Here is a 57169-nt window from a genome sequence, read left to right as displayed (position 1 = left end):
GCAGAGGGTCAGCGGTTCGAGCCCGTTAACCTCCATAGATCCATGAGCCGTTAGCTCAGTTGGTAGAGCAACTGACTTTTAATCAGTGGGTCACAGGTTCGAATCCTGTACGGCTCATATATAAGAGCAATCTTATATATACCACATGCGGATGTGGCGGAATTGGCAGACGCACTAGATTTAGGATCTAGCGCTTCACGGCGTGGGGGTTCAAGTCCCTCCATCCGCATAACATTGAGCCGGCTTAGCTCAGTTGGTAGAGCAACTGATTTGTAATCAGTGGGTCGAGGGTTCAAATCCTTTAGCCGGCATTTTTGTTTTATTACCAGCGGAAGTAGTTCAGTGGTAGAACATCACCTTGCCAAGGTGGGGGTCGCGGGTTCGAATCCCGTCTTCCGCTTAAACCGATTCCAATTGTCCTTATATACGATTTATGTTTCCGGCCGGGGTGGCGGAATTGGTAGACGCACAGGACTTAAAATCCTGCGGAGAGTTTTCTCCGTGCCGGTTCGACTCCGGCCCTCGGCATTGGATCTTATAAAGCACCCTTAGCTCAATTGGATAGAGTACCTGACTACGAATCAGGCGGTTAGAGGTTCGACTCCTCTAGGGTGCACTTTTACATTCGGGAAGTAGCTCAGCTTGGTAGAGCACTTGGTTTGGGACCAAGGGGTCGCAGGTTCGAATCCTGTCTTCCCGATTAGTATTAAAATGGCGGTGTAGCTCAGCTGGCTAGAGCGTACGGTTCATACCCGTGAGGTCGGGGGTTCGATCCCCTCCGCCGCTATGGAAGCGGACCTTTAGCTCAGTTGGTTAGAGCAAACGGCTCATAACCGTTCGGTCGCAGGTTCGAGTCCTGCAAGGTCCATTGCCATGGCTGTTGACGCTTCAGCGATTACAGCCATGGGGCACTCAAGCGTCCGCTTGCAGTGTAACCTTAAATGGTTTTTATATTATCGCGGAGTAGAGCAGTTGGCAGCTCGTCGGGCTCATAACCCGGAGGTCGCAGGTTCGAGTCCTGCCTCCGCAATTGTCATGGCTGTTGAAGCTTTAGCGATTACAGACATGATACACTTGGACGTCAGTCCACAGTGTGACGACCTCATAGAGGTTGAATAAATCGTAAGGTCCCGTAGTGTAGCGGTTATCACGCCTGCCTGTCACGCAGGAGATCGCGGGTTCGATTCCCGTCGGGACCGTTTTAGCGGGTGTAGTTTAGTGGTAAAACCCCAGCCTTCCAAGCTGATGTCGGGAGTTCGATTCTCCTCACCCGCTTTGTATTATTGAAATACAGCCTATTTATTTGGGGCCTATAGCTCAGTCCGGTTAGAGCGCACGCCTGATAAGCGTGAGGTCGGTGGTTCGAGTCCACTTAGGCCCATTATATCAATTTTTAATTGGTATGGGGAAGTACTCAAGTGGCTGAAGAGGCGCCCCTGCTAAGGGTGTAGGTCGGTTTTCCCGGCGCGAGGGTTCAAATCCCTCCTTCTCCGTTTTTTAATTTTATAGGCCCCTTGGTCAAGCGGTTAAGACACCGCCCTTTCACGGCGGTAACACGGGTTCGAATCCCGTAGGGGTCATAGTAATTAAATAGTATTACTTTAATGGAGGATTACCCAAGTCCGGCTGAAGGGAACGGTCTTGAAAACCGTCAGGTGTGTAAAAGCACGCGTGGGTTCGAATCCCACATCCTCCTTTACCATATCTGTTGATGCTTCAGTGATTACAGACATGGTACACTTGGACACCAGTCCACAGTGTATCTTATTGAAACATTGTTGCTTCTTGAGAAGTTTACAAGTATAAACTTTTCGAATATTTACAGGTCCCGTAGTGTAGCGGTTATCACGCCTGCCTGTCACGCAGGAGATCGCGGGTTCGATTCCCGTCGGGACCGCTTTTACAGGCGCTGTAGCTCAGTTGGTAGAGCAACGGATTGAAGCTCCGTGTGTCGGCAGTTCGACTCTGTCCAGCGCCATATACCTATGATAATGATGCGGGTGTAGTTTAGTGGTAAAACCCCAGCCTTCCAAGCTGATGTCGGGAGTTCGATTCTCCTCACCCGCTTTATGTCAAAAACGTAAAAAAGGAACCTCATCCAGTGGGGTTCCTTTTTTTGGTATTTTTAATGTAAGTTAATGAGAACATCACGAATAGGATGATTAGAAATAGAATAAGTCGTGCGGAAATAAAAAGAGTCTGACTGTAAAATGCAAAAGCGTTCATAATGACGACCAGTAAAAACAATTTAATTACATTGTACACTGTAATTAAATTATAGCTGTAAAATTGAGGCTTCAACCCCAACAGTAAAGCAGTCGAGGATAATAATATAAGTGAGAAGAGCGAATAAATGTAAGAAAAATAAGTTAAGGACACCAGCAGCAAGATAAGTGTAGTCCATTTAGAAACCCTGGCTGATTGGCTATTCTTTTCAAATCTTTTCAAGCTATACAAATATGTAAGAAGCATTACAAGAGAAAGTATGGTTATCTGTTCGTATATTATAGAATAGGATAGGCCAATAACAGGTGAAAGCAGGTAAAGAATCACTTCAATGTTTTTCGTTTTGTTCAAAGTGGACATGGAGTCAACCCCTTTTTTAAATTCTTATTAATCATATCATATTCTTTTATTTGATGTGGGGTTATATTAATGCATATGTCTATTCTAAAAACTGCAGCGTGTATTTATTTCTAATTTGTGGTAAAATGGTTAAGGTTTACAATGAATTCCCGATAGGACGGCCACAACCGGTCGGAAGCCTTGTAACCGAACAAATTAGGGGGAATATTTAATGGAAAAAAGATTATTTACTTCAGAATCTGTAACGGAAGGTCACCCGGATAAAATTGCTGATCAAATCAGTGATGCTATTTTAGATGCAATCCTTTCTAAAGATCCGGAAGCTAGAGTTGCATGTGAGACATTAGTTACGACAGGACTCGTTCTGATAGCAGGAGAAATACGCACAGAAACTTATGTCGATATGCAGAAAATTGCACGTGATACTATTAGAGACATAGGCTATACCCGTGCAAAATACGGATTTGACGCAGATACATGTGCAGTAGTGGTGTCGATTGATGATCAGTCACCAGATATTGCAGTAGGTGTAGACGACTCGATTGAGTACAAGTCAGAAGCTCAGGATAAACTGGATAAAATAGGTGCAGGTGACCAGGGTCTGATGTTTGGCTATGCAACTAAAGAAACGCCAGAGCTTATGCCATTGCCTATCTCGCTTAGTCATAAACTAACGCGCCAGCTTGCTAAAGTCAGGAAGAATAAAAGCTTGGATTATTTAAGACCTGACGGAAAAGCTCAGGTAACTGTAGAGTATGATGAAAATGATAATCCTAGACGAATAGATGCTGTTGTCATCAGTACTCAGCATAGACCGGATATCACAGCAGATCTGTTAGAAAAAGATATTATGGAGAAAGTAATCACTCAGGTCATTCCTTCCAAATGGTTGGATAATGACACGAAATACTATATCAATCCGACAGGGCGCTTCGTAGTGGGGGGACCACAAGGAGATGCAGGATTGACAGGAAGAAAAATTATCGTCGACACATATGGCGGATATGCTCGTCATGGTGGAGGAGCATTCTCCGGCAAAGATGGAACAAAGGTAGACCGCTCAGCCAGTTATGTAGCCAGATACATTGCTAAAAACATAGTAGCAGCGGATTTGGCAGATAAAGTAGAAGTTCAGCTAGCCTATGCTATTGGTGTTTCACAGCCTGTATCGATTTCTATCGATACGTTTGGAACTGGGAAAATATCAAATGAGCGATTAATCAATGCTGTAAGAGAACTCTTTGATCTTAGACCAGCTGGAATCATTAAAATGCTGGATCTTAAACGACCTATATTCAAACAGACAGCTGCTTATGGGCACTTCGGTAGAACTGATGTTGATCTCTCATGGGAAAAAACTGATAAAGCTGATGAATTACGCAAATTAATGTAAATAACCAGGCACAAAATCTTTGATACGATTTTGTGCCTGGTTATTTGAATGTATAACATTCCTTTTGTTGTATGTATATACATTATCTCAGCTGACATACACAATAGCTGTAATAAATTCTTAAAAAGTTAAAAATTGATTCTTGATTAGAGGGTTTATTCACTATACGAGTATAGTCACTTATGGTATACTTTTAAAGATGGATGGAATATAACACATTCTTTTCCTGCATTGTATCATGACAACTTTAAACGAAATGACTTTTAAATCATATAAATAAATGAAATACTCTAGGCAGGTGAAACAGTTTGAACGAAATAGGAGAGAAATTAAAAGAAGCTCGTCAAGCTAAAGGGTACACGCTGGATGATCTGCAGCAGATTACGAAGATACAAAAACGCTATCTGATTGCTGTTGAAGAAGGCAACCTTGATGTATTACCAGGCAATTTTTATGCGCGTGCTTTTATTAAACAATACGCAGATTCAGTTGGATTAAATGGAGAAGAACTGATCAATAATCATATGGACAGTATTCCTCAAGTAAGTGAAACGACATACTCGAAAAGTGTTCAGAACACCCAGACACGTTCTAAGACTAAACGGACCGGGTTTATGGCCACGGTACAGGATAGTCTTCCTACAATACTCATCGTACTGCTCGTGATCGCAATTATCTTTGCAATATATTTAGCTGTAACCAGTGGCGCTGGAAATGGTGACAGTGATTCCTTTATCCAGGGTGATGAGGGCGCTGGTGTTGTTGAAGTCGACAACAATGACGATGCGGAAGAAGAAGATACCGAAGAAGATCTGGAGGAAGATTCTCAAGACACCGGTGACGATGAGTCGGGCAATGATGAAGAGGATACTGAAGAAGAAAATGGTGAGGACAGTGAAGAGCAGTCCATTGAAGAAATAGATGGAACGGCCTCAACTACGACTTATGAAATATCAGGCACTCATCCGGATAACCAGACGCTTAGTTTGTCTGCTGATGGAGCAGCCTCATGGGTAAGAATAACTATAGATGGATCACCGGTCGAAGAGGGTATGATCAATAGCGGAGAAACACTTGAAGTATCATTTGATGGAACTGCAGCCGAGGTTGCGATAGTTATAGGAAATGCACCTGCAACTTCAATTGAACTGAATGGTGAATCCTTACCTTTTGCCGAAGCAGCAACAGCTGTAAGACAGGAAATGTTCATCACATTTAATTAATCATAGAAAGATAAAAGACCAGTCTTTCGTCAGTCTGGTCTTTTTCATCAGGAGGAAACAATGAATCTACCTAATAAAATCAGCTTGTTCAGAATTTTTCTGATTCCTATATTTATCGTACTGGTCCTTGCTCCTCTAAATTTAGGCACGCTGACTGTGTTTGGTTCAGATATCGATATTCAGCTGCTTGTGGCAGCGATTTTGTTTTCAGTTGCGAGTTTTACAGACTGGCTGGATGGTTATTTAGCTAGAAAAATGAACATCGTATCAAATTTTGGTAAATTCGCTGATCCTCTGGCAGATAAGATGCTGGTCATGTCGGCGCTGATCCTTCTTGTTGAACTTGGCATGGCTCCTTCATGGGTAGTGGCAGTTATCGTATCCAGAGAATTAGCTGTCACAGGACTAAGACTGATTCTCGTGGAACAGGGCGGAACAGTCATGGCAGCTGCTTGGCCCGGGAAAATAAAAACAAACACTCAAATGTTCGCAATTATTTTTCTTTTGATCAATGATTTTCCTTTTGGTGGATTAAATGTTTCTATAGGAACAATCCTTCTCTATGTCTGTCTCTTCTTTACGATATATTCAGGAGTCAATTATTTTTACGAGGCAAGAGATGTGTTCTCAGGTACTTTTTCAGAATAATAATGAATAATGAAAGACATGCAGGTTTGATTCTGTATGTCTTTTTAATTCTTTTTGACATGGTTTATTTTTTCATGTGTTAAAATATTAGTGATAAATAGAATGAAAGGTAAATATTATATATAGGAGGCCATTATGAAAGCAGAAATTATTTCAATAGGAACGGAACTGCTGCTTGGGCATGTAGTCAATACCAATTCTGCATTCCTGTCAAGAGAACTGGCTGCTTTAGGAGTCGAAGTGTACCATCATGTAACAGTAGGAGATAACCCTGAAAGACTGGTTGATGCAATTAAGCAAGCTGAACAAAGAGTTGATCTGATTGTATTATCTGGTGGTCTGGGGCCTACAGAAGATGATATTACGAAAAAAACTCTAGCCAATTATTTGGATGTCGATCTTATTCTTCACGAAGAGACTGAAAACAAGATCATAACCTATCATAAAAATTCTGATTTTAATATGCCTGAAAACAATCAGCTCCAGGCTCTGATTTTTGCAGATTCGAGACCGCTGACTAATGACACAGGGTTGGCAGTAGGCATGATGCTGACCCAGAACAATCGCCATTATGCCCTCCTACCGGGGCCACCTGACGAACTGGAGCCGATGGTTGAAAATTATCTGAAAGAAGAGATAGTCAAGCACATCCTCGATGAACAGGTGCTCGTTTCCAGAGTGATGCGGTTTTTCGGACTGACAGAAGCACAACTGGCAGAAAAAATTCAGGATATCGTAGTAAATCAGTCTAATCCCACAGTTGCTGTTTATGCAAATGACGGAGAAATAACTGTCAGAATTACAGCAAAAGCTGAAAATGAGGAACAGGGAAATGAAGCCATAGACGAGATAGAAAAGGATATAATGGAGATATTGTCCGATTACTTCTTTGGATATGGTGACAAGCGGCTGGCCGATGTCATAAAAGATATGCTGAACGAGCGAAGCTTGACTATAACAGCAGCAGAAAGTCTGACTGGAGGTGCTTTCCTCAGTGATCTGACAAGTGATTTGTCTGCTGGTTCTATTTTGGAAGGGGGATTAGTAACTTACAGTGCTGATAAAAAGAATAAAGTTCTTAAAGTCACTAAAGAAACAATCAACAAATTTGGAGTAGTCAGCCCGGAATGTGCGATAGAAATGGCTGAAAAATCCAAAGCTATGTTCGATGCTGATATCGGGGTCGGTCTGACTGGTGTGGCTGGCCCAAGTTCACTTGAAGATCAGATACCAGGTTCAGTCTATATTGGGATTGCGTTTAAAGACAAACAGTCGTTTTCAAAGCATTTCCATTTTGGATACAAACGGAATAGGAACAGGCGACTGGCTGTTCAAAATGCCCTGGAACTCGTTAGACGGGTCCTTAAAGACATACCCATAGAGAAGACTATTTTTTATAGCGAAGATAAAAAATAAACCGAATGAATGTTCGAAAAAAGCTTGATTTTTCTGATGCATCAGTCTAAAATAGACATAGAGATTAGATAGTTATTTTATATTTAAGAAGACAAGTGAACGGATACAGGAGGAAATTAAATGGCGGATGATCGCGCAAAAGCATTAGAAACAGCAATGAAGAAAATTGAAAAAAGTTATGGTAAAGGGTCAATTATGAAAATGGGTGAAAAAGTGGACACTCAGGTCAAGACTGTACCGAGTGGCTCACTTTCACTGGATGTTGCATTAGGTATAGGAGGATACCCTAGAGGACGTATTATTGAAGTCTACGGTCCTGAAAGTTCCGGTAAAACAACCGTAGCCCTGCACGCGATAGCTTCAGTACAGGCCAACGGCGGAATTGCTGCCTTTATCGATGCGGAGCACGCACTTGATCCTAAGTATGCAAGAGCACTTGGAGTGGACATTGATGAACTGCTTTTATCTCAGCCGGACACGGGTGAACAGGCACTTGAAATTGCGGATGCTTTAGTTTCAAGTGGTGCGGTTGATATGGTAGTCATCGACTCTGTTGCTGCGCTGGTCCCAAGAGCTGAGATCGATGGAGAAATGGGAGACTCACACATTGGACTTCAAGCACGACTGATGTCCCAGGCTCTTCGTAAATTATCCGGATCGATCAACAAGACGAAGACTATTGCTCTATTCATCAACCAGATTCGTGAAAAAGTCGGGGTCATGTTTGGTAATCCTGAAACAACGCCTGGAGGACGTGCCTTGAAATTCTATTCTTCTGTGAGACTGGAAGTTAGAAGAGGAGAATCAATTAAATCCGGACAGGACATGACTGGAAACCGTACTAAAATCAAGATTGTCAAAAACAAAGTTGCTCCACCATTCAAAGTGGCTATGGTCGACATTATGTATGGCGAAGGAATCTCACAAGTCGGAGAAATCGTAGATATGGGATCAGACGCAGATATTATTACTAAAGCAGGCGCATGGTACTCATATGGTGATGAAAGAATCGGTCAAGGAAGAGAAAACGCAAAACAGTATCTGGTCGACCATCCTGAGATGCGTGCAGAACTTGAGAAGAAAGTTCGTACTGCTTATGGCATCGGTGACGAAGAAGATACAGAAATCATTGAAAGTGCGGATCCTGAAACACTCGATCTAGATTAATCTGACTCAGCATCCTCTTAATAGGAGGGTGTTGTTTTTTTATTTTCACTGTGTCAGCTCCCTTAAATGCTAGTTGACAGAAGATGTAAAGACCTATAAAATTAAACTAGTATGTTTCTATTTTATAAAAAATGAAGCAGAACTAATTGTGTACAATAACCTTTATAGGATGTTTTAATCGATATCTGATTATTTTATACATGAAAACAAAATATTGATACGGAGGTGATTAGATGGACATACTTTTAACAGCCTTCGCTATCATCGTTGCTTTGATTATTGGTGTAGTTGTAGGATCTTATTTTACAAAACAGAGTTTTGAGAAAAGATTAGCTAATTCTAAACAAACAGCTGAAGACATTGTTGAAGACGCAAATAAAGAAGCTGAAACTTTGAAAAAAGAAGCGTTGCTGGAGGCAAAGGAAGAAATCCATTCTTATCGAACAGAGGCAGAGTGGGAGCTGAAGGAACGTCGATCTGAAGTATCTCGCCAGGAAAATCGACTAGCTCAAAGAGAAGATAACCTAGGGCGAAAAGAAAGTACTTTGGAAAAAAGGGAAAGTTCACTGCAGAGCAGAGAGGATAAACTTTCTGCACGTCAGAAAAAAGTTGAAGAGCTGGAACAGGCAGCTAAAGACCTGCTTGAGGAACAGCAGAACAAACTTCATACGATTGCAGCTTTGTCAGAAGAAGAAGCCAAATCTATTATACTGAAACAGACGGAAGACGACTTGTCTCGTGAAATGGCTATCATGGTCAAACAGTATGAGGATAAAGCTAAAGTGGAAGCAGACAGAAAAGCCAAAGCGTTAGTCACACAAGCTATCCAGCGCTGTGCAGCTTATCGCGTGACAGAATCAACTGTAAGTGTGGTCAGTCTGCCAAATGATGACATGAAAGGCCGCATCATTGGCCGCGAGGGTCGTAACATCAGAACGCTTGAGAGTCTGACAGGAATGGATCTGATTATTGATGATACGCCTGAAGCAGTCGTCTTAAGTGGATATGACCCAATCAGAAGAGAAACGGCTAAAATGGCACTTGAAAAACTGATTTCTGACGGACGTATTCATCCTGGTAGAATCGAAGAAGCTGTGGAGAAATCCCGTAAGGAAATGGACGAAAGAATCAGAGAAATCGGAGAAGAAGCCATGTTCGATCTAGGCATTCATTCAATTCATCCTGATCTGATGAAAATCGTCGGACGTCTGCATTTTAGAACAAGTTATGGTCAAAACGTGTTGAACCATTCTATTGAAGTTGCGAAACTTGCTGGGGTTATGGCCGCTGAACTAGGTGAAGACATTCAGCTGGCTAAACGTGCCGGGCTTCTCCATGATATTGGAAAAGCACTCGACAGTGAAGTAGAGGGATCGCATGTGGAAATCGGAGCTCAAATCGCGATGAAGTATCAGGAAAATGATACGGTAATAAATGCGATTGCTTCCCACCATGGAGATGTCGAAGCTACTTCTGTCATCTCAGTCTTAGTCGAAGCGGCAGATGCTATATCTGCGGCAAGACCTGGAGCAAGAAGTGAGTCCCTGGAGCATTACCTGCAGAGACTTGAAAACCTTGAACGCATTTCAAACAGCCATAAGGGTGTTAAAGAAAGTTTCGCGATTCAGGCTGGACGTGAAGTGCGTATTATCGTTAAGCCGGATGAGCTTGATGACAGCATGACGTCTAAACTTGCCAGAGATGTACGTAAACAAATAGAAGATGACATGGACTATCCCGGACACATCAAAGTAACGGTTATACGCGAAACAAGAGCAGTAGAATACGCTAAATAACAAACAGGTCAATCATGCAGACATCTTGTCTGTATGATTGGCTTTTTTATATCCATTATGTAGTATGAATGATTTTGATTTTTGGAGTATAAAGCTGTTAAAATAGAGAGAGCGATTAGAAAAGAGGTCTGAGTATGAAAGTAATATTTATAGGAGATATTGTAGGGTCACTTGGTGTAGATATGGTCAGAGAGTGGCTTCCACGGTTAAAAGAAAAGTATAAACCTCAGGCAACGATAGCTAATGGTGAGAACGCAGCTTGGGGACGGGGGATCACTGAAAGAGATTATAAAAAGCTTCTACAAGCAGGGGTCGATTTAGTCACTATGGGAAACCACACTTGGGATCAGAGAGAGATTTTTGACTTTATTGACAATGAAAAAAAGCTGATTCGTCCAGCTAATTATCCTGATAATGATGTAACCCCAGGCAAGGGACTGGCATATATTAAAATCAACCAGCAGACATTGGCAGTGATCAATCTTCACGGTCGAACGTTCATGGCTGATTTAGAAGATCCATTTCGGGTCGGACGGGCACTTGTTGAAGATGCACGAAAAATCACCCCTCATATCCTTATCGATTTCCATGCAGAAGCAACTAGCGAAAAGGAAGCAATGGGCTGGTTCATGGATGGAGAGGTCTCTGCCGTTCTTGGCACACATACCCATGTGCAGACCAATGATTCGAGAATCTTAGCGAAAGGAACCGCCTATCAGACCGACGTAGGCATGACAGGCTTCTATGATGGTATTTTGGGGATGAAAAAAGACTCTATTCTTCATAAATTTACTACTCAGATGCCTAACCAGTTTGAAGTGCCGGAAACGGGTCGGACGCGATTGAATGGCTGTTATCTGGAGATAGATAATACCAGCGGGAAAGCTGTTGATATCAAGCCTATTCGTATTGACGAAGATAACCCGTTCTTCGGTTAACCAATTGAACAATAGACATTAGAAAGAGTGAGCATAATGCCCCAGAAAACTAAGCATACTCCCATGATGGAGCAGTACTTATCAATAAAAAAACAGTATCCATATGCCTTTCTGTTTTATCGTCTAGGAGATTTCTATGAATTGTTCTTTGATGATGCGGTAAAGGTTGCCCGGCTGCTTGAGCTGACCTTGACAAGTAGAAATAAGAATGCGGAAGAGCAGATTCCCATGTGTGGAGTGCCTCATCACTCTGCCAAGGGATATATTGATACCTTAATAGAAATGGGATACAAAGTGGCAATATGCGAACAGGTGGAGGACCCGAAACAGGCCAAGGGAATGGTCAAAAGGGAGGTTGTCCAAGTTGTCACGCCAGGTACGGTCATGCAATCCAAGACAGTCGAGGCAAAAGAAAACAATTATATAGCAGCTATGGCGTCTCTGCAGCCGCACATCGGTCTGTCCTACGCTGATCTGACTACTGGTGAAATCAAAGTGACTGAAGTGGAGACCCTTCAGGAAGCAGTGAACGAACTGGTATCGATCCAATGTAAGGAAGTGATCATTGAACCGGGAGAATTTCTGGACCTGCAGGAAACGCTCGCTCAGCACTACAATATGTCTGTCTCGCATCCTTCTTCAGATGATCATCAGCATCCATTATCCAGTCTGACTGAATCGGTCCAGGACCGCTCGCTTATCAGAGTCATTGATCTGCTGCTGGCTTACTTGTCAGAAACACAAATGAGGAGTCTGGACCACCTTCAGGAAGTTCAGTTTTATGAAACAAGAAACTTTCTGCTGTATGGACAGGATGCCAGAAGAAATCTGGAGCTGACTACATCCTTGAGAGACGGATCAAAAAAGGGTACCTTGCTTTGGCTGCTGGATGAGACCCAGACAGCTATGGGAGGACGCATGCTGAGATCCTGGCTTGAAAAACCACTGATAAGGAAGAAGCAGATCGAGGAGCGGCTGGACAAAGTAGAAGGTCTGCTTAATCACTTTTTTGAGCGGAATGACCTGGTCGAGGTTCTGAAGAACATCTATGATCTGGAGAGATTGGCAGGAAGAGTAGCCTTTGGGACGGTCAATGCCAGAGACCTGATCCAACTCAAGCAGTCTTTAGATCAGATTCCTCACGTGACAGATATCGTTGACAGGCTCAACACAAAAAAGATCTGGGATAGTTATTTAAGTCAGCTGGATCCGATTGATGACGTGCGAGATCTTATCGAGCAGGCTATCGACGAAGACCCACCCATCTCAGTTACTGATGGAGAGATAATCAGAAGAGGCTACCATGAACAGCTGGACAAATATAAGGAAGCCATGACTAACGGCAGACGCTGGATGGCAGAACTCGAACAGAAAGAAAGAGAAGCTACTGGCATAAAGAATCTGAAAATAGGATTCAACAAAGTGTTCGGGTATTACATCGAAGTGTCTAAAGGCAATGTAAGCAAACTGGAAGAAGGGCGTTATGAAAGAAAACAGACCCTGGCAAATGCTGAAAGATACAGCACACCTGAACTCAAAGAAAAAGAAGCACTGATTCTTGAAGCGGAAGAAAAGTCAAAAAATCTCGAGTATGACTTGTTTGTGGATGTCCGTCAGATGGTCAAAGAAGAGATCAACAGATTGCAGAAGCTGGCTCGTGCTGTTGCAGAAATTGATGTGCTTCAAAGTTTCGCTTCGGTCAGTGAAGAATACAACTACGTGAGACCACAGTTCTCAGTTGATAGCCAGGATATCCATATCAGGAACGGCAGACATCCTGTAGTAGAAAAAGTTATGGGAGAACAGTCTTATGTGCCAAATGACGTGGATCTTACTAAGGAGACATCCATACTTCTGATTACTGGACCGAATATGTCAGGTAAAAGCACGTTTATGAGACAACTGGCACTCAGCGTCATTATGGCTCAGATGGGCTGCTTTGTACCCGCAGAAAGTGCCGCTCTCCCCGTATTTGACCGACTGTTTACTCGGATAGGGGCGATGGATGATTTGATCGGTGGACAAAGCACCTTCATGGTCGAAATGAACGAAACGAATCAGGCTCTCCAGCACGCTACAGAGAACAGTCTGCTTCTGTTCGATGAGATTGGCCTGGGGACAGCCACCTATGATGGCATGGCACTTGCGGAAGCGATTATTGAGTATGTCCACGATAAAATAAGAGCAAAAACATTGTTTTCAACCCATTATCATGAGCTGACTGTCCTTGAAGAAAGACTTGAAGGATTAAAAAATGTCCATGTTGGTGCGGTTGAAGAAGAGGGCAACCTTGTCTTTCTTCACAAAATGATGGAAGGCCCGGCGGATAAAAGTTATGGGGTGCAGGTGGCCAGATTAGCCGGTCTTCCGGACGCGCTCCTTGACCGGGCTGGACATATTCTGTCTGATCTGGAACAGAAGGAGGACCATCTGTTCGAAGATAAAGAGGAACAACCCGTTACTGTGAATGAAGACAGTCTGAGGATGCAGGAGCAGCTGAATCTCTTTGATGATCTGACGACTAATGAAAAAGATGTGATTGCAGCGTTGCAGAAAGTAAATGTACTCAACACGACCCCGATCGAAGCATTGCAGCTATTAAGTCAGCTGCAGGACAAAATGAAGACAGATGAGTGAAAGGCTGAGTGATCAAATGACTCCAAAAATCCAAATCATGTCGCCCACCCTGGCCAATCAGATAGCAGCGGGTGAAGTGATCGAACGTCCAGCTTCAGTGGTGAAGGAACTGGTGGAAAATGCCATCGATGCAGGCAGTTCGAAAATCGAAGTGTTTGTCGAAGAAGCCGGGTTGAACCGAATACAAGTAATTGACAACGGTGAGGGGATAGCTTCTGAAGAAGTGCTTTCTGCATTTGAGCGCCATGCAACGAGCAAGCTGATTTCCAATGACGACTTGTTCCGAATCAGGACCCTAGGTTTCAGAGGAGAGGCTCTTCCAAGTATCGCCTCTGTATCCAAAGTTACTGTAGAAACAGCACAAAGCAATCAACCCGGCAGGCGACTGGTTCTGGTAGGGGGAGAAGTGGTTGAAGATTCTGCAGCCAAGTCAAGACAAGGGCTGGCAGTCACTGTAGATGAACTCTTTTATAATACACCGGCCCGTCTGAAATACGTAAGGACGTTGAAAACGGAGCTGTCGCATATTACTGATGCGATCAACCGATTTGCCCTTGCGCACCCTGAAATTTCTTTTAAGCTTGTGTCGGACGGTTCCGTCATGATTAGGACCTCAGGAAACAAAGAGCAGATTCAGGCAATTGCCGGGGTATATGGCGTTGATGCTGCCCGTAAAATGAAGCATATCAGTCAAGAGACATTTGATTTCAACCTGGACGGATTCATTTCTCTTCCTGAGGTGACAAGAGCAAGCAACAATTACATTACCCTAATTGTGAATGGGCGTGTGATAAAAAATTATGCCTTGAATAAAGCCATTGTTGAAGGTTACGGATCGACATTGATGGTTGGACGTTACCCTGTTGCGGTAATCAGAATCACGATGGATCCATTACTGCTGGATGTGAACGTGCATCCGACTAAACAGCAGGTCCGCATTAGTAATGAACGGGAACTCGGACAGCTGATCAGCCAGACAATTAAAGAACGTTTGAGTCAGGAGAACAGGATCCCTAATGCGCTAGAAAATGTGTATAAGCCGCAGAGTAGAAAGCAGACAGACAAGATGGTCAAGCCCGAACAGACACGTTTTCAGTTCGACCAGAGAGTCTCTGATAGCTATTCAACTCACTCTTCAGAACGTGTTCTGGAGGATGATCAGCGTTTTACTATGAGAGAAGAAGTAGGACTAAACAAGGCTGAAAACTGGAATGAAGAAGTAGAAGACTCTAAGTTGAAAGAGGACAGTCAGCCAGGAAGTACAACTGGCCTCGAAAATCATGAAGAATCGATTGTGAGAACGGCTATGAAAATCGATTCTATCAACCAGACACACTCCCCATTTCCTGAACTTGAGTATATTGGACAGATGCACGGGACCTATTTATTTGCTCAAAATGAAAAAGGGTTGTATATTATAGACCAGCACGCTGCTCAGGAAAGAATCAAGTATGAGTACTATAAGGCGACGATTTCTGAACATGGTACGGACCTGCAGGAACTGCTGGTGCCGCTTGTTCTTGACTATCCTACCGATGAAGCACTCGTCATCAGAGAGAATATAGATAAACTGCAGGAAGCATCCATTCATCTGGAAGATTTTGGTCAGAACAGCTTCGTTTTAAGGAACCATCCCAATTGGATGATTGCCGGACAGGTGGAAGAAACGGTCAAGGAAATGATCGATTTTTTCTTAGCACATAAAAGCTTGACTGTTGCCAAATTCAGGGAAGCAACGGCCATCATGATGAGCTGCAAGCGGTCGATCAAGGCTAATCACTACCTTTCGCCACAGGAAGGAATGCAGCTGCTGGAAGATTTGAAACACACTCAGAATCCGTATAATTGTCCGCATGGCAGGCCGGTACTGGTCAGCTTCACGACAAATGACATGGAAAAGATGTTCAAACGGATTCAGGACCCTCACTAAAGAAAGGAAGGCGTCACATGGATAAAAAAGAACTGAAAAAGAAACTGACACCGATCCAGTATGAAGTCACGCAGAATAATGCAACGGAACGGCCGGGAACTGGTGAATATGATCAGTTTTTCGAAGACGGTATTTTCGTCGATGTTGTCAGTGGTGAACCGCTGTTTTCTTCAAATGATAAATATGATGCAGGCTGCGGCTGGCCATCATTTACTAAACCGATAAAGAAACGTACAGTTAAAGAGAAAAGAGATTCGACTTTTGGTATGGAACGAACAGAAGTCAGAAGCAGTGAAGCTGACTCGCACCTTGGACATGTCTTTACAGATGGACCACAGAATAAAGGCGGGTTGAGATACTGCATCAATTCGGCTGCCATGCGCTTTGTGCCAGTGGACAAGCTTGAGGAAGAAGGATACGGCGAGTATCTGGCGGAATTCAATTAAACTAACTGATAGACTGAAACACCTGTTCCTAACTTGACTTAATGGACAGGTGTTTTTGTGTTATAATAGTGAAGATTAACTAACGGTAAGTGAGGGTAATGATATGTTTGAATATATAAAAGGGACCGTCGCACACCTTTATCCTGGGTATATTGTGATCGACAATCAGGGAATCGGATATAAGATTCTGATGGCGAATCCTTTCAGGTATACGGATCAGATGAGCCAGGAGATACTGATCTACGTCTATCAGGATGTTAAACAGGACAGTATGCAGCTTTTTGGATTCAAGACGATGCAGGAGAAGAATCTGTTTCTGAAACTGATCAATGTGTCAGGAATTGGACCGAAATCTGCTCTGGCCATTCTGGCTAATGATAATCACCAAGGTTTCGTTCAGGCAATTGAAGACAACAATGTCACATTTCTGACCAAGTTCCCTGGTGTGGGCAAAAAGACTGCTCAGCAGATCGTCCTCGATCTGAAAGGGAAACTGTCTGAATTTGAAGGAACAGATGGGAACGGCCTTGAAGGACAACAGGCCTTTGACATGCCTGAAGGATCGAACCAGTCCTTTGAAGAAGCTATCGAGGCGTTATTGGCGCTGGGCTACACGAAGAAAGACGTAGCGAGAGTAAGAAAACAGTTTGATGATCAGAAGAAGCTAAGTACGGATGCTTACATACGAGAAGCTTTATCTTATCTGATGAAAAAGTAGGCCAGTTAATAAAGGAGAACGTTATGGAAGACAATCAACATCTGACATCTGAACAGGTGATGGACTCGAAGGAACAGTCTTTGGAACATACGCTCAGACCACAAAGTCTGGCTAATTACCTCGGTCAGGAAAAAATAAAGAAAGAACTGTCGATTTACATCGAAGCAGCCAAAAACAGGGAAGAAGCACTGGATCATGTTCTTCTCTATGGCCCCCCAGGACTCGGAAAGACCACCATGGCCATGGTGATTGCCAATGAAATGGGAGCAGAAATCAGGACAACCAGCGGCCCGGCAATTGAAAAGCCAGGTGATCTGGTGGCCCTGCTGAATGATCTGGAGCCAGGAGGGATCTTATTTATCGATGAGATTCACCGGATGCCGAGGATTGCAGAGGAAATGCTGTATTCCGCAATGGAAGACTTCTACGTCGATATCATTATCGGCCAGGGAGAAACGGCTCATCCCGTCCATTTTCCCCTTCCTCCTTTCACATTGATCGGTGCAACGACTCGGGCCGGATCCCTGTCGGCACCTCTGAGAGACCGGTTCGGTATTCTGGCACATATGGAATACTATACCAAGGAAGAGCTGGAAAAAATTGTGCTTAGATCGGCATCTGTACTGCAGACGGATATCGTGGAAGACGGGGCGCTGGAAATTGCCAGAAGGTCCAGAGGCACGCCTAGAATTGCCAATCGTCTGCTCAAGCGAGTAAGAGATTATGCACAAGTCAGAGGAGAAGGCATCGTCGATAAGGAGAATGCTGCTTCAGCTTTAGATCTGCTGAGTGTAGATCATAAGGGGCTGGACAGCGTCGATCACAAACTGCTCAAGACCATGATCACTCTTTATAACGGAGGACCAGTAGGGCTGAATACTTTATCGGCCAATATCGGAGAAGAAATGATGACGATAGAAGATATGGTTGAACCTTTTCTGCTTAAAGAAGGCTTTATTCAAAGGACGTCTCGTGGAAGAATGGCTACTCAGAAGGCGTACGACCATTTCGACCTGATGCATCTGATGAAGAAGTAAATCATAAAAGGAGAACACGCATGACATTAACTACAAATGATTTTGATTTTGAATTACCCGAAGAACTGATTGCGCAGACACCATTAAAAAACCGATCATCCTCTAAAATGATGGTACTGACCAAGGAAACAGAAACTATTGAAGACAGACAGTTTGAAAGTATAATAGATGAATTGAATCCTGGTGACGCGCTTGTAATGAATAATACACGGGTTCTTCCGGCCAGACTATACGGAGAAAAAGAAGACACAAAAGCTCACATGGAAGTGCTTCTTCTTAAGAACCTTGAAGGAGATAAGTGGGAAACCTTGATGAAGCCGGCTAAAAAAGCTAAGCCGGGAACAGTCATTACGTTTGGAGATGGACGTCTGAAAGCGACTGTTATCGAATCTCTGGAACATGGGGGACGAATCGTAGAATTTTCTTATGAAGGGATTTTCCTTGAGACTTTGGAGTCGCTGGGTGAAATGCCTCTACCGCCTTATATCAAAGAACGTCTTGATGACAGCGAACGTTATCAGACCGTTTACGCGAAAGAAAATGGATCAGCTGCTGCACCGACAGCAGGGCTGCATTTCACGGAGGAAATCCTTGAGAAGATACAGGAAAAAGAAGTCAAACTCGTTTTCCTGACGCTTCATGTGGGTTTAGGCACGTTCCGTCCAGTGAGTGTAGATAATATCGAAGAACATAAGATGCATGAAGAATTCTATCAGCTGTCAGAAGAATCAGCAGACACATTGAACAGAACAAGAGAAGAAGGCGGGCGTATCATAGCCATCGGCACAACGTCAATCCGTACACTGGAAACAATCGGCCAGGCATTTGATGGGAGATTCCAGGCAGCCAGCGGATGGACGGATATTTTTATCGCTCCCGGCTACCAGTTTAAAGCAGTCGACGGATTCCTGACTAACTTCCATCTGCCGAAGTCGACGCTGATCATGCTGGTCAGTGCATTTCTCGGAAGAGACTTCGTATTAGAAGCGTATAATCATGCTGTCCAGGAGAGATACCGTTTCTTCAGTTTTGGAGATGCGATGTTTGTTAAAAAGAGATAAAAGAGTAGGAGCTAGTTATGAGTAATCATCCAGTCACATATACATTAGAAAAAAAAGATAAACACACAGGAGCCCGCCTGGGTAAAATCACGACACCTCACGGAACTTTTGAAACACCTATGTTCATGCCTGTAGGGACACTGGCAACCGTTAAGACTATTGCTCCTGAAGAGCTTGAAGAAATGGGAGCAGGCATCATCTTGAGCAATACGTATCACCTCTGGTTGAGACCAGGAGAAGATCTAATTGCTGAAGCGGGAGGTCTGCACGCTTTCATGAACTGGGACAATGGGATACTGACCGATTCAGGTGGATTCCAGGTCTTTTCACTTTCAGATATGAGGAGAATTGAAGAAGAAGGCGTCCACTTCAAGAGTCATCTGGACGGATCTAAACTCTTCCTGTCTCCTGAAAAAGCCATCAATATCCAGAACAAGCTGGGACCGGATATTATGATGTCCTTCGACGAATGCCCCCCATTTGATGAAAGCTATGATTACGTCAAAAAATCGGTCGAGCGAACCTCCAGATGGGCAGAAAGAGGACTGGAAGCGCACCAGAATACTGATAGTCAAGGGTTGTTTGGAATTGTTCAGGGCGCTGGATTTGAAGATCTGCGTAAACAGTCAGCTAAAGATCTGACTAGTATGGACTTTGCCGGTTACTCGATAGGTGGGCTATCTGTCGGTGAACCTAAAGAAGATATGTATCGGGTGCTCGATTTCACTACACCGCTCTTACCTGAAGACAAGCCTCGCTATCTTATGGGGGTGGGGACACCTGATGCATTGATTGAAGGAGTTATGCGTGGAGTTGACATGTTTGACTGTGTGCTTCCGACCCGTATTGCACGTAACGGGACGACAATGACCAGCAAGGGACGTGTCGTAATCAAGAATGCCATTTATGCAAGAGATTTCAGACCTCTGGATGAAAAATGCGGATGCTACACGTGCCGGAACTATACCCGAGCATACTTGAGACATCTTCTTAAATCAGATGAAACTTTCGGTCTGAGACTGACGAGTTATCACAACCTCTATTTCCTGCTGGACCTGATGAAGAAAGTCAGACAGGCAATCAGGGAAGACAACCTGCTTGAGTTCAAGGAGCAGTTTTTCGAGGAGTACGGATACAATAAACCGAATGCTAAAAACTTTTAGAAGTTTTTAATGAGACTAGTATTTTTCTCTGAAATTTGCTAAGGTATGTAGTGAAACATTAATATCGTTCTCTTTGAAAACGAGATAATCAGGAAAATAAAACAGGAAATTAGACGGAGGAATGACTACATGGAATTACTTTTTGGAATGCTGCCCTTTTTAGTACTGATGGGTATCATGTACCTGCTGATGATCAGACCACAGCAGAAACGCGCAAAAGAAACGCAGAACATGCTCGGCTCATTAGGAAAAGGTGATTCGATCGTCACGATCGGCGGCCTGCACGGCATTGTAGATGAAGTAAATGAAACAAACAACACCGTAATAATCGACTGTGAAGGGATATATCTAACCTTCGAACGTCGCGCAGTTGCACGTATCGTTACAAAAGCATCCGCAGCTGGGACCCAGTCTGAAGAGCTGGGAACAAACACACCCGAAAAAACAGCAGACAGCGAATAGGACTGAAGAAGTAATTATACCCCTTTCGAATGAGTAAAGGAGGTAATCTCTTGAACTTTATTATAGATGATGATGATTATGAGGTTTGGCTGAAAAAAAAGTTGATCGAATTCCGTCAGAACGGCTATGATGAGATTAGTTTGGAAGACTTGTGGGAGTACTGCACCGCATATAAGTGGAAGCATTACAGACCATCAAGGTATTATCAGATAGTAGATGATATCTTGACAATCACATTGAATGACTATTTCAATTACGCTTCGCTGAAAGCTCAAGTGTATAACGTCTCTTCACTGGATGACATGGAGCTTGATGATCTATTAGGATAAATTTGGATAAAACAAGTAGGATGGTCGGTTCATTCTGCTTGTTTTATTTTTTTACACCATAGAATGTCATAATAGAGTTGATTTTAAAGTCGTCTGACCCTTTTATTTCTAGTATAATAACGTAAAAGATGGAGGTGTTTTGAAGGCGCTATGAGATACGGACTACTGCTTTTTGACGAACCCAAACGGGATACGTCCAGAAAAATAATTCATATCGATATGGATGCCTTCTATGCTTCAGTTGAGGTGAGAGAAAATCCTTCTCTAGCGGGTAAGCCAGTTATCATAGCCCGGCACCCCAAGGAAACGGGTGGGCGCGGTGTGGTTGCTACAGCAAGTTATGAAGCCCGGACTTACGGCATCCATTCAGCTATGAGCGCTCAGAAGGCATACGAGTTATGCCCAGAAGGTGTATTCGTAAGTCCAAATTTTGAGCTTTACCGGGAAACTTCAAAGCAGATGCATGACATTTTCAGACGGTATACGGATAAAATCCAACCTCTCTCTCTCGATGAGGCCTATCTGGATGTCAGTATAAACCATGTCGGACAGAAAAGTGCGACTATCATTGCACAGGCCATCAGGAGAGACATTGAAAAGGAACTGAGACTGACCTGTTCGGCAGGAGTGTCCTATAATAAATTTCTGGCTAAAATTGCGTCGGATTTCGATAAACCAAATGGCATTACAGTTATTCCACCTGATAAAGCACACGACTTTTTAATGGTGCTGCCAATTGAAAAATTTCACGGTGTGGGTGCCAAATCCGTTGAGAAAATGCATAGTCTGGACATATACATGGGAAAGGATCTATATAAAAATGAAGAGTTGGAGCTGGTCAGTCATTTTGGGAAAATGGGTCATTCACTTTATCGCAAGGTAAGAGGGATCGACGACAGTGAAGTGAAAAACGACAGGGAACCGAAATCGATTGGAAAAGAATCAACGTTCTCTGAAGATCTGAAGACTGAAAATGATGTGATCAAGGCCTTAAGAATCCTCTCACAGAAAGTCATGCATAACCTAAAAAGAAAACAGAAACACGGAAAAATCGTTGTGCTTAAAATAAGGTATGAAAATTTCGATACGATAACGCGTCGACGCTCCTTTCCAGATTATATCAAAGGAGAAGAAGAACTTTTCCAGATTGCTTTATCGATCTGGGAAGAAGAATCTGCAACCTTAGGAGTGAGGCTTCTGGGTATCACGGTTACCGGACTGGAGTCGGTTATCTTTGAAACGATCCCACTGCCGTTATGGGAAAAGAAAGTTAGCGAAAGGAAACCTGAAAGAGATGAAGACTAAACATGAACAGATTATCGACTTTATCGAGTCTCTGCCGGTAGGGGAGAAGCTCTCGGTAAGACTGATTGCCAAAGAACTTCAAGTCAGTGAGGGGACAGCTTACAGAGCTATAAAAGAAGCAGAGAACAACGGCCTGGTGTCTACGATTAAAAGAGTGGGGACGATCCGGATCGAGCCTAAAAATGGTGAGCATATCGAGAACCTGACCTACGATGAAATAGTGAAGGTGATTGATGGAGAGGTTCATGGGGGCGAAAAAGGGCTGAAAAAGACCCTGACGAAGTTCATCATCGGAGCGATGACCGAAGAAGCCATGTTGCGCTATGTTACTGAAGAATCACTGATGATTATCGGTAACAGAGAAGAAGCTCAGCAGCTCACTTTACAGAACGGTGCAGCGGTCCTTATAACTGGGGGCTTCAAGCCCAGTCAGACAGTGGTCGATCTTGCCAATCATAAGGAATTGCCTCTGATAAGCACATCTTATGATACTTTCACAGTGGGCACGATGATCAACAGAGCGATGACTGACCAGCTGATAAAAAAAGAAATCCTGCGCGTTCAGAATATCTTTACCCCGCTTGAACGGACGCAGTTTCTTAATAGAGAAGATACGGTATATACTTATAGAATGCTCAATCAGAAGAGCGGACATTCCAGATTTCCAGTTGTTCTGTCAGATGGTCGACTGGCGGGGATCGTGACGGCTAAGGATGTGGTAGGCCAGGAGGATACAGAACTGATTGAAAAAGTTATGACTAAGAATCCCGCTTCAGCAAGAAAGTACATGAGCGTAGCCTCAATTGCGCATACAATGATATGGGATGGCCTGGAAGTGATGCCTGTAGTCAGTGATGAACTTAAACTTGCTGGTGTCATTTCCCGTCAGGATATTATGAAAGCTATGCAGACTGTCCAGAAGCAGCCTCAGTCTGGGGATACCATATCTGATCAGATCAATCAGCTGATTACAGAAAAAGAAGACAACTTGTATTCCTTTTCTGTTACCCCGCAGACTACTGACAGCATGGGTACGATCTCATTTGGTGTGCTCAGCGAAGTGGTCACAGAGACAATTTATAATTATCTATCAAAATACAAGAAAAAGAATCTGGTTGTTGAACAGATGAATCTGCATTACTTCAACATGATCCAGTTAGGTAATGAACTGACGATCAAACCTTCTGTGATCGATGAAAATCGTCGCTCGGCTAGACTGGATGTTGAAATCTATTCGGAACATACATTAGCTGCAAAAGCGATTGTGGTGTGTCAGCTGATTCAGAAAAGATAACAAAAAAGCTAGAACTGAAAAGGAGAAATGCGTGTGTTGTTAGAAACAGTGAATAAAAAGGACAATATGATTAAGAAAGACCTTTGGGAGTATATTAAACAATGGGATACCATTATCATTCATAGGCATGTCAGACCTGATCCGGACGCTATCGGTTCCCAGTGTGGACTGAAAGAACTTATTCGAGCAACCTTTCCTGACAAGGATGTGTATGCAGTCGGTACGACGGTTGATGATCTCGAATATCTGGATAAAATGGATGAAGTGACAGAAGAAAAATATGAACAGGCTTTAGTCATTGTTACTGACACTGCAAATATCAAGCGCATAGACGGAGAGCATTATAAAATGGCGAAGCAGTGGATCAAAATCGATCACCATCCTCTTGATGATTCTTACGGGGAAATAGAATGGGTCAACACGGACGCGAGCAGCTGCTGTGAAATGATTGCCGATATGTGGCTGAGCTACCCGGATGAGATTAAGATGACCGCTAAAGCAGCCCGTCTTTTATATGCCGGAATTGTCGGGGATACGAACCGCTTTCTCTATGATGCGACATCACCCTTCACCATGCAGATTTCTGCTGAGTTGATGCGTTTTCCGTTTTCGCATACAGAAGTAAACGATAAAATGAATGTAATAAAGCCTCAAGCCGGCAAATTAATGGGCTATGCTCTCGATCAGTTTACAGTGTCAGAAGACGGGGTCGGACATATCATTCTTACAAAGACATTATTAAAGTCGCTTGGAATGGATGACAGCGAGACGCATCAAGTGGTTCCTATGCTGGGTAAAATCGAAGGCGTGAAAGTATGGGCAGTATTTGTCGAACAGTCAGACAGCGAATTCCGATGCAGACTGCGTTCGAAAGGACCTGTAATTAATGAGATTGCCCAGAAACATGGAGGCGGTGGACATCCTCTGGCCAGCGGCACGCATGCAAAAGACAAGGAAGAAATTGGACAGATTCTTAAAGAACTGACTGAACAGGTAAAAGCCTATAAATAAATGTCCGTCTGAGGACTGATAACTGATACACTTTCATATGTTATAATTAGACGATGATGCTTAACTGTTTAAAGGGATAGGAGTAAGATGAGGGAATAATCATGACTAAAAATCAATTAAAACAAAAACTAAAAAAAATGTTCAGTCACACCATACAGAAACTGAAACCCAGGCTGAAACGGTCCTGGGTAGTAGGGAAACGTAAATGGAAGAAATTCCATATGACTAAACTGCTCATACTGACCGTTCTCTCTGTTGCGCTGTTATTCAGCGTCTATCTTGCCGTTCTCGCAAGGACGGCAAATGTGAATGCCTTGAGAGCAGGGCTCGAACAGTCTACTACGATTATGGACGAGCAGGGTGAGGAAGCTGGAACGCTATTTGCACAAAAAGGCTCATTCGTGGAATTGGAAAGAATCTCTCCTCATATTGTTGATGCAGTAATATCGACAGAAGATCAGCGGTTTGAGAAGCATCGCGGATTTGATCCGATCGGAATTGGACGTGCAGCTGTAGGATATGTTATGAACAGAGGACAGATAGTCGGTGGTGGAAGTACAATCACCCAACAATTGGCCAAAAATGCCTACCTCTATGCAGATCAGACCCTGATGAGGAAACTCAGGGAGCTGTTTCTGGCTATAGAAATAGAGAAGCACTACACTAAAGATCAGATACTGGAAATGTATCTCAATAGTGTCTACTTTGGTAACGGAGTATGGGGTGTTGAGGATGCTTCTATGAAATACTTTGGCAAGGGAGCATCTGATGTCACTGTTCCCGAGGCTGCGGCTATAGCAGCTATGCTGAAAGCACCCAGTCATTATAATCCGATCGACAATTATGAGCGGTCGATCAGCAGAAGAAACGTCGTGCTTTCATTGATGGAAAATACTGGAACGATCACTGGGGAGGAAAGAGCCAGCTATCAGCAGACTGGACTGACTCTGGTTGACAGATATAACAGCACAGATGGATACCGCTATCCCTATTATTTTGATGCAGTCATAAACGAAGCAGTTAACAGGTACGGCTTTGAAGAAGAAGACCTGATGAACAACGGTTATACTATATACACTTCTCTTAATCAGACTCATCAGCAGCAGATGGATGCAGTCTATGCCAGCAACAGCAATTTCGAAGTGGCTGCTGACGGAACAGCGGCGCAGAGTGCATCTATCGCACTGAATCCGAAAACTGGCGGAGTGAGCGCAGTAATCGGTGGTCTAGGAGACTACACTTTCCGAGGATTCAATAGAGCAACGCAAATGAGAAGGCAGCCAGGATCAGTAATCAAGCCTCTGGGCGTCTTCACACCAGCACTGGAAGCAGGATATGCGCCTGATTCACTACTTAAGGATGAGCTGCTCTCTTACGGTGAAACAGGTTATACCCCAACGAACTTATCTGGTTATTATAGCGGAGAAGTTCAGATGTATAGAGCTTTAGCAGATAGTCTCAATGCACCGGCGGTCTGGCTGCTCAATGAACTCGGGTTGAGAAAAGGGATGAATAAAGTTGAACAGTTCGGTTTAAGAGTAACGGACAAAGATAATCATTTGGGGGCTATCGCATTAGGTGGAATGGACAGAGGTGTTTCGCCTCTGGAAATTGCCAGTGCGTACAGCGTCTTCGCCAATGAAGGAATTAGAAAAGATCCGCACTTTATTACACGAATTGTCGACGCCACAGGAGCTGTGGTTGTGGACAATACTTCTCCCAGATCAAAACGTGTGGTGTCCGCTAAAGTAGCCGATCAGATGAACAGCATGCTCTTAAGCGTGTTCGATAACGGGACTGGACGAAACATTCAACCAGACGGTTTCAAGATAGCGGGTAAAACGGGGACAACACAGACAGAATCAGGTACAGGAGCAACCGACCAGTGGGTGGTTGGTTATACACCTGACATTGTGATCACTAGCTGGATGGGTTATGATCATACAACTGACAATCACTATCTCAACACAGCAACGTCTCAAGGAATCGGACAGGTATTCAAAGCTCAAATGGAGGCCATCCTTCCTCACACGGAGCAGTCTACTTTCCTGGTAGAAGAAGCTGGATCAGGATTTAGAGTTGAAGAGCCTTCATTTATGGATAGAATGACAGAAGGGCTGGACGATGCAAGTGAATTTATCAGAGAGGGATCCTCTGTGATCCGTGAACGTGCCGGAGAGCTGTTCAGACAGTTCCGCAGTCGACAGCCAGGACAATAAGTTAATTAAAGCCTTTTAATCTTTTCTGGCAAGACCATTCAATTCGTGATAAACTTGTATAGTAAAGAAAAAGCTCGACATAGAGCGAAAATTGAAGGGATGAGACGATGGCTGTCAACATTTATGACACGGCTAACCAGTTAGAACAGGAATTAAGAAACACTGAAGAATTTACGACATTAGAAGCGGCATTCGGTGCTGTTAAAGAAGATGAAGAGGCAAGTCGCGTATTTAACGAATTCCGTCAAGTACAGCAGACGATCCAGCAGAAACAGATGATGGGCCAGGAAATTTCTGAAGAAGAAGCAGTACAGGCTCAGGAGGTTTCGACTAAAATCAGTCAGAATGAAATCATTACTAAACTGCTTGAAGCTGAAAAGCAAGTCGGCCAGATGATCGACGACATCAACCAGGTAGTATTGAAACCCGTTAGAGAATTATATCAATAAAAGATCAGATGAAGAGGGCTTGCTAATATAGTGAGTCCTTTTCACTAACACTACTAAGAACATATGTACCCTATAAGAAGAAGGAGTGTTTACTCATGGTCCTATTTGTTCACGCCGCAGATCTGCATCTGGACAGCCCCTATAAAGGCATCAAAGATCTGTCCAGCCGTCTGGGGGAAAAAATAAAAGAATCAACTTTCCAGTCATTGACTGCTATTGTCGACCTGGCAGTGGATCAACAGGTCGATTTTGTGCTTTTCTCAGGAGACATCTACGATCTGGAAGATCGGAGTATCAAAGCTCAGATTGTCTTTAAAGAAGAGATGCAGAGACTGAATGACCAGGGCATTCCAGTCTGTCTGATCCACGGGAATCATGATTTCTTGGGAAATGAAGCAGACCATCTTTCCTTGCCGTCAAACGTGACTGTATTTCCCTCTGAAGTAGAGACGATTTACATACAGACAAAAAAAGGGGAGCGTGTGGCTGTCAGCGGATTCAGTTATGATAGAAAATGGATCGACAGGCGCATGATAATAGACTACCCTTCTCGAAAGGCACAGATAGATTATCACATAGGCCTTCTCCATGGTTACGAAGAAGGACAGAAATCAGAGCATGGCAGGTATGCACCTTTTTCCCTTGCTGAACTGGCTGAAAAGAATTATGATTACTGGGCTTTGGGGCACATCCACAATAGGCAGCAGCTTTCAGCTGAACCACTTGTTTATTACAGTGGAAATACCCAAGGACGTCATAGGAAAGAAACTGGAGACAAAGGCTGTCTGCTAGTCAATTTATCCCGTTCAGGTCATAGCGTCGACTTTAAAGCTACTGCACCAATCATCTGGAAGGAACTCAATATCGATGTAAGCACACTTGAGACACTCGACAGTATTTATGAAAAGATCAGACAGGCAGTGATTGAAACAAGTGACGCTCAGACACTGCTTTATCTTAAAGTCATCGTTTCGTCGCAATTATCAGATAAGATAATGACTAAATTGAATCAGGATGACTTCATTGAAACGCTGCACCATGATTCTGATAAATCTTTTGCTTTCGTAACGGGGCTTAAAATACAGATAAGTAACGTCACAGCAAATCAGGTATCGCTGGAACAGCTGTTTACAGAGGAGTGGAAGAGATCGGTCGAGTATTATTCAGAAAATGAAGCATTTAACGAAGTGACTAAGGAACTGCTGAATACCCATCCGTTTTCAGTGGAACTGTCTGAACAGACTGAAGAATACAGACGCGAGATTTTAGAGTCAGCACTGACTTTGCTTCAATATGATATAGGAATGAATGAGGGATAGAGAAATGAGAATAAAAAAGCTCGTGATTTATGGATACGGGAAGTGGATCGATGCTGAATTTGACTTATCCTCTTCGATCCAGGTTATACAGGGGCAGAATGAAGCCGGAAAATCTACGCTGATGTCGTTTATTCATAGTATATTATTTGGTTTCCCGACCAGACATAGTTCTGCTCTCAGATATGAACCGAAAGAAAGCAGTCGTTATGGAGGGAAAGTGATTCTTGACGACGACCGTTTCGGTGAAGTGACGATCGAAAGAGTAAATGGAAAAGTCACTGGAGATGTAACGGTTACCCTCGAAGATGGAACTGAAGGAGATGAGAGACTGCTTGATACGATCCTTCATAAAAAAAACAGATCATTTTATGAGCAGATCTATTCATTTGATCTGAAGGGTGTTGAAGAAACAAAAGGCATGAACCGGGAGCAGTTCAACCGCTTCTTCTTAAGTGTCGGATCCTTTGGAAATGAGCAGTTCCTTAAGCAGGCCGATCAGTATAAACAGAAAGCCTCTCAGCTGTTTAAACCGACGGGACGCAAACCGAAAGTAAACGAGCTCTATCGCTCCCTAAAAAAGCAGAAAGAGCAGTTGAGTAAAGCGAAAGAAAAAAACGAAACATACATTATCCGGGTCAAGGGTAAAGAAACGGTCGATGCAGAAATGGATCAGCTGGAAAAAGAATTGAAGCAGAAACGAGAAGAGAGGGACCTTCTTAACCATCACCTCAAGCATATTGAAACAATTGAAGAATTGAACCGGCTGAAGAGAGAAATCGATCAGTACCCGGACCAGTCATTACCAGAAGATGGTCTGATCCAGCTCAACCAAATCAATAGACAGCTTGAAAAAATGAGAGAACAGACTAAGGAACTGCATGAGAAGCAGAATGCTCTTCAGGACAAGTATCGCCCCTCAAAAGAACTGCTGGTGTATCAGGAGAACGAAAAGGCAGTGGATCAGCTGACAGGCAAGTGGGATCAGCTTGAGTTGAAAGCTGACTCGATTAGAGAACTAAAGCAGCAGATCACCCTTCTGGAACAGCAGACCTTTGAGTTTAAGTTAAGAGAAGGCCTGTCCCTTCAGGATGACTTGCCCGAGGATCTTACTTCAGACAGCAGAGGGCAAGTTCAGCTGATCGATCAGTCAATAAATCGTTTGGATCAGGAAGAAAAGGAATCGAACGAAACGATTGAAAGACTTAAGCTTAAAATCGAACATAACGAAGAACAAATCGATTCGATTGAAGAGACGCTATGGCCACTCTTGACATTTAAAGCAGTTGAGGCAGAAGAAAAACAGAAAAGAACACTCGATACGCCAAAAGTCTCCGAGAGAAAACCGGTCATACTTATTACCAGTTTCTTATTGCTGCTTGCTTTCCTTGCATTAGTACTTCAAAACTGGTTTCCCCTTCTAGGTGTTTTCCTTCTTGCTGGAGTGTGGACTATCATGGCCAGACGAAAAGGAGAAGCCGTTAATTATAGAGAACCAGATTATGACAGAAGTGAATATTACTATCAGAAGAAACTGCGGCAGCAGTGGAAAGACACGCTTGCATCTATCGATTCACTGCAGCAGCAGATTGGCGAGGAAAAAGATTCTCAGAACAGGATCAGGCAGGAAAAAGAAAAGTATGCTGCATCATTTTCAGAATGGAAATCAGTTCATCGTTACCCTGAACACTACTCACTGACTGCTGTGATGTCTTCAATGGAAAAGATGTCAGAAATAAGAAAAGTTGAACGACAGCAGAGAGAACTGTCAGATAGATTGTCAGAACAAATAACTGAGCTGGATAAGGAACTGAGACAGAACGCCTTTACTCGTACCATTTACGAAGACGAACAGGATCCGTTAAACGTCTTTTCTGAGGCTAGAAAAAAACTCAGACAGATTGAGCAGGACAAGCGACTACAGCAGGCCTATATAAAAGAAACTGAGAAAATTCAGAATGCTGTATTATATTTTGTTCAGCAGGAGAAAGAACAGAATAAAATGAAGCATGAGCTTTATGATCAGGCTTCTGCAAAGAACGAAGAAGCCTTTATACGTGCCTATCACACGCTTGAGGAAAAGAACGAAAAGATCAGACGCTATGAGCATTTATCTTCGACAATCGATGTAAGTGAACAGTCTCTGGCCTTGTCAGGCGAAGATGTGAAAAGTAAGCTGATGGAACTGGCTGAATCAGCAGAAGAGTTAGAAAGCCTCTATAAAGAAAAAGCCCGAAGATCTGTCGAACTTGCTTACGAAATAAAGGAACTGGAAGAAGGTGGGACTTACTCGGAACTGCTTCAAAAGTACGAAAATGAAAAAAGTATTTATCAGGATGCAGCTGATCAATGGAGCACATACAAAATTGCCTCCTCATTGATTGAACGGACTCTGAATAACGCTAAAGCCAATCAGCTGCCTCAGACCATTGCTCTGGCAGAAAAATATTTTTCTTCACTTACGTCGGGAGACTACCCATCGATCCTTATGGACTCCGACGAGTTCTTTGTGATTGACCGCAGTGGAAAGAAATGGGCAGCGGAAGAGCTCTCAAGAGGAACTGTCGAGCCGCTTTACGCTGCGATACGACTGGCTTTTGTAGTCAGCTTTAAAGATACGGTGCGTTTTCCGGTCATTATTGATGATAGTTTTGTCAATGTCGATGAAGCGAGAAAAAGTAAACTGTATGATCTGCTGAATGAGGTCTGTCAGTCTGTACAAGTCATTTATTTTACCTTTGATTCAACTATTACTGATTATGTTCCTGAGTCTCATGTGTTAAAATTGAACTAAGTAGTGGAACAAACATATTGAAGATAATGAACAGCAGGCAAAGGAGTGACGACAATGAAAAAGTTATACGACTACCAGAAAGATGAGCAGTTGAACCTCTTCCTTCTGATCAAATCAGCTGAAGAAAAAAAAACACGGAACAATAAACCTTATCTTGCCCTGATTCTACAAGACACCAGTGGAGAAATTTCGGCTAATTACTGGGATGCTTCTCCCAATGATGTTGAACAGTTCAAGCCGGGCCGAGTTATAAAAGTGGATGGCAGACGGGAAGAATACAATGGGGCCCCTCAACTGCGAATCAAGCAGATGAGGCTTGTTAAAGATGATGAACCGTCTAATCCTGACTTATACATTGAACGGGCACCAGTCAATAAAGACAAGATGATCGAAGCATTCAACCAGGCTGTCTTTGACATAACTAATGCTCACCTGAACCGTATTGTTCGCTATATAATGAAAAAGTATCAGAGAGAGTTCTTCCAAAGTCCTGCTGCAAAGAAAAATCACCATGCATACCTCGGCGGACTGGCTTTCCACACAATGTCCATGCTCAAAATTGCAAAATCAATAACGGCTAGTTATGATCTGCTGAACCCATCTCTGCTTTATGCTGGAATAATTCTACATGATGTCGGAAAGGTGATAGAACTCAGCGGACCAACAGCCACAGAATATACGCTCGAGGGTAAACTGGTGGGACACATCGTCCTTATCTATGATGAGATTTCAAAAGCGTGTGTGGAGCTGAAAATCGACGAAAGTCACGAAGACGTTCTTTTGCTTAAACACCTTGTGCTTGCTCATCATGGCGAGATGGAATATGGTTCTCCAGTGAGACCACAGATTCCTGAAGCTGAAATCATCCATTACATCGATCAGATCGATGCGAAGATGAATATGATGGAGTCTGCCTTAAGAAAAACAGAAGCTGGAGAATTCTCTGAACGGATCTGGGCCATGGACAACCGCTCGTTTTTCAAAAGCACGGTAAAGAATGAGAGACCAGCCTCTGAACAATAAACGATCTATTTGTGAAGGCTTGATGAAAAATAGTAAAGATTTGCTTTATACGTTTTCATTTTCTTTAGACCTGTGTTATATTAATTGAGGTACGGACATGGGTGATAATTTCTGCCTTGACCGTTCACTAGATTATAAGAATTAGGATGTGTATTTACGCGTATGAAAAAAATGTTATTTGGCGCAGTAGCCTGTTCAGGACTTTTACTGGCAGGATGTGCAAGCAGTCCCGAAGTAGCTTCAACAGTAGCTGGACGTGTTCGTGAAGATGAATTATATGAAAGAATGAAAAATGAAGTCACTCAAAGTGGTATGACTTTCGGAGAGCAGATGCTGCAGCAGATCCTGCTTGAAGATATTCTTGATCACGCATATGGTGATGAAGTATCTGATGAAGATATCGATGCTGAACTCGAAAGAGAAGCTGAACCTTATGGCGGCATTGAAGAATTCGAAGAAATGATTGCCATGCAGGGCATGTCTCTGGACGATGTGAGAAACAGTGTACGCACATCACTTCAAGTGAGAGCAGCTATTAAGGATCATGTCGAAATAACAGAGGAAGAAATCGAAGAAGCATACGAGAATTATGCTATCGATTCAACTGTTGCTCATATTCTTGTAGAGGACTTAGGTCTTGCTGAAGAAATCATTGATGAGTTGAATGATGGAGCTGATTTCGGTGAGCTGGTTGCTGAACATACGATGGACACTGGAACAATCGAAAGTGACGGCGAACTTGTGCTTGAACCTGGTCGTTTCGTCCCTGAATTCGAAGAAGCAGCAATGGAACTTGAAGAAGGTGAATTCACTCAGGAACCAGTAGAGTCTCAATTCGGCTATCACATCATTAAACTTGTAGAAGAAGGCGAAAAAGGCACCCTGGAAGAAGAACGTGAAACGATCGAGGCTATGCTCATTGACAGCTACATGCAGGACCAGGCAGTGGTTCAGGAAGTTATCGGCGAACTTGTACGTGACGCGAATGTTCAGATTTCAGACGAAGATCTGACAGGAGCAATGCAGCAGTTCATGGAGCCTGCACCTGAACAGCAGGAAATGGATCAGGATATGCTGGACGAACTTCTAGAAGAAGACGGTAATGGCGTCGAAGAAGATCCTGAAAGTGATGAAGACACAGATACAGATGTCGATACTGATGATGACTCAGAAGAAGCAGAAGAAGATAACGAATAAAATTAAGACTATGGCACATGGGCTGATAATAATCTCCCGTGTGCTTTTTTTGTCGTAAATAATGGGGAGGGAGAACAGGTGAATAGACCATATATCGTTTTATGGACCATTAGATCTATTGGACGACATGCGAATGTACCATAAAGTCAGATATGAACCATTAGTCAGATAAATACATTAAGCTGACTCACAACACACAAAAAACGTTGCCGACCTCAAGACGGCAACGTTTTTTTATTCGGTTGGTGAAGATAGAGTATCTGCTGTCTTTTCTACTTCAGTCTGAATTTTCTCGGCTTTTTCCTGAATCCGTCTCATACGAGGTTCAGCTTCTTTCTGAAATTCGGCTGCCACTGTCTGCATGTCGCTCATGAATTCAGTCTGTACAAAATTTACTTCAGAAGTCAATCGGCTGACAGCTGATTTCAAGTCATTGACTTTATCTGTTACATCCTGAACATGGTCAGTTGTATCATCGATATAGGCCTTCAGCATTTCCTGATTCTGCTTTCCTGGTCTGGGTGTTCTGACCAGCCCGTAAAATCCTCCAAGAACGACTCCTGATAAGCTTCCTAATAGAAAATGTTTCATGATCTTACCCCTCCTTTGCTAGTGTGCTGACGATTTTGTTCCGAACCTCATCCAGCTCGTCATCAGAATAATCGTCCGAATGTGTGTCCCATTTCAGTCCAAAACCATCTTTATCAGAGTTATATCTAGGTAGCAGATGAACATGGCCATGGAATACGCTCTGAGAGGCGATCTCCTCATTGTTCATCAGGAGATTTAACCCTTCACATTCCGGATCGAATGATCGGACGGCACGTGCTATCTTTGGTATTTTCGCAAATACGTCCGCAGCCAGCTCGTCTGTATAGTCGAGAATATTTCTGACATGCTTTTTGGAAATGACTAGAGTATGTCCCTTAGTCACTTGAGATACATCCAGAATGGCAATGACTGTATCATCTTCATAGACTTTTCTGGACGGGATCTCACCATCAATAATCTTACAGAATATGCACTCGCTCATGACTTTCCCTCTTTCCATAGTACAGTATAGATACAGTTTATCATATTATGCCGGGAAATAATAAAAAGACACTACTGGAATCTTTAAACCTTCACTTTGTGTGGTAAAATATAAGCACTAGTTTACAGGGAAGGATAGGTAGTATGAGCTTGAAAGTTGAATCTCTGACAGGGGGATACAGTAGAATACCTGTTTTAAAATCCGTATCGTTCGACATTGCAGATGGTGAACTGATCGGACTGATCGGGTTAAATGGTGCCGGAAAAAGTACCACCATCAAACATATTATCGGCCTGATGAAGGCTTTCGAAGGAACAGTTAAAATAGATGGCCGAACGATCAACGAAGATCCGGAAACGTATCGCAGAAAAATTGGATTCATCCCGGAGTCGCCCCTGCTATATGACGAACTGACTTTAAAGGAGCACATTGAGATGACGATCATGGCATATGGGCTTGATCGCGAACAGGCTTGGAAGACAGCGAATTATCTGCTTGACCTGTTCAGGCTGACCGAGCGGCTTGAGTGGTTTCCAACAGACTTTTCAAAAGGCATGAAGCAGAAAGTGATGATTGTCTGTGCCTTTGTTATTGAGCCGTCTCTGTTTATTATTGATGAGCCTTTTCTTGGACTTGATCCATTGGCTATCAGAGACCTTATCCAGCTTATGGAAGAACATAAGCGTAACGGGGCCTCAATATTAATGTCCACCCATGTACTGGCAAATGCAGAACGAATCTGCGATAAATTTGTCGTCATGCATGATGGTGAAATATATGCGATGGGAACGATGGCTGACTTAAGAAAACACTTCGACATGCCGGAAGCTACTCTTGATGAGATGTACGGACGGCTGGCTGACAGGGAAGGGTTTTAAAATGACGGTCAGAGACATGTTTAAAAAGAGAACTAATGAGTATTACAGTCGGCTTGGCAAATACCTTAAATACGTGTTCAATGATCACTTTGTCATTGCTCTGATGATCCTGACGGGTGCATTAGGGTTTACTTATTCAGATTACGTCGAAACCGTTGCTCCATCGGATCTTCTCCCGCGTCTATTGCTTGTTGTGATCGTATACTCTGTCTTGCCAGTAGGTGGAATAAGGACACTGATCGAACCAGCTGATGGCATATATCTCCTCCCTATTGAAAAGCAGATGGCTCCGATCATGAGGCGACACTTGCTTGTAAGTGGCCTGTTTTTAAGTGCGGGGATGGCTGTGATTGCGACTCTTACGATGCCTTTAATGGAAGCTTTAAACATATCTGGTCAGGCATACAGCTTAAGCTGGCTGGCTGTATTAATCTGTCTGAAGCTGATCGATCTGCTGGTCCAGTATCACTCATTTCAGTCGGACAGTTTAACGCTGATACGAACTATCTATACAGGTAGACACATTCTGATACTGGGAACTCTAGGGCTGAGTCTTTTCGTTTCCCTATGGGTTGGTCTATTATTGAGCTTGTCTGGACTGTTCGGGCTGATTTACCTGGTCTTCAGTTATTCACGTGAAAAGCTGTGGAACTGGGACAGAATGATCGACATTGAACAGAAACGAGTCCAAGGCATATACAGGTTGATCAATCTTTTCATTGAAACGCCTTATGGACAAAATAAAGTTAAACGTATGAAAGGATTCGACCCTTTAATTAGTATCATCAGCTCTAAAACAGATCCGCATATGTATTATATCAGTAGAGTATTTATTAGACAGACAGCTTTCAGCGGGCTGTATGTCAGACTGCTGACCATCGGACTGATTGTCATATACTTCACTCCTGTTTTATGGCTGAGAACGCTTGTGAGTGTTCTGTTTATTTATCTGATCGGGTTCCAGCTTCTCCCTTTAAAACAAGTTCTGGATGAATCTGTTCATTTTAAATTGTATCCTTATACAAATACTGATAAAATAAAAGCCATCCAAAAATTGTTGAATATGGCACTGATCGTAACGAGTATCATTTTTTCTCTGGGGGCCCTCAACGGGGGGTGGGAGACCACAGGGGTAGTCTTTTTGATCAGTACACTGTTCGTTTTTGGGTTCAATTCAGTATATGTACCTAGAAGATTAGGCCATTAGGATAAGGGGAGAACGACATGAAAGTAATTTGGAATAGTGAGATTGTAGATAGAAGTGAAGTTAGAATCGATCCGGAAGATCGGGGGTATCAGTTCGGAGACGGAATCTATGAAGTAATCAGAGCTTACAATGGCCGCTTTTTCTGCCTGGATGAGCATATTGACAGGTTCTATTCCAGTGCTGGAAAAATTGAAATGGCTGTGCCCTATAGTCGAAACGAGATAAAAGCACTCGTCAACCGGCTGCTTGAAGAAACAAATATCGATACCGGAAATCTTTACCTGCAGATGACGCGAGGGATTTCTTCACCCAGGAACCATATGTACCCTGATGCAGGGGTCCTTCCAATGCTGACTGGAACGATGACAGCAGGCGAAAGAGATGCTGTCAAGCAGGGGAAAGGGATCGATACGATAGTAACAGAAGATATACGGTGGCTGAAATGTGATATCAAGATGATATCATTACTCGGAAATATCATGGTCAAGCATGAAGCACATAAAAAGAATGCCGAAGAAGCCATTCTTCATCGAGATGGGACCGTTACAGAATGCTCTGCCTCAAACATAGCGATCGTAAAGAACGGAGAAGTGATTACTCATCCTGACGGTAATCTCATTTTGCCTGGAGTGACAAAGCTTGTGTGGAAGAAATGTGCAGAAAAGCTGGATATTCCAGTAGTCGACAGACCCTTTTTACTGGAAGAAATGTACGAAGCAGAGGAAGTATTCTGTTCAAGTACGACGATTGAGGTCATGCCAGTCAGACGTATCGATGAACGAGTACTGTTCACTGATAAGCCTGGCGACTTGACGACTGCTCTGCAGGCTGAATACCTTAAAGAAATTGAACAGCAATGTGGCGAAATAGTTATATGAGTCTGAGAGATAAAAAAAGAACATACATGCGCTTGACGGAACCGATAATTCTTTCTACAATAGAAGGTGCGTAAATGTCTTTATTATTGAGCGACATAAGAAGAACATATAAAGGATTGAATACTATGGAGTTAGAGAGAGAAACGGGGTGGCAGCTGCATCCCATTGGTGGAGAAACAGGTCAAGCTTATATGGGAACGAAAAACGAAGAACGTTTATTTCTCAAGCGGAATTCATCGCCTTTTCTGGCAGCATTGTCCCTCGAAGGGATCTCTCCCAGACTCGTATGGACCAAGCGGATAGGAAACGGGGACGTGCTGACAGCTCAGGAATGGTGCAATGGCCGGACTCTGTTCAAAGAAGAAATGACTTCTTCAAGTGTGATTCAGATGATCAGAAAAGTTCATCAGTCTCAAAGTCTGAAGAGAATGTTGCATCGTCTGGGAGGGAAAGTACTCTCTCCATCTGACTTTTACTACAATGCGGTGTATGGACTGGCGCCCGATCTTATTGCCCATCCATCAATCAGACAGGCTGTATCGTACTTGGAAAAGCATATGCCAGCTGATGATCAGATTGAAAATAAAATGGTGTGCCATGGTGACATCTCGCATAAGAATTTCCTTATGTCTTCTGAAGAAGAACTCTATCTGGTTGACTGGGATTCAGCACTGCTTGCTGATCCTGTAGCCGACTTGAGTCAGCTGCTGGAACGTTATATCGATCACCAGAACTGGGACGATTGGATTACCGCTATGATTCCGTTTACTCCAGGCGCTACTACTAGTAAATTTTACTGGTACGGCACAGCTAACCTGTTGTTTGACATTAAAGCAAGCCATCAGAAACAAGATTATCTAAGGATGAACCAGTATTTGATCAAATTGAATCAGCTATTATCATAAAATTAATGAATGCAGGGACAGGTTTAACGATCTGCTCCCTTTTTTACTGAACTAACGAGGAGTGTTTAAATGAGATTACGTCACAAACCATACGCCCAGGATAAGCTACTGGAGTATAAGCAATATGTGGTTGAAAAACCGGAAGAATCAAAAGGGAAGTGGACAGAGCGGTTTGGGAAACCTCAGCCTTTGCATATTGAAATCGGATGTGGAAAAGGGCGTTTCATTATTGAAATGGCTAAACGCTATCCAGATATCAACTTTATCGGAATTGAACTGCAGACAAGTGTCATCGTCTCTGCACTGGAAAAACAGATTGATGAACAGCTGCCTAATCTGCAGCTGATGCAAGTAAACGCAAAGGATCTAAGAGACTATTTTGAACCCGGAGAAGTCGACCGCATCTATCTGACATTCTCTGATCCATGGCCAAAAAACAGACACGAGAAGCGCCGACTCACTTATAAGTCATTCCTGTCAGTCTACGAGACAATTCTAAATGATGAAGGAGAACTTCATTTCAAGACGGACAATCAGAAGCTATTCGAATATTCATTGACCAGCTTCTCCAAATATGATGCGGTGCTGGAAAAAGTGTATCTGGATCTGCACAATAGCGATGTAGAAGACAACGTAATGACAGAATATGAAGAAAAATTTTCTAAAAAAGGCAACAGAATTTATAAAGCAGTTGTCATGTTCAAATAAAAAAAGCCTCAGATAGATCTTCTGCTTAAAGCAGGGACAGATCAAGCATCTGAGGTTATTTATTCGTCTTATATCATGAGCATGATCAGCACAGGCTGAACCAGACTCATTTTCATTTAAACTCTGTAAAGGTCGATCAGGCTGCCAGTATAAGCATCGACGATGAATTCATATTGAACTAGCTTGCTTTCTTCATAGCGTGAGATCCCACCGTAATAAACATCAGTTTCATAAGCAAACTTTTTCCATGGCACTTTGGATAATTCGATCCAAGACCCGTCGATCGGTCCTTCTTTAAGAAATTCTTTTTTTATAGATTTTAAAAGATCGTCAGCCTTTAGTGACTTCTTCTTTTTAAAGAATGCAAAGGTCAGCATGCCCAGAATAAAGGAAAGCACAACTGAACCACCCAGGTACATCCAGTCTTCCGTAGAGTATGTCTTTGTTTCTTTCTTTTCTTCCTTTTTCATATACATCAGAACTCCTCCATTTCGAATTAATAACGCTTTCGTCTCTAATTTTAACATACCTTAGATTAATAGTGTAACACAAACAAACTAGGTTTAACTTAAATTTGAACCGGGTTTTGTGTATAATAATGAGAGTACAGCGGGAGAAAGTAGCCCGAAATCTTATACTGGGGGATAGAGTCAGCCTGACTGACGATTATATATGAATGAAGAAACATTTCAGATGATTAAACGAACAACTGAACTTCAGGGAATCAGCGGATTTGAACACAATGTCCGTGACTTTATGCGAGATGAAATGAACGGACTGGTCGACCGGATAGAAACGGACGGACTGGGTGGATTGTTTGGGGTAAAAGAATCACAGACACCAGATGCACCAAAATTGATGCTGGCTGCACATATGGATGAAGTAGGTTTCATGGTTTCATCCATTACATCAAAAGGACTGATTAAAGTCCTGCCAATCGGTGGATGGAATCCTTATGTGGTCTCATCTCAGCGGTTCACGATTCAGACTAAAAAAGGGGAGTACCCGCTGGTATCGTCTTCGATCCCGCCCCATCTTCTGAAAGACAAGAAGAACACGTCGATTTCTATTGACTCGATTTTGTTTGATGGAGGCTTTGAGTCCAAGGAAGAAGCGGAAGAATACGGCGTACGTCCAGGAGATCCTATCGTACCTGTCGTTGAGACCATCCAGATGGCAAACAAAAAAACCTTTGCTGGAAAGGCCTGGGACAACCGCTATGGTGTCACACTTGTTCTTGAACTTCTGAAGCAATTAAAAGAAGAGCAGCTGCCGAGTACACTGATTGCCGGAGCCAATGTTCAGGAAGAAGTAGGACTAAGAGGAACAAAAGGATCTGTCAGAAAATTCAAGCCGGATGCGTTCCTGGCTGTCGACTGTTCACCGGCAAATGACCTGAACGGAGATAAAGAAGCTTTCGGCCGTCTGGGCGACGGGTTCCTTCTGAGGATTCAGGATCCGGGAATGATCCTCTCCAGAGAAATGAAGGATTATCTTATTGATACAGCAGAGACGAACAATATCCCTTATCAGTATTTCGTATCCAAAGGAGGGACGGATGCTGTAGCGGCACATACATTGAATGAAGGCATACCAAGCGCTGTGATAGGTGTTCCCGCCCGCTATATCCACACCCATCAATCTCTTTTCCGTATCGATGACTATGAAGCAGCCAGAGAAATGGTCTACCAGATCGTCAAAACATTTGACCGATCAGTACTGGAGACTCTAAAAACATTTTAATCTAAAGAAAACTAAGGAGTTTATACACAATGCAGATAACAACTTATAACAACAATGGACTGAATGATGTCCTGATGATCCAGTTCCAGAAAATGGAAGCAACAGATCAGGTTCCGGAACGAAATGGAGATATCGTCTTGATCAAGTCAAAAGATGATGGAAAGGTAACAGGTATCAACCTTTTCAAAGCCTCTGACTATTTGCACGGATTGACTGACGGTCCAGTTGAACTTGAGGAAGAAGCGGTGGACAAAGTGAACAGTCTGATCGAAGAAGCTGGATTTTCTGTCAAACTGGAATCTGAGACTTCACCGAAATTTGTGGTAGGCTACGTGACATCATGTGAACCTGTAGAAGGCTCTGATCACCTGAACCTGACTCAAACTGAAGTTGACAATGGTGAAATTCTACAGATTGTCTGTGGTGCCGCGAATATTGCTAAAGGACAGAAAGTTGTGGTAGCCCGCACCGGTGCGGTGATGCCTGATGGAATGGTTATCTGGCCTGGTGAACTTAAAGGCATAGAAAGTAACGGGATGATCTGTTCAGCTGGAGAACTAGGACTGCCTCAGGAAGGCAAAGGAATTATGGTCCTTTCAGATGATGCAGAAGTGGGTACAGCTTTTTCAGCTTAATGATCTGTTATTACTAGAGAAGGAGGAGAAATAGTGTCTTCAAAGTATAGAGAGTTCTTTGAATCATCGAAGAAAAACAGGCCGGAGAGTAAATCTGATGAACAGTCACTTTCTTTTAAAGACACGTACACACTTCCTGGCGAAGTTAAGCGAAAGGAAGAAATCAAGAGAGAGTTCAAAGAGTATCTGGAACATCCTCAGGAATCTTACAACAGAACATACATCGATCCTCCTTTTGAAGTAAGCAAAGTCCCGTCGCCAGTATACGGCTATAATAAACCACCTAAGAAGACAAAAAAGCCGACGACCGATTACAGTATACTTAAGCAGGAAATGCAGAAAAAACCTGAAGAATTCTTAATTCTGGAAGAATATGCTACTCAGACTATGAAGGGGAAATGGGGGTTGACGAGTGAACCTGAGGCAACTTCAGAACTACCTGATCAAATAAAAATCCAGAAAGCTAAGTCGACTGTTCGTGAAAAAACTAAAAAGACATATGGGCTTAACCGGACACTGGCTTCGATCATGGATGAAGACAGAAATGGCAGCATAAATAGACGAAGCGAAGTGCCTGGACTGTTCAGAAAAGATGACTCCAGCAAAAATTAAATAATTGTACTGGCTTTTTTGATTCATTTCAATTATAGTGTATAACGATGTAAATTTTACAGATCTGAATTTAATGGAGGATTTTTAACGAATGAATCAGGAAACAGTCTACCACTTTGTGGGAATTAAAGGATCAGGTATGAGTGCACTGGCTTTGATCCTTCATGATAAAGGATTCAAAGTTCAGGGGTCAGATGTTAAAAAATACTTCTTTACTCAAAAAAATTTAGAAGATAATCATATCCCTATCTATTTATTCGACGAAGCTAATATTAAGGAAGGCATGACCGTCATAGCCGGAAACGCCTTCCCGGATACGCACGAAGAGATAAGTAAAGCGCTGGAATTGGGGCTGCCCGTGAAAAGGTACCACGACTTCCTTGGAGAGCTGAGCGATCAGTATACCAGTGTAGCTATAACTGGCTCACACGGGAAAACTAGTACGACCGGCCTTCTTTCTCATGTGCTAAGTGGAATCAAGCCGACCAGCTACCTTATTGGAGATGGAACAGGTCGAGGCGAAAAAGATGCAGAGTACTTTGTGCTTGAGGCTTGTGAATACAGACGTCATTTTCTAGCATATAAATCAGACTATGCACTGATAACTAACATTGATTTTGATCATCCGGACTATTATACGAGCATAGAAGATGTACAGGATGCGTTTCTTTCATTCTCACAGCAGATCAAAAAAGCAATTTTTGCCTGCGGTGATGATGTGAGACTTCAGGAACTGCATGCTTCTGTCCCTATCGTCTATTATGGCTTTGATGAATATAACGATTTTCAGGCCAAGACTCTTGAGCGAACGACTGAAGGCTCTACGTTCGATGTGTTTGTCAGAGGGGATTTCTACGGCAAATTCTTCATTCCATCGTATGGAAAGCATAACATCCAGAATGCGCTGGGAGTTATCGCGTTCTCACACTATGAAGGACTCGATCAGGACAAAGTCCAGGAAAGACTTCAGTCGTTTAAAGGTGTAAAAAGACGCTTTACTGAAAAAAATGTAATGGATACAGTCATCATCGATGACTATGCGCATCATCCGGCAGAAATTAGAGCCACTCTAGACGCTGCTCATCAGAAATACCCTGACAGAGACATCGTTGCCGTTTTTCAGCCGCACACATTCAGCAGGACCGTTGCACTTCTAGATGAATTCGGTGAAGCTCTTGATTTGGCTGATGCTGTCTATCTCTGTGATATCTTTACATCAGCAAGAGAACAGGAAGGAACTGTAACGATCAGGGATCTTCTGGATAAAACTGAAAAAGGCAAAGACATCATTTCAGAAGAAGATATGTCAGCCTTGCTTAAACATAAAAACCAAGTCGTCGTTTTCATGGGCGCTGGTGATGTTGACAAATTCGAGCATGCTTTCGAAGTCATTTTAAGCCAGTCGGAAGCAAAAAATTAATACGCTTAAATAGAGAATGAACTTAAAGCTCCCTTTGCATATAGTAGTGGTATAATACTTATTGTATAGGGAGTTTAAGGACGTTCTCTTTTTCTATTGCGTGAATTTTGATACTATATGTTTAGGATGAATAACTGGGAGTTGAAGAGATTGGCTGATAAAAAGAAATTACTGCTCATAGACGGGCACAGTGTGGCATTCAGAGCCTTTTATGGTCTGCATAGCCAGCTGGAACGAATGAAGAATAGAAACGGACTGCACACCAATGCGCTTTACGGCTTTCATAACATGCTTGAGGTGATCGTTAACAAGGAACAGCCTACACATGCACTCGTGGCATTTGATGCAGGAAAGACTACATTCAGACACGAATATTTCGACGATTATAAAGGCGGCCGGTCAAAAATGCCGTCTGAATTTTCTGAACAGATTCCTTTTATGAAAGATCTTCTTAAAGGGTTCGGTTTGCAGAGCTATCAGCTTGAAAACTATGAAGCAGATGACATCATAGGAACGCTGGCTAAAGAAGCTGAAGAAAACGGTTTTGAGGTCGTCATTCTGACCGGAGACAGGGACCTTACTCAGCTTGCTTCGGATAGCATTCGGGTGGACATCACTAAAAAAGGAGTCAGCGACTTAAAAGAGCACACCAAAAAGTCGATTCAGGAAGAGATGGGAATCGATCCGATTCAGATTATCGACATGAAAGGACTGGCAGGAGATGCCTCAGACAATATTCCGGGAGTGACCAAGATTGGTGATAAAACTGCTCTCAAGTTACTGCACGAATATGGGTCGGTTGAGAACCTTTATGAGAATATTGAAGAGATGAAAAAGTCCAAACGAAAAGAATACCTGATCAATGAGAAGGAAACGGCATTTCTGAGTAAAAAACTGGCAACCATCGATACTAATGCGCCAATTGAAGTAAAACTGGAAAATCTGACATACAACGGATTGAGTATGGAGGATCTTATCTCTTTCTATAAAGAAATGGATTTCAACTCTCATTTGCAGAAACTCGATACGACAGAATATATGGAGCAGCTGGCCGAAGATGCTGTGGAGGTCGAATATACTTTCTTAAATGAACTGTCATCTTCTCACTTCTCTTCAGATATGGCTCTGTATATCGAAATGCTGAATGAGAACTATCATCATGCTGAAATCGTCTCGATTGCCTGGGGAAATGATGAGACCATTTATGTAACCGATCCTCAGACTGCTTTTGCATCTGCTGCCTTCAAGGCGTGGATCGAAGATGAAGACAGCGGTAAAGTGCTGTATGATGCTAAACGCTCCTATGTCGCTTTGAACAATAAAGGCATGACCCTTAGAGGAATTACATTTGATATCATGCTTGCGTCCTATCTGCTGACAGCTGAAGACAGCAGCAGTGGCGATATCGTCGATGTAGCCAGAAAACATAATTACGACCACATCACGCCTGATGAAGTTGTTTATGGAAAAGGGAAAAAAATAAAAATACCTGAAGACAGTTCTCTTATGCATGATCATGTGGCGCGTAAGGTCTTAGGCATCTATCATCTGTCGGATTCGATGGAAAAAGAACTCAAAGAAAACGAACAGGAAGATCTGCTTAAAGAAATGGAACTGCCTCTGGCCATAGTGCTTGCTGATATGGAGATACAAGGCATCACTGTCGACGCAGAACGACTTGAACGAATGAAAGAAGAATTTGGTACGACACTTGAATCAATCGAAGAAAGAATCTATGAAGAAGCCGGAGAAACGTTCAACATCAATTCTCCCAAACAGTTAGGTGTGATCCTCTTTGAGAAAATGGGTTACCCAGTCATCAAGAAGACTAAGACCGGGTATTCTACAGCACAGGATGTACTCGAAAAGCTGAAGGATGAAGCACCGATCGTTGAACATATTCTGCAGTACCGACAGATTGCCAAAATACAGTCGACCTATATCGAGGGACTGCTTAAAGTCATCGATCCGCAGACGAGCAAGATCCATACACGCTACCTGCAGACCGTTGCACGTACAGGACGACTGAGCTCTGTCGATCCTAATCTGCAGAACATCCCTGTCCGTCTTGAGGAAGGCCGGAAGATTCGTCAGGCCTTTGTTCCTAGAGAAAAAGACTGGAAAATATTTGCATCGGACTACTCGCAGATCGAGCTTCGTATTCTTGCGCATATATCAGAAGACGATCACCTGATCAAAGCCTTCCTGGACGACGAAGACATTCATACGACGACGGCTATGCGTGTATTTGATATCGATGATCCCGAGAAAGTTACTTCTGATATGAGACGTGAAGCGAAAGCAGTCAATTTCGGTATCGTTTATGGAATTAGTGACTACGGCTTGTCCCAGAACCTGAACATCACACGGAAGGAAGCTAAAGATTACATTGATACGTACTTTGACCGTTTCCCTGGTGTGAAGGAGTTCATTGATACTGTGATCAGAGAGGCCAAGGAAAACGGCTTTGTCGAAACATTGTTCCATCGACGCAGGTATCTGCCGGACATCAACTCACGCAATTTCAACCTGAGATCTTTTGCGGAACGTACCGCCATGAATACTCCGATTCAGGGAAGTGCGGCAGACATTCTTAAAATGGCTATGATAGAAATGGCTAAACGGATGAAAGAAGAAAATCTGGAAGCGACGATGCTTCTTCAGGTTCACGATGAACTGATATTTGAGGTGCCTGAACACGAGATGGACAAGCTTGAAGCCCTTGTAAAAGAAGTGATGGAAAAAACAGTTGAGCTGTCTGTTCCTCTGAAAGTTGAGAGCAGTGCAGGTGATAACTGGTATCAAGCTAAATAACACATAAAAGAGCGGGAGAAGTCTCGCTTCTTTTATTGTAAAAATTACCAAAGGAAATGAGAGAATACTATGCCTGAATTGCCGGAAGTTGAAAGTGTCAGAAACGGTTTAGTCGATCTGGTCAGTGAGAGAACGATCGGCAAAGTCACTGTACGCTGGGACAATATAATTAAAGAACCAAAAATCGAGCTGTTCCAGAAAAATCTGGAAGGCCAGACAATTGAAACGATTAGAAGAAGGGGAAAGTTTCTTCTTTTTATCCTGACTGATTATGTTCTGATCAGCCATTTGAGAATGGAAGGAAAATTCAGACTAGAAGTAGAAGGGACTCCACTGACTAAGCATACCCACGTTATTTTTAGTCTTAATGATGGACAGGAGCTCCGTTATCTGGACGTCAGGAAGTTCGGTAAGATGAGTCTAGTCAGCAAAAAGGAACTCCTGACCCACCCTTCGCTGACCAGCCTTGGACCGGAACCGGTTGAAGAGGAGCTGAGTATCGATTGGATGGCGGAGTATCTCAAAGGGAAAAAAAGGGCGGTTAAAGCCTATCTACTTGATCAGAAGCTGGTGGCTGGGGTTGGGAATATTTACGCAGACGAGATTTTGTATGATGCAGGTATTCGTCCCAATCGTTCAGCTTCTTCGCTGACTGATGAAGAAATCAGCGTACTGAGATCCTCTATTGTGAGGATAATGAAAGAAGCCGTCGAAGCCGGAGGAACAACAATCCGAACATACGCCAATGCCTACGGTAGAGAAGGTAGTTATCAGAATAGTCTGAGGATTTATGGAAAGGTTGGATCAGACTGTCCGATCTGTCATTCACCATTTATTAAAACTAAAGTGGCTCAGAGAGGGACGCACTTCTGCCCGGTCTGTCAGTCATAGAAAGAGGAGGAGAACGATGACATTTATTTTAGGCTTGACAGGGGGGATTGCCACCGGAAAGTCCACGGTCGGCCGCTTCTTTGAATCTCAAGGTATTCCTGTAGTGGATGCAGATAAGGGAGCCAGACAGGTAATGGAACCTGGGCAGGCAGCCTATCATGCCGTTGTGAAGACATTCGGGCAGGAGATATTAACAGAAGATGGAAGGATAGACCGGACTAGACTTGGCGCTATTGTGTTCAACGATCCTGCTAAATTAAGTAAATTGAATGAGACCGTTCATAGTCATGTCCTGAACTGGATAAAGGAAGAAAAAGATAAGCTGATCAAAGCTGGACACCCCCTGGTTGTTCTGGATATCCCTCTGCTTTATGAGATCGGATTTGAAAATGAAGTGGATGCCGTTATGGTGATTTATGTTGACCCGGAGACTCAGCTGAAACGGCTGATGAAAAGAGATAATTTAAGTGAGAATGAGGCACAGATACGAATCGCCGCGCAGGCCTCAATAGACAGCAAGGCTGAGAAAGCAGACATCATCATCGATAATAGGGGCGGTATTGATGAAACGGAAAATCAGCTGAGAACTTGGCTTGACAATAATGGGTATTAGTTAAGTCCCGGAAATGTGGTATACTGTCAGTAAATATTTAATAGTAAAGGACTGAAAAATATGCATTGTCCTAAATGTCAGCACAACGGAAGCAGAGTAGTGGATAGTCGACCGGCAGATGATGGGAAAGCGATCAGACGCAGGAGAGAATGTGAGAACTGTCTCTTCCGCTTTACAACATTTGAGCGGATCGAACAGAGCCCCGTCCTTGTGGTGAAGAAAAATGGGAATCGAGAAGAATTCAGTCGTGAGAAACTGCTGAGAGGCATCCGTAGAGCCTGTGAAAAGAGACCTGTAGCTGCAGCAGCCCAAGAAAAAATCGTAAATAAAGTAGAATATAAAATCAGAGACAATGGAGCCAATGAAGTTCCCTCAACTAAAATTGGAGAATACGTGATGGAAGAACTAGCAGAACTGGATGATGTCGCTTATATCCGATTTGCCAGTGTATATAGACAATTCAAGGATATTGGTGTCTTTATGCAAGAAATGCAGGAACTTGAGAAAAAGAGAAAAGAACATTAAGCAAGGCTGAAAGGATCAATCAACAATGACTTACCCCTGGAAAACTATGAGCCCTAAAGACAGCGTACATCTGATCAGGTTGATGATGTTATCTGATCTGCATATAAAGGCACTTCATAACTTATATCAGCCGCTCCTTGGAAAAGACGCCGTCAGCCTTTTTATGACACTTAAAGAAACACTCGATCAAACCATTGAAAAAGATGTGATGCTCTCTGATTTACTTGTACAGCTCGACTGTGGTGTGAAAGAGTTTTACGAGGCAAGAATCAGACTTGAAGCATACGGCCTCATCAGAGTCTATGTACATGATTCTGATTCGACACGTTTGGCTATCGGTTTAAGTTGTCCTATGCTGCCTGAACAGTTCTTCAAAGATCCGATGATGAAGATGATGCTCACTGAAAAAGTAGGTGAGCGACTGACAGACGACCTGCAAAAAAGATTCAAGGTTCATGATGGAAGGTTGAATGAATATAAAGAAGTCACTAAGTCATTTCTTGATGTCATCCATGTCGATATGAAGAAAATGAGTGAAGCTTCTGAAAATGAAGATGCGGAGGAACGGTCGACTGCGATCAGTGATCAGATTATGGCAACCGAACGATTCGACTGGTCGTTTTTCATTGAAGGTCTGAACAAGAATTATATCAGCCGTTCATCAATCACAACTGATCTCAAACGACTGATTTATACCTTTCATGCCTTATATAACATCAATGAGCTGGAGATGCAGAAATTTGTACTTGAAGTAGCGGATTTGAATACAGGTCAGGTAGATGATCAGAAGCTGACTTCCCTGATACAAAAAGAGTATTTAAAAAAATCCGGCAGTTCAAGGAAGACAGCCGATGTCTTGACTCAAGAAAGCGAGCATAGAGTAAGACAGCTCGAACAAAAAGGTTTTTCGAAAGAAGAAATAGAAATTATTCTGCACTCTGAGCAAGTAAGTCCGTATGCTTATCTGAAATCGATTAAACGTCAGAAAGGCGGATTTGTCTCGTCAAATGAAACATGGCTACTGAAAGAACTTGTTGAGAATGCTCCATTAACTACAGCAGTGATCAACATCCTTCTGAACTATCTGCTTATCATCAAGAATTCCCCTAGCATAGAAAAAGGACTTGCAACTAAAATAGCGAATGACTGGGCACAAAGCCAGGTGAAGACACCTGAAGACGCTATGGAGAAAGTAAAACAGCTTTATGCATCATTCGGTCAGAAAAATCAGAAAGCAGCACCTAAGGGAAACTATTCTAAGACTCAAAAAAATGGATCCCATGCCCGCCAGGAGACCCTTCCTGACTGGGCCTTGGAAGGGTCTGTAAAAGATGAACGGCTCAGTTCAGAAGAAGAGGAAGCTTACAAAGAAAGACTTAAACGAATCCGCAACAGGAAAAGTGGTGAATCATAATGGATAGTATAAAAGATCAGCTGGCTAAACTGATGGATTCAGGAAAAGTCAGCGACATGTTCAGTCAGATCATGAAAAAAGATGTTATGAGTGATCCGGACGTAAGAGAATTTCTTTCTGAGCATAAAGAAGCATTATCAAAAGAAGCTATTGAAAGAAGTGCTTCTGAACTATATGAATTTGTATCCGAAAAGAAAAAAGTGCAGAACAGGAGTAATAGCCTGGCTCCGGGATATGAACCCAAGCTCATCCTGAATAATCATCGGATCGATGTGACTTACGTTCCTACTCGAGAACTTCTTTCACGTCAGAAGGAAGTAAAGATCAAAAACAGGATAAAATCCCTTTATATGCCGAAAGATCTCAAAAATGCCAGGCTTGAAGATTTTGAAGCGACAAGAAAACGGCAAGATGCTTTCGAGAAGGCAATTACATTTATAGATGACTATCTTGAATCGCCCAGGTCATACCATAAAGGTCTCTACCTTCAAGGACCGTTCGGTGTGGGGAAGACTTTCCTTCTGGGGGCCGTGGCTCATGAATTGTCGCAGCATGGCCATTCAACTACGCTGGTTCATTTTCCTACCTTTGCGGTTGAAATGAAAAACGCAATCGGGAATAATACGACAGAAGATAAGATGGAAAAGCTTAAACGAGCGAAGATACTGATGATCGATGATATTGGAGCAGATTCCATGTCATCCTGGATAAGAGACGATGTACTTGGTGTCATTCTTCAATTCAGGATGCAGGAAGAGCTGCCGACATTCTTTACATCAAACTTCAGTATGGATCAGCTTGAAAAAGAACACCTGAGTGTGACACAACGAGGTGAAAGAGAGCCTCTGAAAGCCAAGCGGATTATGGAGCGTATTCGTTTTCTGTCTGAGGAAGTGGAAATGTCAGGAGATAATCGACGTCAAAATAAAAGTTGATTTGACCTGCAAGAAGTGATAAAGTACTATCTATATTAAGAATAATACCACTTTGAGAAAGACACCATCGTTCAACAGTAATTAAAAGAGAGGAAGATCCCGGCTGAAAATCTTCCATTAATGAACAGATGACCCCTTTCGAGTGCAGGTCCGAACAAAGTAGGATCTGCCGTACACTCTGCGTTAAAGAGCGAAGAGATTAGAATGGCTCATGGCTGTTCTATAAACTTGGGTGGAACCACGTATATTAAACGTCCCATTGGATAAGACAGCTTATTCAATGGGACTTTTTTAATGAAAATAGGAGGAATTGGAATGTCGGAAATGATCAATGTTATTTTGCCGGATGGCTCTTCGAAGAAAGTTTCTAAAGGCACAACGCCTAAAGAGATTGCTGGTGGGATTGCCAAGTCTCTTGAGAAAAAAGGCCTGGCAGCTAAATGGAATGGAGAACTGGTCGATTTCAGTCGTGAACTGAATGAAGACGGAGCACTTGAAATCGTTACGCCTGATCATGAAGATGCTCTGTCAATTTTGAGACACTCTGCTGCCCATCTAATGGCTCAGGCGATCAAACGTCTATATCCGGATGTGTCATTCGGAGTAGGGCCCGCTATAGAAAATGGGTTCTACTATGATACAGATACTGAGCAGCCTATTACTGAGGAAGATCTGGAAAGAATTGAAAACGAAATGATGGCAATTGTGAAAGAAAATCTGCCTATTATTCGAAAAGAAATCTCTAGAGCAGAAGCGCTTGATTTGTTTAAGGATGACCCATACAAACAGGAACTGATCAATGATCTTCCAGAAGATGAAGAACTGACAGTCTATGAGCAGGGAGAATTTGTCGACCTGTGTCGTGGTGTACATGTGCCTTCTACAGGTCGGATACAAGTCTTTAAACTATTATCCCTTGCAGGGGCTTACTGGAGAGGGAACTCTGACAATAAAATGATGCAGCGTGTATACGGAACAGCTTTCTTTGATAAAAAATCACTGAAAGAGTACCTTAAGATGCGGGAAGAAGCAAAGCAGCGGGATCACCGTAAATTAGGTAAAGAGCTGGAGCTTTTCATGCTGTCACCAGAGGTCGGTTCAGGTCTTCCATTCTGGCTTCCTAAAGGAGCTACGATCAGACGTGTAATTGAACGATACATCACTGACAAGGAAATCAGCCTAGGTTATCAGCATGTCTATACACCAATCATGGCGAACGTTGACTTTTATAAGCGTTCAGGCCACTGGGATCATTACCATGAAGACATGTTTCCACCAATGGATATGGGAGACGGGGAAATGCTTGTTCTTCGCCCAATGAACTGTCCGCATCATATGATGGTCTTTAAAGATGATGTCAGAAGTTACCGTGACCTGCCGATCCGCATCGCTGAACTGGGACAGATGCACCGTTATGAGAAGAGCGGGGCTTTGTCAGGCTTGCAGCGTGTTCGTGAAATGACCCTGAACGATGCACACGTGTTTGTCCGTCCGGATCAAATCAAGGAAGAATTCAGCCGAGTCGTCAAACTTATGCTGGCTGTCTATGAAGACTTTGACATTAAGGATTACCGCTTCAGACTGAGTTATAGAGATCCTGAAAATACTGAAAAATACTTTGACGATGATGCCATGTGGATGAAGGCTGAGTCTATGCTGAAGGAGACACTTGATGATCTCGGCCTGGAATACTTCGAGGCAACAGGGGAAGCAGCATTTTATGGGCCTAAACTGGATGTTCAGGTCAAGACAGCAATGGGCATCGAAGAAACGCTCTCTACTGTTCAGCTTGATTTCCTTCTGCCAGAACGGTTCGACCTCACGTACGTCGGGGAAGATGGACAAGATTCTCATCGGCCAGTTGTAATCCACCGCGGGGTCGTATCAACGATGGAACGTTTTGTCGCATATCTGATTGAACGATACAAAGGCGCATTCCCGACATGGCTGGCACCGATACAGGCTAAAATCATTCCTGTCAATCTTGATATCCATGGGGAGTTCGCAGAACAGCTGAAAAACAGGCTGGCAGCTAAAGGCTTAAGAATAGAAGTCGATAATCGTAATGAGAAAATGGGTTACAAGATCCGAGAAGCTCAGACACTCAAGATTCCTTATCAGCTGGTTATCGGGGACAATGAGATGGCTGATGACTCAGTAGCTGTCCGTAAATACGGTGAAAAACAGACTAACACTCTTGCTATAAATGATTTCATTCAGCAGATGGTAGAAGAGAATACTAAATAAATGTCATGACCCATTTGACATAGGATGCTTGTTGTGATATTATATAAAAGTTGAGAAAACAAAGCAGAAGCCCCCGCTTCTCGCCTTATGGACATCTGTTCATGGGCAGATATGGACACGTATATATAAGGCATGCGCTTGTGTGTGCCTGATGCGGAGAACAGGCGGGAATTTCTATGCAGATAGATACCCCGCCTTTTTCTGTGCTTTTCTCGCAAATACTTTGGAGGTGACCACCATAGCTAAAGACATGATTGTCAACGACCGTATTCGTGCAAATGAAGTACGTTTGATCGGAAAAGACGGTGAACAGATAGGTGTAGTCCAACGCAAAGAGGCACTAAGATTAGCAGAGGAAGCCAACATGGACCTTGTATTAGTCTCGCCTAATGCTAAACCACCAGTGGCTCGGGTAATGGACTACGGCAAGTATCGCTATGAACAGCAGAAAAAAGAACGTGAAGCAAGAAAGAATCAGAAAGTTGTCAACATCAAAGAGATTCGCTTGAGTCCAACGATCGATGACCACGATTTTGATACGAAATTGCGTAACGCTCGTAAGTTTCTGGAAAAAGGCGATAAAGTCAAAGTCTCTATCCGATTCAGAGGACGAGCAATCACTCACAAGGACATTGGACGTGAAGTACTGGAACGCATGGCTGAAAAAGCATCTGATATTTCACAAGTCGAATCAAAGGCTAAGATGGATGGCCGCAGCATGTTCTTGATGCTCGCACCGAAAAGTGAAAAATAAAGAAATAACTGTGATATAGTTATTTTCTGATCATTATTATAGAAGAGTATTGGAGGAAATCAAAAATGCCTAAGCAAAAAACGCATAAAGGTTCAGCAAAACGATTCAAAAGAACTGGTACTGGTAAACTGAAAAGAAGTCACGCAAAAACAAGCCACATGTTTGCGAACAAAACTCAGAAACAGAAACGTAAACTGCGTAAATCAGCACTGGTTTCTAATAGTGACTACAAACGCATCAAGCAACAGCTTGCTAAAATGAAATAATAGATTCTAGGATTGTATTGAAGGAGGAAAAACAATGGCACGAGTAAAAGGTGGAGTCGTCACTCGCAGACGCCGTAATCGCGTATTAAAATTAGCTAAAGGATATTATGGTGCTAAACATCGCTTGTTCAAAGTTGCAAAACAGCAAGTAATGAAATCATACATGTATGCTTACAGAGACCGTAAACAGAACAAGCGTAATTTCCGTAAACTATGGATTGCACGTATCAACGCTGCAGCACGTATGAACGGATTGAGCTACTCTAAATTTATGCACGGACTTAAATTAGCTGAAATCGACATGAACCGTAAAATGTTGGCTGACTTGGCTGTCAACGATGCTGATGCATTTTCAGCTCTGACAGACAAAGCAAAAGATGCTTTAAACGGTTAATTCATTTACCTTATAATGATCAGTTTATAACTGGTTGTTATAAGGTTTTCTTTTGTATAAATAATTGAAACAATATTTACGTTCTTTTATCAGAACTTCATGGTATAATATAAAAGATATTCCTATCAGGAGAAGTTTATGGAAGAAAATTACTATACATAAGCTGTTCAAATAGTTATATGTAGTTATGTCAGTTATATTTTCGATAAATACGATCAGGTAAGGGGTGTGTCCAGAATGGAGAAGGCTAAGAAAAGAATTGCAGTTGTCGGCAGTGGAATTACCGGTCTGACAGTTGCCTATCGCTTGCAGCAAACAATAAAAGAACAGGATCTTCCTTATGAAGTCATTGTCCTGGAGTCTTCTATCCGTTCCGGTGGTAAACTATATACCATGAAATTCGGAGAACAGTTCATCGATCTGGGAGCAGAGTCTATCGACACGCGCCTGCCTGATGCAATCGGACTGATTAAAGAATTAGAGCTCGAAGACCAAGTGGAATACAGTCAGAATGGAAAACCTGATATCTATGCATTCAACAAGTTGTATCAGCTCGACAGTGATACCTATAAGGGGATTCCAGTAAAAAGAACAGACATATGGAAATTCGATCTGATTTCTTTTCAGGGGAAACTGTCTTTCCTGAAAGATACATATTTTTCCAGAACTGAAGAATCTGAAGAAGTGTCAACTAGGGACTACTTTGCTCAAAGAGTAGGAGATGAAGTAGCAGAATATGCAGCTGAGCCTTATATTTCTAAAGTCTATTCAAGTGAAATAGACGAAATAGGGATAAAAGGGCTGAATGAACCCTTGTTTGCTCTTGAAAAGGAACATGGGACGATCACAAAAGCACTTGAAGCTCACCCGGAACTCATTGATGGGGATGGCAATTATCTGACATTTATGGATGGGCTTGAGACATTGACACGTGAATTATCTGAACGCCTTCAACAGAACATCAGGTATTCAAAGAAAGTGACTGATATTAAAAAAAGCATCAGTCATACCTATATAGTCGATATCAATAAGAAAGAGCAGCTAAGAGTGGACAGTGTCGTGGTAGCTACTGATTCTGGAGCTTATAATCAGATTTTTTCAGACATCGAATTAAGTGATTATTTCAAGGACACTAAGATGGGGTCAATAGGGTTTGTTCTGTTCAGTTTTCCAAAAGGGGCTTTGAAGAATCCTCCTGAAGGAAACGGCGTACTGTCGGTCAGACGTAATAACTCTTATATACAAAGCATCGTGTGGCTGAATAAAAAATGGGCGCATCATGCACAGAAAGATGAAGAGTTATTAGGGGTCTATTTTGGTCGGAGCTCGGACAGTATTATGATGTCACTCAGTAACAAGCAAATTGAAGAGGCCATTTTAAAGGATCTTAACAAGATGCTGTCAATTGAAGTTGACCCAAATTATCGTATTATCAAGCGATGGCCCAATGCAATACCGCAGTTCAGTGTCAATCATGAAGAGCGGACAAAAAATCTCAATGAATTTCTTGAAGAGAAATATCCCGGTCTGTATCTCATCGGGAACGGGATGGACGGATTTGGTGTGAACAACTGTATTCGACAGGGAAATAATACAGCTATGGAAGTCATCAACTACTTAAAAAATACAATATAGTTTTCTAAATGATTTTAATTGAGAACTGAGACTTAAAAACAACCGATCCTGGACACTTATGTGCAGCTTCGGTTGTTTTTTTTCAAAATTCCCGTATCCTATAACTAAAGACAATCATACAAGGAGGAGTCTGTAAAAAATGAAACTGACTGTCCTAGGATACTATGGCGGATACCCTACTAATAATATTGGTACGAGCTCTTACCTGCTGGAGTCTGACAGTTTTCACTTGCTTATGGATGCTGGAAGTTACAGTCTACTGACAATGGAGAAATATGTTGATCCGCTAGATCTTGATGCAGTATTACTTTCTCACTATCATCATGATCATATCGCAGATTTAGGTGTTCTGCAGTTTACCAGACTGCTGAAAAGAGATGAGCACGGCAACAGGGCCCACATGCTTCCAATATACTGTCATAATGAAGACGTTGCTCATTTTCAACAAATGACTTTAGAAAACGTTAGTGAGGGGATACCTTATAATGAAGAACCTAAGTTGACGATTGGGCCGTTTGATATCGAACACCTGAAGACTCTTCACCCTGTTCCGTGTTACGCTTTCAGAATTACGGAAAGATCCACCGGTAAAGTACTCGTGTTTACTGCGGATTCAGGATTTATTGAAGACTTTATACCATTCTGTGAATCGGCCGATTATCTTTTAGCAGATAGTAACTTCTATAAAGGTATGGAGAATCACACGGTCCATATGACAGCAAAAGAATGCGGACAGATCGCATCAAAAGCTGGCGTATCGAACCTGATACTTACTCATCTGCCACAAACTGGAAATTGGAGCGATCTGGTTCAGCAGGCGCAGGAAGAGTCTCCGGATACTACAGTCCAGCTCGCTGAAAAAGATAGACACTATAATATTTAACTCAAGTTTCGCACCCTGATCAAACCTTGGAAAGCCTATCGGCTTAAGGTTAATCAACTAAATCAAACAGTGATGTGTGACGGATTGGACTCACTTCCAGCTAAAATTTCTTTAAATGAAGTCGGTAATGTCTCAATTAATTGATCCAACAGCTTCGTTACCTGCTGTTCAGATAGTACAAATTCACCTTCTAACAGCTCCTTTAACGCATGCAATAAAAG

Annotated in this window: 49 protein-coding genes, 19 tRNA genes and 1 riboswitch; of the genes, 65 read left to right on the top strand and 3 right to left on the bottom strand. The window is 42.8% G+C overall.

Going from position 1 to position 57169, the window contains the following annotated elements; translation table 11 throughout:
• Positions 1-44: 44 nt before the first annotated feature.
• From ACYQ4S_RS01650 to ACYQ4S_RS01435, 44 genes are all read left to right on the top strand, one after another.
• Positions 45-117 (top strand) — tRNA-Lys (locus tag ACYQ4S_RS01650).
• A gap of 30 nt (positions 118-147) precedes the next feature.
• Positions 148-229 (top strand) — tRNA-Leu (locus tag ACYQ4S_RS01645).
• Positions 230-238: 9 nt separating this feature from the next.
• Positions 239-311, top strand: a tRNA-Thr gene (locus ACYQ4S_RS01640).
• Between the two features lie 17 nt (positions 312-328).
• Positions 329-400 (top strand) — tRNA-Gly (locus ACYQ4S_RS01635).
• 42 nt (positions 401-442) lie between these two features.
• Positions 443-528, top strand: a tRNA-Leu gene (locus tag ACYQ4S_RS01630).
• 14 nt (positions 529-542) lie between these two features.
• Positions 543-616 (top strand) — tRNA-Arg (locus ACYQ4S_RS01625).
• Between the two features lie 10 nt (positions 617-626).
• A tRNA-Pro gene (locus ACYQ4S_RS01620) sits at positions 627-700 on the top strand.
• A 13-nt stretch (positions 701-713) separates the two neighbouring features.
• A tRNA-Met gene (locus ACYQ4S_RS01615) sits at positions 714-787 on the top strand.
• A gap of 7 nt (positions 788-794) precedes the next feature.
• A tRNA-Ile gene (locus tag ACYQ4S_RS01610) sits at positions 795-868 on the top strand.
• 89 nt (positions 869-957) lie between these two features.
• Positions 958-1030: transfer RNA gene (locus ACYQ4S_RS01605), tRNA-Met, on the top strand.
• Positions 1031-1126: 96 nt separating this feature from the next.
• Positions 1127-1199 (top strand) — tRNA-Asp (locus ACYQ4S_RS01600).
• A 5-nt stretch (positions 1200-1204) separates the two neighbouring features.
• Positions 1205-1275: transfer RNA gene (locus ACYQ4S_RS01595), tRNA-Gly, on the top strand.
• A 31-nt stretch (positions 1276-1306) separates the two neighbouring features.
• Positions 1307-1381 (top strand) — tRNA-Ile (locus tag ACYQ4S_RS01590).
• A 23-nt stretch (positions 1382-1404) separates the two neighbouring features.
• Positions 1405-1493, top strand: a tRNA-Ser gene (locus tag ACYQ4S_RS01585).
• A gap of 15 nt (positions 1494-1508) precedes the next feature.
• Positions 1509-1580, top strand: a tRNA-Glu gene (locus ACYQ4S_RS01580).
• Between the two features lie 26 nt (positions 1581-1606).
• Positions 1607-1696: transfer RNA gene (locus ACYQ4S_RS01575), tRNA-Ser, on the top strand.
• Between the two features lie 128 nt (positions 1697-1824).
• A tRNA-Asp gene (locus ACYQ4S_RS01570) sits at positions 1825-1897 on the top strand.
• An 8-nt stretch (positions 1898-1905) separates the two neighbouring features.
• Positions 1906-1978, top strand: a tRNA-Phe gene (locus ACYQ4S_RS01565).
• A gap of 18 nt (positions 1979-1996) precedes the next feature.
• Positions 1997-2067, top strand: a tRNA-Gly gene (locus ACYQ4S_RS01560).
• A 650-nt stretch (positions 2068-2717) separates the two neighbouring features.
• Positions 2718-2800, top strand: a riboswitch (SMK box riboswitch).
• Positions 2798-3979, top strand: coding sequence for a methionine adenosyltransferase (gene metK / locus ACYQ4S_RS01555; RefSeq protein WP_346023761.1), 1182 nt, complete (start codon positions 2798-2800; stop codon positions 3977-3979). It overlaps the preceding riboswitch by 3 nt.
• 308 nt (positions 3980-4287) lie before the next feature.
• Positions 4288-5202 carry a helix-turn-helix domain-containing protein gene (locus ACYQ4S_RS01550; protein ID WP_459768918.1) on the top strand — a complete coding sequence of 305 codons (915 nt, stop codon included), beginning with the start codon at positions 4288-4290 and terminating at the stop codon, positions 5200-5202.
• A gap of 60 nt (positions 5203-5262) precedes the next feature.
• Positions 5263-5850, top strand: a complete 588-nt coding sequence (gene pgsA / locus ACYQ4S_RS01545; protein ID WP_459768916.1) for a CDP-diacylglycerol--glycerol-3-phosphate 3-phosphatidyltransferase — start codon at positions 5263-5265, stop codon at positions 5848-5850.
• 135 nt (positions 5851-5985) lie between these two features.
• Positions 5986-7266 (top strand): competence/damage-inducible protein A, encoded by a 1281-nt coding sequence (locus ACYQ4S_RS01540; RefSeq protein ID WP_459768914.1) that lies wholly within the window; start codon positions 5986-5988, stop codon positions 7264-7266.
• 120 nt (positions 7267-7386) lie between these two features.
• Positions 7387-8433: a recombinase RecA gene (recA, locus tag ACYQ4S_RS01535; RefSeq protein WP_091267217.1), complete on the top strand. Its 1047-nt coding sequence runs from the start codon at positions 7387-7389 to the stop codon at positions 8431-8433.
• A 233-nt stretch (positions 8434-8666) separates the two neighbouring features.
• Positions 8667-10229 (top strand): ribonuclease Y, encoded by a 1563-nt coding sequence (gene rny, locus ACYQ4S_RS01530; RefSeq protein ID WP_459768912.1) that lies wholly within the window; start codon positions 8667-8669, stop codon positions 10227-10229.
• Between the two features lie 134 nt (positions 10230-10363).
• Positions 10364-11167, top strand: a complete 804-nt coding sequence (locus ACYQ4S_RS01525) for a TIGR00282 family metallophosphoesterase (protein ID WP_346023766.1) — start codon at positions 10364-10366, stop codon at positions 11165-11167.
• A 36-nt stretch (positions 11168-11203) separates the two neighbouring features.
• Positions 11204-13804, top strand: a complete 2601-nt coding sequence (mutS, locus tag ACYQ4S_RS01520) for a DNA mismatch repair protein MutS (protein ID WP_459768910.1) — start codon at positions 11204-11206, stop codon at positions 13802-13804.
• 16 nt (positions 13805-13820) lie between these two features.
• Complete coding sequence (gene mutL / locus ACYQ4S_RS01515) at positions 13821-15734, top strand: DNA mismatch repair endonuclease MutL (protein WP_346023768.1); 1914 nt, start codon at positions 13821-13823, stop codon at positions 15732-15734.
• Positions 15735-15751: 17 nt separating this feature from the next.
• Positions 15752-16180, top strand: a complete 429-nt coding sequence (msrB, locus tag ACYQ4S_RS01510) for a peptide-methionine (R)-S-oxide reductase MsrB (RefSeq protein ID WP_346023769.1) — start codon at positions 15752-15754, stop codon at positions 16178-16180.
• A 103-nt stretch (positions 16181-16283) separates the two neighbouring features.
• Positions 16284-16898 carry a Holliday junction branch migration protein RuvA gene (gene ruvA, locus ACYQ4S_RS01505; protein WP_459768907.1) on the top strand — a complete coding sequence of 205 codons (615 nt, stop codon included), beginning with the start codon at positions 16284-16286 and terminating at the stop codon, positions 16896-16898.
• Between the two features lie 23 nt (positions 16899-16921).
• Positions 16922-17935, top strand: coding sequence for a Holliday junction branch migration DNA helicase RuvB (gene ruvB, locus ACYQ4S_RS01500; protein WP_459768906.1), 1014 nt, complete (start codon positions 16922-16924; stop codon positions 17933-17935).
• A gap of 20 nt (positions 17936-17955) precedes the next feature.
• Positions 17956-18996, top strand: a complete 1041-nt coding sequence (queA, locus tag ACYQ4S_RS01495; RefSeq protein ID WP_459768904.1) for a tRNA preQ1(34) S-adenosylmethionine ribosyltransferase-isomerase QueA — start codon at positions 17956-17958, stop codon at positions 18994-18996.
• Positions 18997-19013: 17 nt separating this feature from the next.
• Positions 19014-20159, top strand: a complete 1146-nt coding sequence (tgt, locus tag ACYQ4S_RS01490) for a tRNA guanosine(34) transglycosylase Tgt (RefSeq protein WP_459768902.1) — start codon at positions 19014-19016, stop codon at positions 20157-20159.
• 129 nt (positions 20160-20288) lie between these two features.
• Complete coding sequence (gene yajC / locus ACYQ4S_RS01485) at positions 20289-20621, top strand: preprotein translocase subunit YajC (protein WP_346023773.1); 333 nt, start codon at positions 20289-20291, stop codon at positions 20619-20621.
• A 50-nt stretch (positions 20622-20671) separates the two neighbouring features.
• Positions 20672-20950, top strand: coding sequence for a post-transcriptional regulator (locus ACYQ4S_RS01480; RefSeq protein WP_459768900.1), 279 nt, complete (start codon positions 20672-20674; stop codon positions 20948-20950).
• A 150-nt stretch (positions 20951-21100) separates the two neighbouring features.
• The gene (gene dinB / locus ACYQ4S_RS01475; RefSeq protein WP_459768898.1) at positions 21101-22255 is read left to right on the top strand and encodes a DNA polymerase IV; all 1155 of its coding nucleotides are present in this window, start codon (positions 21101-21103) and stop codon (positions 22253-22255) included.
• Positions 22245-23549 carry a DRTGG domain-containing protein gene (locus ACYQ4S_RS01470; RefSeq protein WP_346023776.1) on the top strand — a complete coding sequence of 435 codons (1305 nt, stop codon included), beginning with the start codon at positions 22245-22247 and terminating at the stop codon, positions 23547-23549. The genes dinB and ACYQ4S_RS01470 overlap by 11 nt, the downstream gene beginning before the upstream one ends.
• A gap of 33 nt (positions 23550-23582) precedes the next feature.
• Positions 23583-24560 (top strand): DHH family phosphoesterase, encoded by a 978-nt coding sequence (locus tag ACYQ4S_RS01465; RefSeq protein WP_342706588.1) that lies wholly within the window; start codon positions 23583-23585, stop codon positions 24558-24560.
• Positions 24561-24661: 101 nt separating this feature from the next.
• Positions 24662-26779, top strand: a complete 2118-nt coding sequence (locus ACYQ4S_RS01460) for a PBP1A family penicillin-binding protein (RefSeq protein ID WP_459768895.1) — start codon at positions 24662-24664, stop codon at positions 26777-26779.
• Between the two features lie 107 nt (positions 26780-26886).
• Positions 26887-27228: a YlbF/YmcA family competence regulator gene (locus ACYQ4S_RS01455; RefSeq protein ID WP_459768893.1), complete on the top strand. Its 342-nt coding sequence runs from the start codon at positions 26887-26889 to the stop codon at positions 27226-27228.
• A 95-nt stretch (positions 27229-27323) separates the two neighbouring features.
• Positions 27324-28547 (top strand): metallophosphoesterase family protein, encoded by a 1224-nt coding sequence (locus ACYQ4S_RS01450; RefSeq protein WP_346023779.1) that lies wholly within the window; start codon positions 27324-27326, stop codon positions 28545-28547.
• A 4-nt stretch (positions 28548-28551) separates the two neighbouring features.
• Positions 28552-31338, top strand: a complete 2787-nt coding sequence (locus ACYQ4S_RS01445) for an ATP-binding protein (protein ID WP_459768891.1) — start codon at positions 28552-28554, stop codon at positions 31336-31338.
• A 54-nt stretch (positions 31339-31392) separates the two neighbouring features.
• On the top strand, positions 31393-32361 hold the full coding sequence (locus ACYQ4S_RS01440; protein WP_346023781.1) for a 3'-5' exoribonuclease YhaM family protein: 969 nt from the start codon (positions 31393-31395) through the stop codon (positions 32359-32361).
• Positions 32362-32523: 162 nt separating this feature from the next.
• Entirely contained in the window at positions 32524-33558 is a 1035-nt protein-coding gene (locus tag ACYQ4S_RS01435; protein WP_346023782.1) for a peptidylprolyl isomerase, read from the top strand.
• Between the two features lie 234 nt (positions 33559-33792).
• On the opposite strand, the gene ACYQ4S_RS01430 is transcribed toward ACYQ4S_RS01435, so the two are convergent.
• Positions 33793-34149, bottom strand: coding sequence for a YtxH domain-containing protein (locus ACYQ4S_RS01430; protein ID WP_346023783.1), 357 nt, complete (start codon positions 34147-34149; stop codon positions 33793-33795).
• Positions 34150-34153: 4 nt separating this feature from the next.
• Positions 34154-34591 (bottom strand): HIT family protein, encoded by a 438-nt coding sequence (locus tag ACYQ4S_RS01425; RefSeq protein WP_346023784.1) that lies wholly within the window; start codon positions 34589-34591, stop codon positions 34154-34156.
• 143 nt (positions 34592-34734) lie between these two features.
• Between ACYQ4S_RS01425 and ACYQ4S_RS01420 the strand changes: the two genes are divergently transcribed.
• From ACYQ4S_RS01420 to trmB, 5 genes are all read left to right on the top strand, one after another.
• Positions 34735-35469 (top strand): ABC transporter ATP-binding protein, encoded by a 735-nt coding sequence (locus ACYQ4S_RS01420; protein ID WP_346023785.1) that lies wholly within the window; start codon positions 34735-34737, stop codon positions 35467-35469.
• Positions 35429-36676, top strand: coding sequence for an ABC transporter permease (locus tag ACYQ4S_RS01415; protein ID WP_459768888.1), 1248 nt, complete (start codon positions 35429-35431; stop codon positions 36674-36676). The genes ACYQ4S_RS01420 and ACYQ4S_RS01415 overlap by 41 nt, the downstream gene beginning before the upstream one ends.
• Before the next feature lie 17 nt (positions 36677-36693).
• The gene (gene dat, locus ACYQ4S_RS01410) at positions 36694-37554 is read left to right on the top strand and encodes a D-amino-acid transaminase (protein WP_459768886.1); all 861 of its coding nucleotides are present in this window, start codon (positions 36694-36696) and stop codon (positions 37552-37554) included.
• Between the two features lie 74 nt (positions 37555-37628).
• On the top strand, positions 37629-38459 hold the full coding sequence (locus ACYQ4S_RS01405) for a phosphotransferase family protein (protein WP_346023788.1): 831 nt from the start codon (positions 37629-37631) through the stop codon (positions 38457-38459).
• 69 nt (positions 38460-38528) lie between these two features.
• Complete coding sequence (trmB, locus tag ACYQ4S_RS01400) at positions 38529-39167, top strand: tRNA (guanosine(46)-N7)-methyltransferase TrmB (protein ID WP_459768883.1); 639 nt, start codon at positions 38529-38531, stop codon at positions 39165-39167.
• Positions 39168-39283: 116 nt separating this feature from the next.
• Here the strand turns inward: trmB and ACYQ4S_RS01395 are convergent, their stop codons facing one another.
• A complete protein-coding gene (locus ACYQ4S_RS01395) occupies positions 39284-39643 on the bottom strand; it encodes a hypothetical protein (RefSeq protein WP_346023790.1) in 360 nt (119 codons plus the stop codon).
• A 196-nt stretch (positions 39644-39839) separates the two neighbouring features.
• Between ACYQ4S_RS01395 and pepA the strand changes: the two genes are divergently transcribed.
• From pepA to ACYQ4S_RS01315, 16 genes are all read left to right on the top strand, one after another.
• Positions 39840-40910 carry a glutamyl aminopeptidase gene (pepA, locus tag ACYQ4S_RS01390; protein WP_459768881.1) on the top strand — a complete coding sequence of 357 codons (1071 nt, stop codon included), beginning with the start codon at positions 39840-39842 and terminating at the stop codon, positions 40908-40910.
• Positions 40911-40939: 29 nt separating this feature from the next.
• Complete coding sequence (ytpR, locus tag ACYQ4S_RS01385) at positions 40940-41545, top strand: YtpR family tRNA-binding protein (RefSeq protein WP_459768879.1); 606 nt, start codon at positions 40940-40942, stop codon at positions 41543-41545.
• Between the two features lie 33 nt (positions 41546-41578).
• The gene (locus ACYQ4S_RS01380) at positions 41579-42157 is read left to right on the top strand and encodes a hypothetical protein (RefSeq protein ID WP_459768877.1); all 579 of its coding nucleotides are present in this window, start codon (positions 41579-41581) and stop codon (positions 42155-42157) included.
• 91 nt (positions 42158-42248) lie between these two features.
• Positions 42249-43577, top strand: a complete 1329-nt coding sequence (murC, locus tag ACYQ4S_RS01375) for a UDP-N-acetylmuramate--L-alanine ligase (RefSeq protein WP_459768875.1) — start codon at positions 42249-42251, stop codon at positions 43575-43577.
• Positions 43578-43727: 150 nt separating this feature from the next.
• Positions 43728-46391: a DNA polymerase I gene (polA, locus tag ACYQ4S_RS01370; RefSeq protein ID WP_459768873.1), complete on the top strand. Its 2664-nt coding sequence runs from the start codon at positions 43728-43730 to the stop codon at positions 46389-46391.
• A 69-nt stretch (positions 46392-46460) separates the two neighbouring features.
• Complete coding sequence (gene mutM, locus ACYQ4S_RS01365; protein WP_346023795.1) at positions 46461-47282, top strand: DNA-formamidopyrimidine glycosylase; 822 nt, start codon at positions 46461-46463, stop codon at positions 47280-47282.
• A 16-nt stretch (positions 47283-47298) separates the two neighbouring features.
• Positions 47299-47895 carry a dephospho-CoA kinase gene (gene coaE, locus ACYQ4S_RS01360; protein WP_459768871.1) on the top strand — a complete coding sequence of 199 codons (597 nt, stop codon included), beginning with the start codon at positions 47299-47301 and terminating at the stop codon, positions 47893-47895.
• Between the two features lie 60 nt (positions 47896-47955).
• On the top strand, positions 47956-48420 hold the full coding sequence (gene nrdR, locus ACYQ4S_RS01355; protein ID WP_091482457.1) for a transcriptional regulator NrdR: 465 nt from the start codon (positions 47956-47958) through the stop codon (positions 48418-48420).
• Positions 48421-48445: 25 nt separating this feature from the next.
• Positions 48446-49834, top strand: a complete 1389-nt coding sequence (locus tag ACYQ4S_RS01350; protein ID WP_346023798.1) for a replication initiation and membrane attachment family protein — start codon at positions 48446-48448, stop codon at positions 49832-49834.
• On the top strand, positions 49834-50769 hold the full coding sequence (dnaI, locus tag ACYQ4S_RS01345) for a primosomal protein DnaI (protein WP_346023799.1): 936 nt from the start codon (positions 49834-49836) through the stop codon (positions 50767-50769). Before ACYQ4S_RS01350 ends, dnaI begins: the two co-directional genes overlap by 1 nt.
• A gap of 315 nt (positions 50770-51084) precedes the next feature.
• Entirely contained in the window at positions 51085-53016 is a 1932-nt protein-coding gene (gene thrS / locus ACYQ4S_RS01340; RefSeq protein WP_346023800.1) for a threonine--tRNA ligase, read from the top strand.
• A gap of 250 nt (positions 53017-53266) precedes the next feature.
• Entirely contained in the window at positions 53267-53770 is a 504-nt protein-coding gene (infC, locus tag ACYQ4S_RS01335; protein ID WP_143009167.1) for a translation initiation factor IF-3, read from the top strand.
• Between the two features lie 65 nt (positions 53771-53835).
• Positions 53836-54036, top strand: a complete 201-nt coding sequence (rpmI, locus tag ACYQ4S_RS01330) for a 50S ribosomal protein L35 (RefSeq protein ID WP_091264670.1) — start codon at positions 53836-53838, stop codon at positions 54034-54036.
• A 34-nt stretch (positions 54037-54070) separates the two neighbouring features.
• Positions 54071-54430 carry a 50S ribosomal protein L20 gene (gene rplT / locus ACYQ4S_RS01325; RefSeq protein ID WP_091264668.1) on the top strand — a complete coding sequence of 120 codons (360 nt, stop codon included), beginning with the start codon at positions 54071-54073 and terminating at the stop codon, positions 54428-54430.
• Positions 54431-54667: 237 nt separating this feature from the next.
• A complete protein-coding gene (gene hemG, locus ACYQ4S_RS01320; RefSeq protein ID WP_346023801.1) occupies positions 54668-56065 on the top strand; it encodes a protoporphyrinogen oxidase in 1398 nt (465 codons plus the stop codon).
• Positions 56066-56204: 139 nt separating this feature from the next.
• Complete coding sequence (locus ACYQ4S_RS01315) at positions 56205-56948, top strand: MBL fold metallo-hydrolase (RefSeq protein ID WP_459768866.1); 744 nt, start codon at positions 56205-56207, stop codon at positions 56946-56948.
• Positions 56949-57169: the final 221 nt, after the last annotated feature.

It is taken from the genome of Alkalibacterium sp. s-m-28 (assembly GCF_054658175.1).
The sequence above is the reverse complement of the archived record's forward strand: the minus strand, read 5'-3'. Positions and strand labels throughout refer to the sequence as shown.

Coding starts and splice junctions, on each gene's coding strand:
- dat (WP_459768886.1), top strand. CDS start 36,694: ATGAAAGTAATTTGGAATAGTGAGATTGTAGATAGAAGTGAAGTTAGA.
- dinB (WP_459768898.1), top strand. CDS start 21,101: ATGAGATACGGACTACTGCTTTTTGACGAACCCAAACGGGATACGTCC.
- ACYQ4S_RS01405 (WP_346023788.1), top strand. CDS start 37,629: ATGTCTTTATTATTGAGCGACATAAGAAGAACATATAAAGGATTGAAT.
- ACYQ4S_RS01460 (WP_459768895.1), top strand. CDS start 24,662: ATGACTAAAAATCAATTAAAACAAAAACTAAAAAAAATGTTCAGTCAC.
- queA (WP_459768904.1), top strand. CDS start 17,956: ATGACATTAACTACAAATGATTTTGATTTTGAATTACCCGAAGAACTG.
- ACYQ4S_RS01445 (WP_459768891.1), top strand. CDS start 28,552: ATGAGAATAAAAAAGCTCGTGATTTATGGATACGGGAAGTGGATCGAT.
- rpmI (WP_091264670.1), top strand. CDS start 53,836: ATGCCTAAGCAAAAAACGCATAAAGGTTCAGCAAAACGATTCAAAAGA.
- mutL (WP_346023768.1), top strand. CDS start 13,821: ATGACTCCAAAAATCCAAATCATGTCGCCCACCCTGGCCAATCAGATA.
- msrB (WP_346023769.1), top strand. CDS start 15,752: ATGGATAAAAAAGAACTGAAAAAGAAACTGACACCGATCCAGTATGAA.
- hemG (WP_346023801.1), top strand. CDS start 54,668: ATGGAGAAGGCTAAGAAAAGAATTGCAGTTGTCGGCAGTGGAATTACC.
- ACYQ4S_RS01425 (WP_346023784.1), bottom strand. CDS start 34,591: ATGAGCGAGTGCATATTCTGTAAGATTATTGATGGTGAGATCCCGTCC.
- infC (WP_143009167.1), top strand. CDS start 53,267: ATGATTGTCAACGACCGTATTCGTGCAAATGAAGTACGTTTGATCGGA.
- ACYQ4S_RS01430 (WP_346023783.1), bottom strand. CDS start 34,149: ATGAAACATTTTCTATTAGGAAGCTTATCAGGAGTCGTTCTTGGAGGA.
- rny (WP_459768912.1), top strand. CDS start 8,667: ATGGACATACTTTTAACAGCCTTCGCTATCATCGTTGCTTTGATTATT.
- yajC (WP_346023773.1), top strand. CDS start 20,289: ATGGAATTACTTTTTGGAATGCTGCCCTTTTTAGTACTGATGGGTATC.
- dnaI (WP_346023799.1), top strand. CDS start 49,834: ATGGATAGTATAAAAGATCAGCTGGCTAAACTGATGGATTCAGGAAAA.
- thrS (WP_346023800.1), top strand. CDS start 51,085: ATGTCGGAAATGATCAATGTTATTTTGCCGGATGGCTCTTCGAAGAAA.
- pepA (WP_459768881.1), top strand. CDS start 39,840: ATGAATGAAGAAACATTTCAGATGATTAAACGAACAACTGAACTTCAG.
- mutS (WP_459768910.1), top strand. CDS start 11,204: ATGCCCCAGAAAACTAAGCATACTCCCATGATGGAGCAGTACTTATCA.
- ACYQ4S_RS01455 (WP_459768893.1), top strand. CDS start 26,887: ATGGCTGTCAACATTTATGACACGGCTAACCAGTTAGAACAGGAATTA.
- ACYQ4S_RS01525 (WP_346023766.1), top strand. CDS start 10,364: ATGAAAGTAATATTTATAGGAGATATTGTAGGGTCACTTGGTGTAGAT.
- nrdR (WP_091482457.1), top strand. CDS start 47,956: ATGCATTGTCCTAAATGTCAGCACAACGGAAGCAGAGTAGTGGATAGT.
- ACYQ4S_RS01420 (WP_346023785.1), top strand. CDS start 34,735: ATGAGCTTGAAAGTTGAATCTCTGACAGGGGGATACAGTAGAATACCT.
- ruvA (WP_459768907.1), top strand. CDS start 16,284: ATGTTTGAATATATAAAAGGGACCGTCGCACACCTTTATCCTGGGTAT.
- ACYQ4S_RS01470 (WP_346023776.1), top strand. CDS start 22,245: ATGAAGACTAAACATGAACAGATTATCGACTTTATCGAGTCTCTGCCG.
- ACYQ4S_RS01435 (WP_346023782.1), top strand. CDS start 32,524: ATGAAAAAAATGTTATTTGGCGCAGTAGCCTGTTCAGGACTTTTACTG.
- ruvB (WP_459768906.1), top strand. CDS start 16,922: ATGGAAGACAATCAACATCTGACATCTGAACAGGTGATGGACTCGAAG.
- pgsA (WP_459768916.1), top strand. CDS start 5,263: ATGAATCTACCTAATAAAATCAGCTTGTTCAGAATTTTTCTGATTCCT.
- recA (WP_091267217.1), top strand. CDS start 7,387: ATGGCGGATGATCGCGCAAAAGCATTAGAAACAGCAATGAAGAAAATT.
- trmB (WP_459768883.1), top strand. CDS start 38,529: ATGAGATTACGTCACAAACCATACGCCCAGGATAAGCTACTGGAGTAT.
- metK (WP_346023761.1), top strand. CDS start 2,798: ATGGAAAAAAGATTATTTACTTCAGAATCTGTAACGGAAGGTCACCCG.
- ytpR (WP_459768879.1), top strand. CDS start 40,940: ATGCAGATAACAACTTATAACAACAATGGACTGAATGATGTCCTGATG.
- ACYQ4S_RS01540 (WP_459768914.1), top strand. CDS start 5,986: ATGAAAGCAGAAATTATTTCAATAGGAACGGAACTGCTGCTTGGGCAT.
- mutM (WP_346023795.1), top strand. CDS start 46,461: ATGCCTGAATTGCCGGAAGTTGAAAGTGTCAGAAACGGTTTAGTCGAT.
- ACYQ4S_RS01350 (WP_346023798.1), top strand. CDS start 48,446: ATGACTTACCCCTGGAAAACTATGAGCCCTAAAGACAGCGTACATCTG.
- ACYQ4S_RS01440 (WP_346023781.1), top strand. CDS start 31,393: ATGAAAAAGTTATACGACTACCAGAAAGATGAGCAGTTGAACCTCTTC.
- ACYQ4S_RS01415 (WP_459768888.1), top strand. CDS start 35,429: ATGAGATGTACGGACGGCTGGCTGACAGGGAAGGGTTTTAAAATGACG.
- ACYQ4S_RS01450 (WP_346023779.1), top strand. CDS start 27,324: ATGGTCCTATTTGTTCACGCCGCAGATCTGCATCTGGACAGCCCCTAT.
- murC (WP_459768875.1), top strand. CDS start 42,249: ATGAATCAGGAAACAGTCTACCACTTTGTGGGAATTAAAGGATCAGGT.
- tgt (WP_459768902.1), top strand. CDS start 19,014: ATGAGTAATCATCCAGTCACATATACATTAGAAAAAAAAGATAAACAC.
- rplT (WP_091264668.1), top strand. CDS start 54,071: ATGGCACGAGTAAAAGGTGGAGTCGTCACTCGCAGACGCCGTAATCGC.
- coaE (WP_459768871.1), top strand. CDS start 47,299: ATGACATTTATTTTAGGCTTGACAGGGGGGATTGCCACCGGAAAGTCC.
- ACYQ4S_RS01395 (WP_346023790.1), bottom strand. CDS start 39,643: ATGTATATGAAAAAGGAAGAAAAGAAAGAAACAAAGACATACTCTACG.
- ACYQ4S_RS01315 (WP_459768866.1), top strand. CDS start 56,205: ATGAAACTGACTGTCCTAGGATACTATGGCGGATACCCTACTAATAAT.